The organism is Actinoplanes lobatus (assembly GCF_014205215.1).
GTDB classification, from domain to species: Bacteria; Actinomycetota; Actinomycetes; order Mycobacteriales; family Micromonosporaceae; genus Actinoplanes; species Actinoplanes lobatus.
The window spans coordinates 6,690,912-6,746,906 of record NZ_JACHNC010000001.1; the positions used below are offsets into that span (position 1 = coordinate 6,690,912).

Here is a 55,995-nt window from a genome sequence, read left to right on the forward strand (position 1 = left end):
GTGGTCCAGTGCTTGCCGCCGGTCGCCCAGCCAGCTGTACACGCGGCCGATGTTGTTGAGGGTGGCGGCTTCTCCGTACCGGTTGCCTACTTCCCGGAATGTAGGTAGGGCCTGGTGGTAGTGGTCCAGTGCCTGGCGTCGGTCGCCCAGCCCGTTGTACAGGAGGCCGATGTTGTTGAGGGTGGCGGCTTCGCCGGCCCGATCACCGGCCTGCCGGTACAGGGCCATGGCCTGCCGGTAATCGTCCAGTGCCGGCCGGGGCCGACCGGTCGCCCGGCGCGCCCAGCCCCGATCGTAGAAGGCGCCGGCGTCCGGGCCCAGGGTCAGCGTCGCAGTGGCGACGGCCTCGACATCGGCGAACCGGGACCTGGGGAGCAACACCTGGCCCAGCCGGTGACCGGTGGTACGGGCGATGACGGCCTCTCCACCGACGACCGCGAGACGATGGATCTCCGACACCTGTAGCAGCGATCCCGAACCGGCGGCCATCATGCTGCAGCGCCACGGTCGAGGCGCTGGTTCCGTGTGGTCCGCCGGTTAGCGCAAGCCTCGCTGCTGCAGGTCTCGTTCGCCCGAGTAGGACACCGACTACGGGCGCCGAAACAGGCATAGCCGATCATCGACATGATGACTACTGTACGTTCAATCGAACGGGGTAACCGGACACGCGGAACGTAGTTGCTGGTCGTTCGACGGTTCCGGCCACCAACCCGGACCGGCCCATACCGGGCCGACGGCCTTATCGTCGCAACCGGCTCGATGCCGTGGCGGCCGACTTCCCACCCTTTGGATGGCGTGTCATCCTCACATCTGTGGAACCGGGACGGTTGTTCTCCGATCCGACAGCTGCGCCGAACCCGTTACATCCGGCGGCGCGATACCTCGGCCGGCCGAACCCGGTCGAGGCACTGGCCCGCCTGCGCGCGGGTAACGCCCGATTCACCGCACGAGCCGCGCATCTCGGCGACACCTTCAACGGTGGCGTCGACGCGCAGCCTTTCGCGGTCGTCGTCGGCTGCATCGACGCCCGGGTGGCGGTGGAAACGGTGCTCGGGCAGGGCATCGGAGCGATCTGTGTGGCCCGTTCCGCCGGCCACGTACTGGATCGCGCCGTGCTGGGTTCGGTCGAGTTCGCGGTGACCGAGCTGCAGGTGCCGCTGGTGGTCGTGCTCGGCCACGACGACTGCCGCGCGGTGGCCGCCGCGTACGAGGCGGTCCGCACCGGACGCCGGCCCGCCGGTGGGCGCCAGTTCCTGATCGATCAGATCACCCCCGCAATACCGGCGGCCAGGCCGGTCGACTACAACCTCGACAAGGCCACACGCAGCCATATCCACCGGACCGTGGCCGCTCTCAAGCAAGCCGCACACCTGAAGGAAGCGCTCATGACCCGCCGCATCGACATCGTCGGCGCGATCTACCGACTGGAGAACGGCCGCATCGAGATGCTGTAGCCCTCAAGGGCCGCTCACCGGCGTGATCCCGGCTCAGGAAATGCCTGTCGTAGGTCGGACAGGAACTGTAGGTACAGATCGCCGCCGAACGCCTCGGCCGCGCTTGTGGCCGCGGACAGGGCAGCGGCAAGGGAGTCGGCTTCGCCTGTTGCCAGCAAAGCATAGATCGCGGCGGTCTCTCGTATCTGTGTGTGATCCTCTGGTACTTCCCCGTCCGGAGTATGAGCGGCGGGAACGGGAGACAGGGGCGGCACGGGGGTTTCTGGGATCGGGCTCGTCAGTGCCCCGTACCAATAACCCGTACCGTCGAAGGGGGCTACGGCCCGGCCTCCCTGTCGGATCGCTGCTACCGAGGGCGCCAGTTCAGGCAGCTCGGTCAGCCGCGCAATCTCCAGGGCCCGCAACGCGGCCCAGGCAGCGACCGCCCGATGGACGCCGTCGTCTGCTTCCGCGAGCGCGAATGTCAAGTCCATGTCGATGTCGTTCAAGCTGTGCGAGTAGCCTGCCAAGGCGACGGCACGTAGCCGCTGGTTCGGAACCCTGCCCTGGAAGACGCGAAGCAGCCATTCCTCTTCCGCGTCTGCCAGCTGGGCGGTTTCCGTCGCTGCCTGTTCAGGGCTGGGTTCGGCTTGCCGGTTCGCCTGATGCCAATACGCGGCGCAGCGACTCGTCTGCCGGATGATGCGGTCGGGTTCGGCCGGGCTGGGCCAGAATTGCAGAAGGTAGGCATCGATCAGGTCGTCGTCGTAGTTCGATTCGACGTCCCAGGCCTCATCCATCATGCGGGCGCAGTAGCGAATGCGATAACTGCCGGGCTCCAGCCGGAACGGGTGGTTTCCTTCGCCACCCCACTCCTGTAGCTCCGGCCGAGGAGACGGGTTGGCGAAGGAGACCTCGACGATCTCTTCCCAGGCATCAGACAGCGGTGGCTCGCTGGGATGCAGTTCGACGGTCATCGGTACCGAGCCCTCTTTGATGCCGGTCACCAAGAACAAGCTTCCGGGCACTGCGGCGCCACAAAGGCCGTTCACCTGCCCCGCGAAGCTCTCGTCCATCCCGGGAGGTTCCTCGCCCGCAAGATAGACCTGGCCATAGGAGACGCCGACCGTTCCACTGAACAACACCTGTTCCGCCATCGTCACTCCGCCCTTCGAAACGCCCCAGCATCGATCTTGCAAGAACACTGCCGGGCGCACCGGGTAATCGCAGGAAAGCCCAGGCGGTGTCAGCCGGCGAGTATTCCACCGCGCGGGTTTCCCGGTCGTGTGCGGCGTCGACCAGGCCGGCCATCTCGGCCGGCCGCTGCCGGCCGATTGATTTCTTACAAGAACGGCAGTTCACGGCACGCTAATTTGAGGGGCGACCCAAAGCAGAGGAGAGCCCCGTGGGCAAGGTGGTCATGTACAGCTCGGTGTCGGTGGACGGCTTCGTCGCGGACGAGAACGACCAGCCCGGACCGCTGTTCGACTGGTTGTCCAGCGGAGACGTCCCGTTGGACGAGAGCGGCGTGGTGAAGGTGTCGCAGACCTCCTACGACTACACCCGGCCGTACTGGGACCAGATCGGGGTGACGATCTGCGGCCGCCGCGTCTTCGACCTGACCGACGGCTGGGACGGCAAGCCTCCGAGCGGGGTCGACCACGTGGTCGTCGTGACGCACCGGCCGACGCCCGACGGCTGGGACCCCGAGGCGCCGTTCCACTTCGTCGACAGCGTCGAGGCAGCCGTCGCCACGGCGCAGGAACTTGCGGGGGACCGCCTGGTCGAGGTCGCCGCCGGCGAGGTCGGTGGCCAGGTGCTTGCCGCGGGTCTGGTCGACGAGGTGCGCATGGACGTCGTACCCGTCGTCTTCGGGTCCGGAAAACGCTACTTCGGGTCGATCGACGCGCAGCACCTGTTGGAGGATCCCGACGTGGTGATTCAGGGCGACAGGGTGCTTCACCTGCGCTACCGGGTACGCCGTTGACGGCTTATTGATCGACGGCGAAGACGACCGCACGGTTCGCGGCCGCGGCTTCGAGGTAGAAGTCGCGGATTCGCGTGTCACGACAGTCGCTGTGCTGCGTTCTGTACAGCGTGGTCAACTTGGCCGCGGTCGTAGCCTCGAAACCGTACGCGGAAGTCGTTGGCCCGCAGCGCATCGCATGCCGCAGCGCGCGTGATGGCGTTGCCGGATCGCGTTGCCGCGGCGAATTGCGCGAAAGCGTCATCCACCTGCGTCATGTCGTAACCACGCAACACCACGGTGAAGGAGGATGTCGTGGGGGGATGCGGCGGCGTGTTTACGGATGTTGCCGATCCCAGCGCCTTCAGGCGATCCTGGACGGCGTCATCGACCTGGCCACGGTCGTAGCCGCGCAAGACCACCACGAAGACGGTGTTCTGCAGCAGCTCTCGCGCCGATGCGCGCAGCGCGTCGTCCGATGAGGAGAGAGCCGTATCCGCCTGGGCGAGAAGCCGATCCACCTGGTCTTTGTCGTAGCCGCGCAGTACGACGACGAAGTCTGATGTCATGACGGACACGGTAACGACCAAGGTCCATATGCGCCCTGTGCTGCGCGGCTCCGGTCGTGACCGCGGTGGCAGATCAGGTTGACGTTCCGTTGTAGAGAACAAAAAGAGGGCTGCGGCATGGGTGTACTCGGGCCGTAGACCGAGTCGACGGGGACACCGCCCGCGTATTGGGCTGCGATCAGGCAGCAGCGGCGACGGCTCGCGGGGCGTCGGAGAGCCGGGAGTCGTCGCTGGCTGGGTCGGCGACGCGTTCGAGGACCGAGCCGATCATCTCGATGCGGACGTGCGCAGGCGCGTCGTCAAGGGTAGCGGCGAAGTCCGCGGCGTCGTCGTTGTCGAACGGCCCGGCGTCCCAGGTGCCCACGGGTTACGCGACGTGACCACTCGGGGCGTCGAGTGTTCGCCCTCGGCGGCGAATCTGCGTGGTTTTGTAAGCGAGTTTGGGAGCCGGGTGTCAGTGGTTTTCAGCGCCACTGGTTTCGGGTCTGGGTTTGTGTCGCCGAGTTTCGGCGCCACTTGTGGGGATCACGTCCGGCCGCTGCTTACATACGGCGGCGGCGAGACGGCTGGCGTCAGATGGCCAGTGTCCATCCAAGGCTGTTGCACTCCGGGCAGTAGAAGAACAACTTGAATCCCCTTCCGTCCTGCCACGGCAAGATCTTCCCTTGAGAGACGGTTATCCGGCCACGTCCGCTGCACAGGTTGCAGGTAGCCGCAGCCGGTGGCATTGGCGGCTTCAAGTGAGCGAGTTCTGGATACTTCTCAGCGGCTCGGGCGAGCGCGAAGTCACGCTCAGCTGGATCGGCCAGCCGAGTCGGCCTGTCCTCTTCGTGATCTATGACGACTTCGCCGGCCGGGGTTAGGTACATAACTGGTCCCCAGAGGTTGAAGATCGGCAGGCGTTCCGAGTCCGCGCAGCTGCTGCGCCAGTCAGATGCCTGGGCTGCCTCCTCGATCAATCGTAGGATCAGTCCAGAATTCGTCATGTGCACCTCCTTGGCGCAGGATACGAAGCAGCCGCCAGTGCATTCCCGGGGCTGCGTCCAACGCCGCGAGATCGCCAACTGATCGCCTACGAGGCAGTCCGGTGGCGCTCGAAGTCAGCGACATTGATCATGTTCCGGTGACGGCGACGGCGCTGAAACTCACCGACATTTGGCGCTGATACTCGCTGGCGAAATCATCTGCGCATCCGTCGATGCCGGGATCGCCCGGGCGGGTAGCCGGGACTCAACCTGTGGTCAGGTTTGTGACCAGGGTGCGTAGCCACGGCTGGCTGAGTGCGGGGTCGCGGCCGATGGCGCGGGCGACGGCTTGCCGGCCGGCCGGGCTGCGACCGTAGGCCACCAGTGCCGCTGCCTCGGCGAGGGCCTGCCGCGTGTGCTCGTCCCGGCCGGGGCCTTCGGCCTCGGCGGTCCATCGGTCCGGGCGTAGCGAACGGGTCAGCTTGACCTGGTGATCGCCGAGGTACGACCAGACTCCCGGGTCGAGTGACACGTTGGCCACCGCGGAGGCGGGCAGCGTCCGGGTCCAGGCGGGATGCTGCTGCCACCGCTCGGTGTTCGGACTGGTCTTGCGGCGGATGGTGACCCCTACGAAGCACAGCTTGCGCCGGATGACCGGCCACGGCTCGCGTTCCTGCTCGATCCAGTCCCGGATCAGCGTGAACAACTCGGTGAACGTCTCGCCCTCGTAAACGACATCGACCAGGACCGCTGGGCGATCCCGGCGCGCCAGCGCGTACGGCGTCAATCCGACCGTCTCCAGGAACCGGCGGCCTTGCACGACCTCAGCGGGCGTCAACGCGCGCCGCCGCCAGCGCCGGCCGGATCCGATCCCCGGCCGCTGAAACGACAACGGCAGCCGGTAGAGGCGCTGCACCCCGGCCGGGCCGGTGAACACGCCGCCGAGCAGGTCGAACATCGAGTCCAAGGACCTGCCCACGAAGAACAGATCCCCGTTGCGGCTGCGGGCCAGCACCTTTCCGGTACACGCCACGAGATCGTCGAGGAACCACAGGCCGGGCGTCGCGGTGCCGTCGAGCAACGATCCCAGCTGATCCGGTGTGATCAGATCCCACCGGAACGGCATGCTGTCCGGCACCGACGTCACCCCGTCATGATGGCAGCCTGATCAGGGCAGCCCACGCTCGGTTGGCAACCGAAGCCGAGTCGTCGACCATGACGATTACGCCGGCCACCAAGCGTGAGTCCGACCGGGCGGTCCGCTCATCGGCACGACCGGATGCCGGCCGCTCTCCCGGCGTCGCTCGATCGGCGGCAGATCCGGCTGTTCACGGGTTCGGTCGCCGGTGAACACGCTTTCCGCGGACGATGACGGCCCGCGGCTTGTCGAGTTGGCCGAGGTCGATCCGCGGATCCAGGTCGAACACGACCGCGTCGGCCGGGGCTCCATCCACCAGACCGGGCAGGCCGAGGTAGGACCGGGCGGTCCACGATGCGGCGCCGATCGCCGTATGCGGGGACACACCCGCGGCGATCAGAGCGCGAATCTCCTGAGCGATACCACCGTGTGGCCTGGTGTCTGTGCCGGCCAACACCGTGACCCCGGCCTCGACGGCCGCGGCGGCGAGCCGGGCGTGTGCGCTTGCGCCCGGCACGTACCAGCTTCGGCGCGCGCGTTCCGGATCAGCAATGATCTCCGCCAAAGAGGCGGTGATCACCGACAGGGTCGGAGTCAGCGCGGTGCCCTGCTCGGCCATGCGCGGCAAGAGTTCCAAGTCCAGACCCATGCCATGTTCCACGGAGTCCACACCTGCTTCAACCGCGACCACGCCACCTGCGGCCTGCTGGGAGTGCACCGCGAGACGCCCGCCGACCGCATGTACGCGCATGACTGCTTCGCGCAGCACCTCGACCGGCATGACGTCGTCGTCAGGTCGCCAATCGATCACCACTTTGGCCCAGCCGGTGCGGGATGCCTGCTCGGCCGCGACGGCCGGCAGGTCGACCGGATCCGGGCGGCGACCCCAGCCCTCCATGAACTGACCGTGCTGAGCGATCCACGGGCCGGCATGCACGGCTCGCGGGCTTTCGTCCGCGTGGCCGAACCACTCAGGAGGATCATCCGCCAGGCCCGGGGCCCGGATGAGCGTGACTCCGGAATCCAGATGCGCCCGGAGATCCTGCCGCAGGACGCCGACATCCAGCGGCTGGCCTGGCCTCTCGGCCCCCGGATGGGTATGCGCATCGACCAATCCCGGCAGGATCCAGCCCTCGGCAACGAGTTCGGCACCGGCCACCGGATCCGATGTCCATCGATCACCGTCGGCATAGAGATCGACCGGCTCGCCTTCCGGAAGAGCGAAACCCCGGACTCGTAGAACTGCCACAACGCCACCCCGTATCGCACGCCACCCACACGGTGGATGGTCAGCATGCCACCTTGAGTTCCTGCCCGTTCGGGGGCAGCAGCTCGAGCACGATGGCGGCGCAACCGAAGTGGTAGCCGAAACATCCGCACATGGGCATGACCGACGTCGGTGCCCTCGCGCCTGCGGTGACCCTCCGTAGCGCCCGCTCAGTGGCGGATCCGTGCGGCAGCCGCGAGCTCATTGGCTCACGGCGGTGCCTACCTGCTATTGGGCGAATGTCTGGATGAAATAGTGGAGGGTCGCCGGGGCGCCGGCATTGGGCTGGCCGACTGGGACGAAGCCTTTGCCGACGGCCACGCCGACACCGGTGGTGCGGTAGGCGCAGTTTCGCATCGTGGCGTTGTGGCCCGGACTGTTGCGCCAATAGTCGAGCGCGTATTGGACTTCGGGCGCGGGTGCGTTGCCGGTGTAATAGCGGACGTAGGCGTTCTCGGTGCCGACCCGGCCGACTTCCCGGGAGATCCGGGTGGCGGCGTCGCTGCCATCGGATCCGACGTGGCCCTGCTTGTTGGGTTCGCCCTTCTCCCACAGGCCGGGTGGCCCGGGATGCTTGGACAGGTCGTCGGCGTGCCTACGGGCCACGCCGACCAACTGCGGATCGACCTGTAGCGTCGTGCCGCACGACTCGCGGTGGATGGCGTTGACCTGGTCGAAGATCTGCTGCTCGGCCGGGCTCAGCGGCGCCGACCCGTCAGGGACGATTCCCTGGTGCGGCAACACGAAGTTGTAGCCCATCGGTTCGTGCAGACCGCTGGCTGGGCAGCGCTGGTTTTGGCGGTAGTAGGTGCCGTCGCGGCCGGAGAAGAACATGCCGTTGCATTTGCCGCAGAAGCGCCAGTCGGATTGTGTTGTCGCCGTCGCTGGTACGTCGTGGGGGAGTACGAAGTTGTAGCCCATCGGTTCGTGTAGGCCGGTGGCTGGGCAGCGCTGGTTTTGGCGGTAGTAGGTGCCGTCGCGGCCGGAGAAGAACATGCCGTTGCATTTGCCGCAGAAGCGCCAGTCGGATTGTGTTGTCGCCGTCGCTGGTACGTCGTGGGGGAGTACGAAGTTGTAGCCCATCGGTTCGTGTAGGCCGGTGGCTGGGCAGCGCTGGTTTTGGCGGTAGTAGGTGCCGTCGCGGCCGGAGAAGAACATGCCGTTGCACTTGCCGCAGAAACGCCAGTCGGGCTGTGCCTCTTGCTGAAGCGCCGAGAATCCCAGCGCTGCTTCGGAGTTTCCCCCGGCGAGCCCGGCCAGGGCGGCGGTGGCGCCCAAGCCGGCGATGACGAGGCCGCGTCGCGTCAGTGACATGCCGGCACCGGCCTGTTGTCGGGCGTGTTCCATCTTCGCCTCGATTCCCTGCTGTTGCCGTTCCAGCATTCCATGGCAGGCCGTCGGAGAAGCGGCAGTCATCCTAACGAGAGCCGGCCCGGAGGAAATCCGCCGAGCTTTTCGGTCACCGGCCTGTTGATGCCCGCCGCGGTGCGAGGCCACCACCGATCGATAGCGCCGGCCCTCGCTCACCCGGACGGCCGCGGCGGTCCGATTCCACCGATGAGTTCGACCGGTACGCCGGGTCTACCCGTCACAGCGAACCCGAAGACAAGGATGATGTGATGACCCACCTGAACGCGGAACACGCCCGGCGATCGATCCTCGAACACACCCGACAGCTGGCGCGGTCAGCCGCCGCGGCCGGACCTCACGCCGCCGTGCCCACCACCCCGGACTGGACCATCACCGACCTCGTCGAACACGTCGGCCAGACCCAGCACTGGGTGGCGGAGATCATCGAACGGCGCATCACCGACCCCACACAGCTGCCCACGGAGATGGCCGTACTCCCCGCCGACCCCGGCGAATGGGACAGCTGGCTGTCGGGCTCCGCGCAGCGGGTCACGAGCGCGTGCTCCGACGACGCACTCGACGCCGCGGTGTTCAACGACGCGGGCGACGAGCGGACCGGGACACGCTTCTGGCTGGCCAGCGTCCTCAACGAGACGGTCGTCCACGGCTTCGACGCGGTCGGCGCGGCGGGCCGGCCGGACGACATCGCCCCCGGCATCGCGGCCGCGCTCATCAGCAACCACCTCGCGATGCTCACCTCGCCCACCTGGGAGATGCTGCGGTCAGAGTCGGCCCACGCCATCCGGGGCACCGGGCAGACCCTGCAGTGGCGGGCCACCGACACCGTGGACGGCGCCTGGTTCGTCGAACGACGACCCGGCGGCGCCACCTGGCAGCCCACGACCCGGACCGCCGATGTGACGGTGACCGGACCGGCCGCGACCCTGCTGCTGATCATGACCCGGCGCCTGCCCCTCACCGGCAACGACGCCACCGGCATCGACGGCGACATCGGCCTCGCCCAGCACTGGCTCGACAACACCGCCCACGTCGCCGACTGACCGGCATCGAGGGTGCCAAGGTCATTTGAGGTGAGCGCATGCACCGGCTCATCCGCTGGATCGCGGTGGTCTCCGTGGCGCTCATGGCCGCGGCCGAGCTGGCGGGACGCCGATCCGTTGCCGGGCGATCAACGGGCCACGGAGATCATTGCCGAGGCGCTACCCGGGGCCGTGCCGGGCGAGATCGAACGATGGAACGCGATCTTCGGCGACGCGGCGCCGGGTTGGGTGACCCGCCTGATCACCGCCGGCACCGGAGTAGGGGTTGCTATTACCGCATTCCGCTTATAGGGCGTAAAACGTGGCTTAAGGTGACGTGGATGAATGCCGCATCGTGGGCCGCTGCCGGCGAGATCACAAGGGCGGGTGGAGTGGCGCCAGAACGAGGGGATCGACGTGGCAGGCAGCCGTGGACTGGGACAGTGGTGCCGGGACCGGAAGGTCTCCACGAAGGTGCTGGCGGTCGCCGGTGTGGCCATCGCCGGAACGGTCGCCGTCGGGGCGCTGAGCGTCGCCCGCATCGGGGAACTGCAGGACAGCCGGAACACCGAGATCGCCGAGGTCCTGCCATACAGCACCAACCTCAACAGTGCCGCCTTGAGCGCGAAGTCCGCCGCCAACGACGAGAGAGGCTTCCTGCTCAGAGGTGACACCGACTTCAGCGGAGAGGCCCTGGGCCGGCAGGAGACGGTCGACGCCGGATTGGCCGCGGCGCGGGCGGTCGCCGATCCGGCGGCGCAAGCACGCGTCGACGCGATCAAGGCCGCCACGGACACCTGGTTCACCGCGCTGGGGTCCGAATTCGCGCTCTACCAGACCCGGCCCGATGCTGCGATCAAGGCGGCTCTGGGCGAAAACCGTGAGCTGCGCAAGGCGTACGAAAAGTTGATCAATGACGAGATCACTTACGCCGACGCGGAGCTGCTGCAGGGCGAGAAGTTCGACGAGACGGTGTCGCGGGCCCGCGTACAGATCATCATCGCCGCGATCACGGCGCTGGTCATCGCGGTGATCGCCGCACTGTACGTGGCACGCCTGATCGTGCAGCCGCTGCGCCGGGTCGGCCAGGTCCTGGACTGGGTAGCCGAAGGCGACCTCTCCGGAGACCCCCGGGTGCGGCAACGCGACGAGGTCGGCCACATGGCCGACTCGCTGCGCCGGGCCACCGGCACCCTGCGCCAGACCGTCTCGGACCTGAGCGAACACGCCCGAAGCCTCGCCGCCCAGGCCGTGGCACTCACCCAGACCAGCCGGCACAGCGCGACCAGCGCCGAACAGGGCGCTCGGCAGGCGGCCGTCGTCGCCAACTCGGCGGCGACGATGTCGGACAACATCCAGACGGTCGCCGCCGGCGCCGAGGAGATGGGCGCCTCCATTCGCGAGATCAGCCACAGTGCCACGCAGGCCGTGCAGGTGGCCTCCCGGGCGGTGGACGTCACCACTCACACCGGCAAGGTCATGGCCAAACTCGGTGAATCGTCGGCCGAGATCGGCAATGTGATCAATACGATCACCGCGATCGCCGAGCAGACCAACCTGCTCGCGCTCAACGCCACCATCGAAGCCGCACGCGCCGGCGAGATGGGCAAGGGCTTCGCTGTGGTCGCCAGTGAGGTCAAGGACCTGGCCCAGGAGACCAGCCGGGCAACCGAGGACATCGGCCGCCGGGTCGCCGCGATCCAGGCCGACACCGCCGGCGCGGTCACCGCGATCGAGGAGATCAGCGAGATCATCCGCCAGATCAACGACTTCCAGACCACGATCGCCTCCGCCGTCGAGGAACAGACCGTCACCACCAACGAGATGAGCCGCAACGTCACCGAGGCTGCCGACGCCGGCGCACAGGTCGCGGAGACCATCAACGGGGTCGCGGCCTCGGTGCAGGAGACCACCGCCGGCGTGAACGAAGCCGATCAGGCGGCCAACCACCTCGCGGAGATGTCCGGGGACCTCCAGCGGGTCGTCGACAGATTCAAGATCTGAGCATTCCGGGCAGCGGCCCGGTGTGTCGGCGAACGATTCCCCCTTCCGCAGACCGCGCTCACCACATGGCTGAAACGCGTCCGCCCACCGATTGCCGCGATCGCGGTCGGCGCCGACTGCGAGGAAGGCGACGACAACTGCCCGGGCCCGGACGGCACTCCGCCGGTGCCGTCGACGCCCGTCTGCATTGACGACCCTCTCTACGATCGGTGGCGCGAACGGGTGAGCGGAGGAGACATGCGCTGGGCGGTCTTGACGGTGGTGGCGGCATTACTCACGGCAGGCTGCACCACGGTGAGTACGGAGTCCGACCAGGTGGCGCTGCACTATGACGCCGGCGCGTTCTCCAGCACCACCTATCAGGAGTGCGTCACGCAGAACAACCGCGCCTGGGACGGGCTCGGCGAAAGGTACTACACCTACCCGGCCGGTCAGCGGAACTTCGACTTCACCGGCAGCGACGATTCGGAGAGCCCTCCCTTCACGGTCGTCTCCAAGGACAACCAGGAGATGACGGTCGCCGGCGGCCTCACCTTCCACCTGGACACCGGCTGCGAACCGGACGGTGGGATGCTGCGCCAGTTCCATGAGGACATCGGGTTGAAGTTCCATCCGGTGATCGACGGGGACGGCAAAACCACCGCGACCTGGCTGGAGATGCTGCGGTTCTACATCGGCCACCCGCTGAACAGGGCGCTTGCCGCGGAGGCGCAGAAGTACGACTGGTTGGCGCTCTACAACGATCCCGAGACACGGACCCGGTTCGAGTCGGCGATCAACGCCAACCTCAGTTCCGCGGTGATGGCCACGACCGGCGGCAAAGCGTACTTTCTCGACTTCAACCTGACGCTGCAGAAACCGCAGCCGCGTAAGGAACTGGTGGACGGGCTGGCCGCCGCGCAGGTGGCGATCACCCAGCGGCAGGCGGTGATCGAGCAGAACGCCACCGTCGACGAGAAGCTCAAGCAGATCAGGAAACTCGTCGACGCGCTCGGTCCGGACGGGTACGTGATCTACGAGGTGATGCAGCAGTGCCTGGCCGGCGCCGCGCGAGCGGGCTGCCCGGCCTTCCTTCCGGTACCCGCCGGCGGGAACGTGAATGTCCCGGCACCCGCGGCGACCTGAGCCGCCAAACCCTGAGGTCGCCCGGCGTGCGGTCCGGTTTTCGGCCGGACCGCACGCCCGCTCCCGCTACGACGTCGCGGTCGGCTGACAGGTGGCCTCGGCGGCGGCAGCGTTCAGTCGCCTGACAACGGGTTTGCCGTCTGCGCGGCCTCAGTGCCGTTCGCTCGTGCGCCGGCCGGTGGCGAGCTGGGTGACGGTCTCGGCGACGGTGTCGACCTCGTCCTCGGTGTTGTAGTAGTGCGGCGAGAGCCGTAGCGCCCAGGTGACGTCCTTGTCGGCGAAGTCGTACTGGGCGAACTGCCGGTAGCTGAGCGCCGAGTTGATCCGGCGTGCGTCCAGGGCCTGCTTGAACGGCTCCGGTTCCCAGCCGGCGACGTCGAAGGTGACCAGCGCGGCCGGGTTCGGGCCGCGATCGAGCACGCGTACGCCGGGAATCCGCGTGAGCTGGTCGCGTAGCCGGGTTGCCAGGGCGGGGGTTCGCCGGGCGATCGACCTGATGCCGACGCGTAGCGCGTACCGGGTGGCGGCGGCGCTGCCGATGACGGCCGCGTAGGGGAACTCCCAGTCCTCGAACCGCGCCGCGGTGTCGACCGGGCGATAGGTGTCAGGACCGGTCCAGCGCGCGCCGTACATGTCGATGAACAACGGCTCGAAGCCGTCGCGCAGCAGCCGGTCGGAGACGTAGAGGAAGCCGGTGCCACGGGGTCCGCGCAGGAACTTGCGGCAGGTGGCGGTCAGGAAGTCGCAGCCGATCTCGTCGACGTCGATCGGGAACTGGCCGACCGACTGGCAGGCGTCGACGAGATACACCAGGTCCAGGTCCCGGCAGTGACGGCCGATCTCCGCGACGGGCTGGACCAGGCCGGAGTTGGTGGGGACGTGGGTCACCGCGACCAGTCGTGGGCGCCGGCTCCGCATGAGCTGCGCCATCGCGGTGACGTCGACGCCGCTGCCGTCAGGGCCGTCGGGCGCGTGCACGATCTCGATGCCGAACCGCTTGCGCAGCGACAGGAAGGCGATCTGGTTGGAGATGAAGTCGTTGCGGGTGGTGAGGATGACGTCGCCGGCCTGGAACGGGATGGACGACAGCGCCCGGGTGTAGGCGTCGGTGGCGCTGGCGGCGAAGGCGATCTCGCCGGGCCGGCTGCCGATCAGCTCCGCGGTGGCGGCGTAGAAGTCGCTGATCTCGCCGGCGCGGACCTCGGCGGCCTCGTAGCCGCCGATGCGCGCCTCCAGATCCAGGTGCTCGACCATCGCCTGGTGCACCGGCCGGGCGAGCAGGCCGCAGCCGGCGTTGTTGAAGTGGATCACCGACTCGCAGCCGGGGGTGTCGGCCCGTAGGGCGGTGAGGTCGAGCAGCGTTTCTCCGGCATCGGCGATAGCGCTATCGTGTTCTCTCATGTCCCAAAGTAGCACTACCGCCATGCTGGTCACCACGCTGCGGGCGGAGATCGCCCGCCTGGCGCCCGGTGACCGGCTGCCCAGCAACCGGGACCTGGTACGCGGTCACAGCGTGAGCCCGGTGACGGTGGCCCGGGCGGTTGCGGCGCTCGCCGCCGAAGGCATAGTGGTGACCAGGCCCGGAAGCGGGACCTTCGTGGCGAGCCGCCGCTCGCGCACGCCCCACACCGCGGCAGATACGTCGTGGCAGACGGTGGCGCTCGGCGACCGCAGCGTCGACGCACGCACCGTCACCGACCTGCTCAGCCCGCCACCGGCGAGCACGATCACCCTGGCCGGCGGCTACCTGCACCGCTCTCTGCAACCGACCAAGGCCCTGGGCGCGGCGCTGAGCCGGGCAGCCCGGCGACCCGACGCCTGGGACCGCACACCCACCGCCGGACTGGAAACGCTGCGTTCACAGTTCGCCCGGCTTGCCGGCGCCGACGTCGGCGCCGACGACGTACTGATCACCAGCGGCGGACAGGACGCCCTGTCCATGGCGTTTCGATCCATCGCCGCGCCCGGCAGCCCGATCCTGGTCGAGTCGCCCACCTACCAGGGCGCCCTGGCCGCCGCGCGTGCCGCCGGGCTACGCCCCGTTCCCGTGCCGATCGACGCCGACGGCATCCGCCCCGACCTGCTCGCTGACGCGTTCGCGACCACCGGCGCCCGGCTGCTCTACTGCCAGCCTGCCTTCCACAACCCGACCGGCGCGGTTCTGCCACCCGAGCGCCGCCGCCAGGTCCTCGACATCGCCCGCGCCGTGGGGGCGTTCATTCTCGAAGACGACTTCGCGCGGCTGCTCGGCCACGGCGGGCCGCTGCCGCGCCTTCTGCTGGCCGACGATGACGATGGCACAGTGGTCTATCTGACCTCCCTGACCAAGCCCGCGTCACCGAGCCTGCGTATCGGCGCGCTGATAGCCCGGGGTCCCGTGGCGCACCGGCTGCGAGCGACCAGGCTCGTCGACGACTTCTTCCTTGCCCGGCCGTTGCAGGAAGCCGCCGTCGAACTGCTCAGCACACCGGCTTGGGATCGGCACCTGCGCGGGCTGGCCACCGCGCTGCGCGACCGCTGCGCCACCCTCGCCGGCGCGCTCGCCACGGAGATCCCGGAATGGACGGTCGCCGGCGTGCCCCGGGGCGGCCTGCACCTGTGGGTACGCCTACCGGGGCCCGTCGAATCGGCTACCGCGATCGCCGATGCGGCCCGCGCACAAGGCGTCGCGGTCAGCACCGGCAACGGCTACTTCGCCGCCGAACCGCCGGGAGCGTTTCTGCGCCTCGGCTTCGCGGCGACGGCCGACCTGGCCCAGCTGTCCGAAGGCGTGCACCGGCTGAGCAAGGCGGCACTTGCGCGGTGAGGCGACAGAACGGTTGCCCGGTAGGCCGAAAGTCCCGTGAACTGGGGCTCAGTGGCTGCTCTCCTCGTGCCGTGCACCTTCCGAACAGCAGTAGTCAAGTGAGGTTCGCGAAGGGAGAGACCGTGAGGGAGACAGCGCCCCGGCCGACCGGCGAGGTACGCACCTTCGCCGCGCAGGAGCTGATCGTGACGAAGACGGACCTGAAGGGCCGGCTCACGTACGCCAATGATGTCTTTCTTCGGATCTCGGTCTTCTCCGAAGACGAGGCCATCGGCCAGCCGCACAACATCATCCGGCATCCGGACATGCCCAAGGCGATCTTCAAGCTGCTGTGGGAAACGCTCACCGCGGGTCAGGAGATCTTCGCGTACGTCGTGAACCTCGCCAGTGACGGCGCCGCCTACTGGGTTCTGGCCCACGTCACCCCCTCCTTCGACGCCCGCGGCCGGATCGTGGGCTACCACTCCTCCCGGCGACTGCCGGATCCCGCCGCGGTCAAGGCCGCCGCCGCCCTCTACCAGCGGCTGCGCGCCGAGGAACAGCGAGTCGGCGGGCAGGCCGGTCTGAACGCGTCATGGCAGCTGTTGCAGGACCTGCTGGCCGAGCGTGGTCAGACCTACGACCAGTACGTGTGGGAACTCACCAACGAAAGGGTCAGCGCATGAGGCGCCTCAAGTCCGCGACGGTGCCGGAGCAGGCCGAGACACAGGCGCTGACCGTACTGGCCGAGATCGTCGCCCGTGCCGCCGACGGCGACCTGGAAGCGCGGGTACCGCAGCTCGGGGACAGCCCGGAGGCGGCGGCGGCCCGCCGGGAGATCAACCGCCTGCTCGACGTGACCGACGCGTTCGTCCGGGAGTCCGGCGCGGCCCTGACCGCCTCCGCCGAAGGACGTTTCCACCGCCGGTTCCTGCCCCGCGGCATGCCCGGCGCCTACGCGAACAGCGTCACGATCATCAACACCGCCGTGGAGGGGATGAGCGCCGACGCCCAGCGCCTGGCCGACGCCGACCGCGCCCGCCACGCGCTGGCGGACGAACTCGAATCGGCCGTGCTGACGGTCAGCGAACAGGTCGCCACGGCAGCCACCGAGATGGGCGCCTCGGCCCATGGACTGGCGGAATTCGCCACCGGAGCGGTCAGCGACGCGGAACGCGGACGCGCCACCGTGGGCTCACTTCATCAGGCCTCCAACGAGATCCGCCGCGCCGTACACCTGATCACCCAGGTCGCGGCCCAGACGAAGCTGCTGGCACTGAACGCCACCATCGAGGCCGCCCGCGCCGGGGAGGCCGGCCGCGGCTTCAGCATCGTGGCCAGCGAGGTGAAGACCCTGGCCGGCGAGACCGCCACCGCCTCGGACGACATCGTCGAGCAGGTCACCGCCGTGCAGTCCGCGGCCGGCGGCGCGGTCGACGTTCTCGAAGCGGTCACCGCCAATCTCCGCGAGATGCACCACCTGGTCAGCGGGATCACCTCCGCCGTCGACGGTGGACAGGGCTCCACCTCCGGCCTGTCCCAGCTGGCCGAAGTGCTCCGCACCGAGGTGCACCGCTTCGTCACCACCGTCAGAGAATCCTGATCAGGACTTGCGGGCGACCGCCCCGTACGCGTCCAGCCACTCGACGGCGACCTCTGGACGCCAGTCGGTGATCTGGACCAGGCCGGGCTCCACGAACTCCAGCCCTTCGAAAAGGCTGCCGATCTCCTCGGGAGAACGCAGGATGTACGGCACACCACCGTTCTGGGCCAGCCGCTCGGCGCCCTCGACAACCGCCGGCGTGGTGTTCGTCCCGTCCCACAGCACCAGATAGCTGCCGGACGGCGTCGCCTCCATCACCTGGTTCACGATCGACGACACGACCTTGAGGTCGGGTTCGTAGCCCATGACGCCCATGAACATCACGGCGACCGGCTCGGAGAAGTCGAGCACCTTCCGGGCCTCGCCGAGGATCCGCTCGGGATCGTGGTAGTCGGAATCCACATGAACGGTACGGCCACCCTCGCCCGTCTCCGCCATCAGCGCACGCGCGTGCACCAGTACCAGAGGGTCGTTGTCCACGTAGACGACGCGGGAGTCCGGCGCGACGGACTGGGCGACCTCATGCGTGTTCTGCATGGTCGGCAACCCGGTGCCGATGTCGAGGAACTGCCGGATGCCGGCCTCGGCGGCCAGGTGCCGGACGACCCGGATCAGGAACCGGCGCGACTGCTTCGCCATCAGCACGATCTCGGGATACACCTGCTCCACCGCGTCGCCGGCCGCACGGTCGGCGGCGAAGTTGTCCTTGCCTCCCATCCAGTAATTCCAGATCCGGGCCGCATGCGGCACCTCCGGCTGGAGCCTGGCAGAGTCGGGATCATCCGGGAACGCCATGCGCCTGTTCTACGGCAGGCCCACCCGATATGCAAGCATCGATGGCTCGCCTGGCCGGGGCGGCTGCTGAACGGTCGATGGCCGCGACACGAACAGGTCCCTTGTCGCCGATCGTTCGGCCGCGCGTCACAACGGCGTCGCCCTGCCGATCGCGGTGGACCTTCTCCTGTGCTCATGCGCATCGCGCTGGTCACAGAGTCGTTTCTGCCCGACGTCAACGGCGTCGCCAACTCGGTCGCACGCGCGGCCGAGCACCTGGTACGCACCGGTCACGAGCCCCTGGTGATCGCCCCGGAGCCGCCGCCCGGCGCCGCGCCCATCGCCGGGGGACTGCCGTACCCGGTGGTGCGGGTGCGGTCGCTGCCGATGCCCGGCTACCCGCAGCTGCGCCTCGGCCTGCCGGCCCCGGCGTTGCACACCGCGATCCGGCGCCACGCCGCCGACGTGGTGCACCTGGCCAGCCCGTTCGTGCTCGGCGCCTGGGCGCAGGCGAGCGCCCGCGCCCTCGGGCTACCGTCGGTCGCGGTCTTCCAGACCGACGTCGCCGCGTACGCCCGCTCCTATCGGGTACGGCTCACCGAACGGATGGCGTGGCGGTGGATCCGTACCGTGCACAACGCCGCCGCGCGTACCCTCGCTCCCTCGACCGCATCGGTCGCCTCGCTGATCGCCGAAGGCATCCGGAGGGTGCACCTGTGGCGCCGCGGCGTCGACGATGTGCGGTTTCATCCGGCGCGGCGCAGCGCCGGCATCCGCCGCGCGCTCGCTCCCCACGGGGAGGTTCTGGTCGGCTTCGTCGGCCGGCTCGCCGTGGAGAAAGAGGTGGACCTGCTCGCCGGCGTCGCCCGGCTGCCCGGCGTGCGGCTCGTCGTGGTCGGCGACGGACCGGCGGCCGCATCGCTGCGCCGCGCCCTGCCCGGCGCGATCTTCCTCGGCGTACGGCACGGCGGCCAACTGGCCCGGATCTACGCCAGCCTCGACGTGTTCGCCCACACCGGACCGTACGAGACGTTCGGCCAGGCCGTGCAGGAAGCGATGGCCAGTGGGCTGCCGGTGGTCGCGCCGGCTGCCGGTGGCCCGCTCGATCTGGTCGCTCACGGGCGTACCGGATATCTGGTGCCCCCGCATCAGCGGGACGGGTTCACCCAGGCCGTTGCCGAACTGACCGCGGACGCCGCCCGGCGGCGGGCCTTCGGCGCGGCCGGGCGCGAGGCCGTACGGGGGAGCGGATGGGCGGCTATCGGCGATGAGCTGATCAGCCACTACCGGGCGGCACTGGGGGTTTCGCCTGCTGGGCCGGCGACCTCTGGATCCCCGTCGGTGATCCATCGGGTGCGCGGATCGGGGGGATCGCCGCCGTTGACTCACCGTTCTGCCGGATGAACCGGGGCGGTTCTTGTAAGAGATCAATCGGCCGGCAACGACCAGCCGTCCAGCACATGGCCGGGATGTTCGCGCAGGAACCGCCGCCGGACCTCGACGTACCGGGTCGGTGTGAGCCCGGTGAACGCCCGGAACTCGTGACCGAAGTGGGCCTGGTCGAAGTAGCCCGCAGCACCGGCGAGGTCGCTCCAGCCGACCGGTCCGGCGGGGTCGATCGCGAACACGGTGGCGGTGAAGCGGTGGGTACGGGCCAGCCGCTTCGGGGTGACGCCGATGAGCTGCTTGAACCGCTGTGCCAGATGGGTGCCGCTGACACCGGCCGCCACGCTCAGGTCGCCGATCGCCACCGTCCCGCCGGCCGCCGCGATGACGCCGCTCGTGTGGCGGACCAGCCCCAGGCCGGTGGTATCGCACAGCCGTCGCATCAGCTCCTGCTCGAGCAGCGTGAGCATCTCGTGCGGTCCGGGCGCTGCGGCCAGCCGCTCTCGCAGCTCAGAAACAGCGGGCCGGCCCCAGACCTGCTCCAGCGTCACCGGCCGGTCGCACAGTTCGGCGGCGGGCATCGGCAGGAACGGCGCCAGCCCCCACGGCTTGACGTGTACGCCGACGGACCGGGTTCGGAGTGGGTAGCCGAACTCCAGCACGCGGGTGCGCATGGTGACCACGCAGCCGTCGGCGTACCCGGCCGTCTCGATGTCGGCGCCGGCGCGGATCCGGAACGGCGCCCCGAGGTTGACGATGAGCAGGGCCGCCGGCGCCGGGGGCAGCAACAGCCGGGCGTACGGCGGGGCGCCCTCCAGGTAGTAGAGGTCGTCGATCAGCCCGTCCAGCGGCGGTCGCGGCACTCTGGACACGTACTCCACGCTCACAGCATCGCAGGCGAGCGCCGGGGTGTTGGCAACGCTGGCCGTCCCCTTCGTGCGAGTTGAGGTGCCGATGGAAAGCATCACCAAGAATCGCCGGGCAGCACGACCGGGCCCGCGAACGCCTGCACGAGGTCATGGCGCCGCCCGGCAAGTGCACCCACACGCGGCGCCGTTGAGCGCCTGTCGTTAGGGTCTGGGCGTGATGTCAGCGCGAGCGGGCCGGATCATCCTGCTCAACGGGGCTTCCAGTTCGGGCAAGAGCAGTATCGGCCGGGCGCTGCTTCCGCTGTTGCCGGACCCGTGGTTCTTCGTGCCGGTGGACGCGATCAATGCCATGCGTTCCACCGTTCACACCAGGGTGCTCGACGACACGGACATCACCGAGATGCTCACCCGGACCCGTCTCGGCTACCACCGCGCCGTGGCCGCGATGGCTTCCGCCGGCAACGACGTCATCATGGACTATCCACTCAGCGAGCAGTGGCGCGTTGCCGATCTGCTCGAAACGCTGGCGGAATACGACGTGACACTCGTGGAGGTTCGATGCTCGCCGGATGAGTTGGAACGACGCGAGCGCCGGCGCGGGGATCGCCCGATCGGGCTGGCCCTTTCCCAGGCCCTGGTCTACACCCACGGCGAGTTCGACATCGTCGTGGACACCACGGACACGGGTCCCGGCGAGTGCGCAGAGCAGATCGTGCGCTCACTGGGTGCGCTCGTGTCCCCCAAAGCTTTCGATCGGCTCCGGCTCCGTCAGCCGTGCGAACGCCGCCACTGAAGCCGGGACCGCGTTGCGGCGCGGATTCGGAGAGGAACTCACGGCCCGTTGTCAAGGCGGTGGTCACCGGGTGCGCGGAGGTGGGAGCCGGAACAGGCCCGTCAGCCGGCGCAGGGCCTCGCCGTCACCGGATGCCGAGGCAGCGCCGCTCTCGACAGCGTCGGCGAAGGTGAGGCCTTGACCGGTCAGGCGGACGAACGCGTCCGCGGTGATCGTGATGACGGCGTCCGGGTTCTGGGCGGGCCCGTGCACCGCCTCGATCGTTCCGTCGCTGATGCGGGCGTGGAAGGGCTCGTCGTCGATGCGGAACTCGTAGACGGCGTGAAGTCCCGCGGCGGTTTCGGCGTCGAAGCACGCCCGCAGGCCGAGCACCGCCCATCCGGGGTGGAACGTCTCGCTCGCCAGGCGTTCGCCCATCGCCCATTTCAAACCCCATCGGGCCAGTGCCAGGACGGCCGGGCCGAGTTCCTCGCCCGCCTCGGTGAGCGCGTATGCCGGGGTACGGGCGGGCGGCGGCAGCGTGATCTTGCGGGCGAGTCCTTCGCGTTCGAGGTGCTTCAGGCGGGCGGCGAGCAGTCCGGTGCCGAGGCCGCGCAGGCTGGCCTGTAGATCGCCGAAACGCTTGGGCCCGGTCAGTAGTTCGCGGATCAGCAGCAGTGTCCAGCGTTCGCCGATGAGGTCGAGGGTGCGCGCGGTGGCGCAGTACTGGTTGTACGTTCGCTGTTCCACTTCACAATTCTAGACTTCACGCTTCCTGTTCTTGTACGGGTGAGCATCCAGCAGCAGCCGGGTGAGCGGCTCCGGGTGGGTCAGCATCACGTCGTGCGGGCCGTCCAGCGCGACCGTCCGGTATCCCACGTCCGCACCGAGCCGGGCGAACGGGAAGGTCTGCGGCCGGCAGTAGATGGCCGTGCCGGCGATCCGGTCGACGGCCCCGGTCAACCGGGTGGGCTCGGTGAACGTGCGGATCGGCTGGGGGAGAAGGCGGGCCGCCAGGCCGGCAGCGGTGTCCGGGTCGACGATGCCGAAGGCCGCCGGCGGCGGGGCGGGGATCCGGCGGCTGTCGCCCTGTGCCTCGGCGGCCGCCCGGACCGCCGTGACGAAGGTGTCCGGGGCCAGGTCGAACATGCTCGAGCCGTCGGGGCCGGCCCATCCGTCCACGAGGACGATGTGGGCGACCGCATCGGGTCGCTGGTCGGCCGCCTCCCGGACGACCAGGCCCGCGTAACTGTGCCCGACCAGGACGATGTCGTCTCGCCCGGCCACGATGCCGTCGACCGCGGCGACGACCGCCTGGACGTGGTCGTGGAGCCCTTGGTCCGCGGCGGCTGTGAGGTCCGGGGTGAGCGTGCGCATCCCGGCGGCGTGCAGCAGCGGGACGACCCGGTCCCACGCCCACGGGGCGTGCCAGGCGCCGTGGACGAGGACGAAGGTGGTCATACGGTCTCCTCCGTGCGCAGCAGGGGCAGCATCAGGTCGGCGAACTCTTCCAGGCCCGCGTCGTGCCTCCGACCGTAACCCTTGACTTCCTGTTTTTGAAGTGTCAGCTTCTTTTTCAGGCAGCAAGGGAGAGGAAGAGGGATGACCTCAGCGATCTACACGGCGCAAGCACACGTCGCCGGAGGCCGGAACGGGCACGGGCGCACATCGGACGGACGACTGGACCTGGCCCTGCGACAGCCGAAGGAACTGGGCGGCGACGGCGACGGATCCAACCCGGAACAGCTCTTCGCGATCGGCTACGCCGCCTGCTTCGGCACGACGCTCGCCCTGCTCGGACGGCGTGGCGGGCTCCAAGCCGACGACGCGGAGATCGATTCGTCGGTCGCACTGGTCCCGGGCGACGGCGGCCGCTTCGAACTGGCGATCGAGCTGCGGATCTCACTGCCGTCGGTCACCGGCCGACAGGCGGCCGACCTGGCCACCGCGGCACACCAGGTCTGCCCGTACTCCAGCGCCACACGCGGCAACATCGAGGTGAAATTGATCGTCAACGGCATCGACCTGTGACACGGTGCCCGCTCCTCCCGAAGGAAGGAGCGGGCACACCCACGTGCCCGGCTCCGGCCGCCTCAGTTGACGTCTCGGACCCGCATCGCCCACATCGCCGCGCCCACCACGACGGCCAGCACGACCGCCGAGCCCACGCCGGCCATCTGCCACGTCATCGTGAACGTCTCGGCCGCACAGTCGCCGGAGGCCGCCACACTGTCGCAGGACCAGTTCTCCAGGACTTCCCGCTGATACATCCAGACATAACCCCACAACGGTACGAGGTACGCCTCCGGGAACTTGAACCCGCTGAAACCGGCGAGCACGTAGACACCGATCTGCACCGCCGTGAGGCCGATCAGCGCGCCCAGCGCCATACCGGTGTGCCGGCCCAGCGACGCCAGCGCGAACCCGATGGCGCCGGCCGCCAGAACCAGGCCCACACCCCGCAGCCCCATCAGCCCGAACGACTGCCAGACACCGGAGGTCATCCCTCCCGTGTCCCCGCGGAACTCGGCGATCAGCCGGAACGCTCCCGCCCACGCCGCACCCAGAAGCACGGTGACGCCGGCCAGCCAGCCGAGGAAGACACCCAGCTTGGTGCCGAGCACCACCAGCCGCTGAGGCCGCCAGAGCAGCAGGTTCATCATCGCTCCGGAGTGCCATTCCGCGCCCACGAACGTCGCCCCGATCAGATACGCCGCCGCGGCCATCAGCAGCGCGAACAGGGCGATCATGTCGGGGAACTCGTCGCGCAGGTCGAAGGTCTCCGGCAGATACCAGGCGTACTCGAACTCGCTCGGCCGTGGGGTGTAGATGTCGGCGCAGTTCGACGGGAAGTTCGAGGCCTCCGCCGAGCCGGGGACCGCGGCCAGGCACCGCAGCTTCTCCACCTCGGCGTCGGCCGCCGCCTGCTGGTACTGCCGCGCGGCCTGCTGCTTCGCCGCGGCGACCTGGGCCGGAGTGGCCTTCTGATTGCTGACGAACGTGCCGGCGGCGAAAGCGGCCAGCACCAGTACCACGCCGGCCAGCAGCACCGAGGTGAGCCGGCGCCGGAACAGCCGCCGGGACTCCGCACGAACCAGGCTCATCGACCCCACCCATCCTGACCCGCGGCGAGCGCGCTCTCGTCCACCTGCCGGTGGTGACCCTCGACCGGTGCGGTCCCGGTCAGTTCGAGGAACGCGTCCTCCAGATCGGCGGCGACCGGTGTCAGCTCGCACAGGTAGATCTCACGCTGCGCCAGCAGCCGGGTGATCTGTGCCGGGCCGGCGATGTCACGGACGGTCAGATGGCCGGCGGTCTCCACGGTGACCTGGGCGCCGGCCTCCCGCAGGATCCGGGCCGCCTCCTCCTGGTCGGTGTCGGGTTCCAGGCGTACCCGGACGGCGCCGGAGTCGTGTCGGGCGAGCACCTCGGCGACCGATCCGGCGGTGATCCGCCGGCCGGCCGAGATGATCGTCACCGAGTCGCAGATCAGCTGGATCTCGGCGAGGATGTGGCTGGACAGCAGCACCGTCATCCCGGACGCGGACAGGTCCCGCATCAGGGTGCGCATCTCCCGGATGCCGCCCGGGTCGAGGCCGTTGGCCGGCTCGTCCAGGATCAGCAGTGTCGGCTTCTTGAGCAGGGCGGACGCCACCGCCAGGCGCTGCTTCATACCGAGGGAGTAGGTCTTGACCTTCTCCTTGGCGCGGTCCCGCAGGCCCACCAGGTCGAGCACCTCCGGCACCCGGCCACGGTCCACACCGCCGGCGTCGGCGAGCAGCGACAGGGTGGTCTCGGCGGTGAAACGGCCGAAGAACTGCGGGCTTTCCACGATGGCGCCGACCCGGCCGGCGACCTCCGGCAGGTGCCTGGGCACCTCCCGGCCGAGCAGCGTCATCCGGCCGCCGTCGGGCTGAATGAGGCCGAGCAGCGTACGCAAGGTGGTGGTCTTGCCCGAGCCGTTCGGCCCGAGGAAGCCGTGCACCTGTCCGGCCTCGACGACCATGTCGAATCCATCGAGCGCGTTACGCGCGCCCTTGCGGCTGCGATAGGTTTTTCGCAGCCCCGATATTTCCAGTACGGGAGTCACGCGCGGAACCTTAGAACAGCCCCGCGACCCCGGACCCGGTGGCTCAGTCCTCCTTCGCCGTCTCCCAGGGCAGCCGGGCGGTGAAAAGCGTGACCATGGCGTGGAGTTCGTCGCGGGTGGCGCCGGAGGCGGCCTGCACGGCGATGCCCTGGGCGAGCGCGAAGACGTAGGAGGCGATGGCGGCCGGGTCGGCTGTGGGGGGCAGTCCGCCCTGGTCCCGCAACTCGGCGAAACGTTGCGCGAGCAGGCCCTCGCCGGTGCGGCGCTGGGCGGCGAGCAGTGTGGCCGCCTCGCCGCCGGTCAGCGCGCCCTGGACCAGCAGGCATCCCGCCGGGGTCGTCTCGCCGGTGGTCGACTCGACGGCGCCGTTCAACCAGGCGCGGACGATCGCGCCGGCGGTCGGCTCGCGCATCGCCGCGGCCGAGTAGGTGACGACGTCGTCGATGTAGTGCCGCACGGCCTGCCCGAAGAGGCCCTGCTTGGACCCGAAGGCGGCGTAGACGCTGCCCGGCTGGAGACCGGTGGCGGCGCACAGGTCGGTCATCGTCGCGCCGTCGTAGCCCTTCGCCCAGAAGACCCGCATCGCGCCGTCGACGGCCGCGCCGGTGTCGAAGGCGCGTGGCCGGCCCATCGCCATCGGAGATCCTCATTTCTTGAGCTTGCGTTCAAGATACCAGGCGTGACATCTTGAACGCCCAATCAATAAGTCGATCGGAGCAGTCATGGGCACTCTCGTGGGACGCGTCGCGCTCGTCACCGGCGGAGCACGCGGCATCGGCGAAGCCATCGCCCGCCGCCTCGCCGCGGAGGGCGCCGCCGTCACGATCACCTACGGCTCGTCCGCCGAGCCCGCCCGGCTCGTCGCCAAGGAGATCGGCGGCGTCGCGGTCGCCGCCGACGGCGCCGACCGGGCCGCGGTCCGGGCCGCCGTGAACGACACCGCGACCCGGCACGGCCGGCTCGACATCCTGGTCAACAACGCCGCCGTACCCGCCTTCGGCCCGATCGGGCAGATCAGCGACGAGGCATTCGACCAGGCGATCGCCGTCAACCTCACCGCGGTCCACACGGCCAGCCGGGAAGCGCTGCGCCACCTCGGCGAAGGCGGCCGGATCATCACGATCGGCAGCGTCAACGCCGACCGGGTGCCGTTTCCCGGCGGCACCGCCTACGCGCTGACCAAGGCCGGCGTCGCGGGCTTCACCCGGGCGCTCGCCCGTGAGGTGTCCGCGCGGGGCATCACGGTCAACAACGTGCAGCCCGGCCCGATCGACACCGCCATGAACCCGGCCGACGGCCCGCTGTCGGCGGTCCTGCTGCCGCACATCGCGACCGGCCACTACGGCACGGCCGACGAGGTGGCCGCGCTGGTCGGGTTCCTCGCCGGACCCGAGGCGGGCTACATCACGGGCGCGTCGATCAACATCGACGGCGGCTTCACCGCGTAACCGGGATCAGCCGATGAGGCCGCCGGGCGAGACGACCGGGCGGTGACGGTCAGCTCGCCGGGACCGCGGTGGCCGCGGCGGCGACCGCGACGACGCCGACCGGCTCGCCGTCGAGGACCAGCAGGGCACGGGTCGGCGGCTGCGAACTGCCGTGGTCGGCGGCCCAGGCGGTGATCGCTTTCTGCGTCCCGGCGGGCAGGATGATCCGCTCGTCCTCACGAGTGGCGGTGACGGTGCCCTTGGGGCCGTCCAGGGAGGCGCACATCGCCGCGCCGGCGGATTCCACGTACCAGGAATCGAAGTCGCACGGCATCGAGAAGGAGCCGAACCAGCCGTCCTGCTCGCCGGGGGTCGCCGGGGTGGTCAGCTCGTCGTCGATCAGATACACCTGCACATCGGTGGCGCCCGCGGGCAGCTCGGCGGCCTGCGCTGGCCAGCCGAGCCACAGCACGAACGCGGTGACCAGTGTGCCGCCGGCGACGGCGCCCCAGATCGTGATGGGACCGGGTCGGAACTTCATCAAGACTCCCTCTGTCGCTGTTGTGGAAGGTGCGGTTGCTCAGGTCCCGCTCACGGAAACGACGCTACGGGCGACGGCCCGCCCGGGCGTCCGTCCACGGTGCCGACCGGCCGTGGCACCGCGGTACCACGCGAGCAGGCAGCGCAGGCCACCCCGATGCGGGCAGCCGGCGAGATGGTGGTGCGCCCGCGCCGGCCGTCCCGGCGCCACTGCCGCGGCGAAACGCCGCGGATCACCGAAGGCTTCCAAAGGCGACTGCCCGGTACGACGGCAGTGGGCGCGCACGTGGGCGATCAGCGGCGTGGAGGCGTGGTACCCGATGCCGCGGTCGGCCAGGGCGAACCGGGCCGGCAGTTCCCATTCGTCGAATTCCACGGTGTTTCCTTCCACGTTTGTGGGCATGCCGAGGAGGACGTCGCGCGGGTGCGCACGCCTGGAGGTGGGGGAGTGGCCGGTGCTAGACCAGGCCGTGGGTGTGGGCCCAGATCACCGCGTGGACACGGTCGCGGGCGCCGAGTTTGGCCAGGACCCGGCCGACGTGGGTCTTCACGGTCGACTCGGACAGGAACAGCTCGCCGGCGATCTCCGGATTGGACAGGCCCCGCCCGATGGCGATCAGGACCTCACGTTCCCGGCTGGTCAGTTCGCCGAGCAGAGCAGCACCGTCCGGGGTGGTGACCCGGCCGCCCTGGTAGTGGTCGAGCAGGGTGCGGGTGATCCGTGGAGACACGACCGCCTCGCCGCCGGCGACCGTACGGACGGCTCTGACCAATTCCGCCGACGGCGCGTCCTTGAGCAGGAATCCGCTGGCCCCGGCCCGCAGGCCGTTGAACGCGTACTCGTCGAGGTCGAAGGTGGTGAGGATCAGCACCCGGGTGCCGGGGCAGTGGGCGACGATGTCGCGGGTCGCCTCGATGCCGTCCATGATGGGCATCCGCACGTCCATGAGCACCACATCCGGGCGCAGGTCGCGGGCCATCAGCGCCCCGGCGCGGCCGTCGCCCGCCTCGCCGGCGATACGCAGCCCCGGCGTGGCGCCGAGGACCATGGCCATGCCCTCGCGCAGCAGCTCCTGGTCATCGACGAGCAGCAGGGTGATGTCAGTCATCGGTTTCCTCGGTGGGGTGGGGCAGGGTGACCCGGACCGCCCAGCCGGAGGCTTCGCGGCCGGCTTCGACCGTGCCGCCGTAGAGGGCGGCCCGTTCGCGGAGCGCGTTCAGGCCCTGTTCGCTGCCGACCGACGGGGCCGGGCCGGCGCCGTGGCCGTCGTCGAGGACGGTGATCCGGATCGGGTCGCCGCTGTAGTCGAGGTCGACGAGTACCTCGGTGGGTTCCTCGGCGTAGCGCAGCGCGTTGGTCAGCGCCTCCTGCACGCTGCGGAACACCACCCGTTGCAGGCCCAGCGATCGCGGGCCGGGGCCGTGCCGCCGTACCGTCACCGGCAGGCCGGCGATGCGGAACGTCTCGATCAGCGTCTCCAGGTCGCCGGGCACGTCGGGGCTGCCGTCGTGCAGCACGCCGAGCAGCCGGCGCATGTCCTTCATCGCCTCCCGGCCCAGGTCGGCGGCCCGTTGGACGGCCCGCCGGGACCGTTGCGGGTCGCTGTCGGCCACCGCCGTCGCCCCGTCGGCCAGCCGCACCATGATGGTCAGGTTGTGCGCGACGATGTCGTGCAGGTCGTGGGCGATCCGGGCGCGTTCGCGGGCCGCCGCCAGCAGACCCTCCTGCTCCTTCTCGCGGGCCAGTCGGGCGGCCCGGTCGAGCAGCGCCCCCACGTACCGGCGGCGGGCGGCGACGTTCGCGCCGATCAGCACCGATGCCACCACCGTGACGCCGTAGAAGAACAGGAACCAGCCCAGGCCGTCCCGGCCGGAACGGTGGATCGTCTCGGCGCCCAGCACCGCGAGCGAGCCGACGGTGCCGACCGTGGCCGAGTGCAGCGACCGGTGCGCGGCCAGCGAATACATCGCCACCGCGTAGGGCGCCACCATCACCCCGCCGGTCAGGGCGTCACCGGCGACCACCACCGCGAGCACCGCCCACGGCTCCCGGCGCCGCCAGATCAGCGACAGCGCGGCGATCGTGTCGGCGGCGAGCAGCCACCAGTCCGGCTGACCGGGACCCCACCGCAGCAGGTCGACGCCGGCCCCGGCGACCAGGCAGAAGCCGACGACGACGCCGGTGCCCAGGCGGGGATGCCGCGCCCAGAAGGCCCGCGACGCACCCGGTGCCGGTTCCACGTCAGGCCGCCCGGCGAGCAACGGCGAACACAAACGGGGCCATGAGCACGCAGTATCCGATCTCGACGGCCGACCGTCGCCGAAATGTGCCGCACGGCACCCCGTACGCCTTCGGCGGTTGATGAATCTCGATCACGCTGACGACGCTACGCAGGCCGTGCCCGCCCGCCATCCGACCGCGGTGCCCACCGGCTGTGGTACCGGGGTACCAGCGTCGCGACGCTTTCGAAAAAGAAGTTCGCGGACGCGGGAACATCCGTGCCCGCACGCCTCTCTGATCATCAACGAACAGAGCAGGGAGGCAAAGAGATGACCGAGTACATGGACAACAACGCCGACGGCTACTACGAGACGCTGGTCGCTGACACCGACGCCGACGGCCACTACGAGACCGTGGTCGCCGACATGAATGCGGACGGCACCTACGACGTGGCCGCTATGGACACCAACGGTGACGACATGGTCGACCGCGTGGCCGCTGACCTCGACGGCGACGACATCGCGGAGAGCTTCTTCGCCGACCGTGACGTCGACGGCCTGTTCGACGCCGCCGGTGTCGACACCGACGGCAACGGGGTCGTCGACTACACCGTCCTGGATGACGACGCCGATGGCATCATCGACATGGAGATCATCGACGCTGACGAGAACGGTGTCGACGACGCGGCCGAGGCAGCCCCGGCCGCCGGCTACACGACGGTCGACGGCGCGCCGAACTACGACGATGTCCCAGGCGTGATCCTCGAGATCACCGACGAGACCGGCCAGGACACCGCCGGCACGCCGGACAGCGACGGCGACACCGTCGCAGATGACCTCGACGCCGCGCCCGCCGACGCACGACGATCCTGACCGCCGTGCGCCTCGACCGGCCGGCACCTGCTGTATGACGATCCGGGAATGCGAACCGCATTCCCGGATCGTCAGGGCCGCCCGGTAGCCCGGAGCTGTGCGGGTTCGTGGCTGTACAGCCACGCGGTGGCCTTCTCGTAGAACAAAGGTAAGAACATGCGCATGAGCAGGTCCTGCATCCGGCGTTTGACCGGTCCTGCCTTCTTGATGCCGCGGTTGTCCTCGGCCGCGTCCAGCAGTTTGACGATCCGTGGCCGCCGCTGCGCGTCGTAGGCCTTCAGCGCGTTGGCGACCGTCGGCTCCGTCAGCAGCGCGGCGGCAATCGCGAGCGCGTCCTCGATCGCCATCGAGGCGCCCTGGCCCGCACCGACCGGGTGGGCGGCATCGCCGATGAGTACGGTCCGGTCGCTGTGCCAGGTCGCCACAGGATCGAGCGCCTGGAAGATGACGGGAGGGTGTAGCCGGGTGGTCGCGGCGATGACCGCCGACGGCACGTTCTCGTCCTGGTAGAGCCGCGCTGTGCGCCGCAGCCATTCCGTGTCCGGCACGCCGTTGCGGTCCGGCTCGATCGGGTCGGCGATCTGCGCCTGCCACCACACCTCGCCGTTGTCGGCGGCCAGATGGATGAAGGCACCGTTGCGGGCGAAGGTCATGTTGAACACCCCTGGCTCAACCACGTCCATGCTGGACACACCGGAGATCGCATAGAGCCCGGCGTACTCGGGCCGGGGCGCGGCCGGGTCAAGCTGTGCGCGGACCGTCGACCAGATGCCGTCGGCCGAGACCAGCAGGTCGGCGCTGTCGCGTAGGCCACTGGCGAACTCTGCGGTCACTCCGTCAGCCGTCTCGGTCACCGCGACGGCACGCTCGCCGGTGACGATCTGCGCCCCGGCGATGACGGCCGCGTCTCGCAGTGCCGCCACCAGGCGCCCGCGCATGAGGGTGACGCTGTGGAGCGTGTCCGCACTGCCCCTGCCGCGTGGCACGTCGCCGAGCAGGCGGCCACCGGCCGACCACATCCGCTGCCTCGGTATGTCAACGCCCGCCGCCTGGACCTGCGCCAGGCAACCGAGCACGCCCAGGCCGCGCAGGCCGTTGCTGGCCAGGCTGACGAACGAGCCGATGTCACCGGCGGGATCCTCGTACGCCTCGTAGACGGTGACGTCGACGCCGATGTGACGCAGCGCGAGAGCTGCCGCGGCTCCGGCGACACCGCCGCCGATGATGATCGTTCGCATGGGAAGCACCCCCTGAATGACGATTCACTGAATATGAGTTCACTGAAGTATGTTCGATATGCCGGCTGCGATCAACCAGGTTGCGCGGAAGGGCTGGCTCGGCGGCGACGGCCAGTCAGGCCTGCTCCCGGCTCAACGAATGCAGCCGCAACCGCTCGAGCCCAAGCACGGCCTGGCTCATCCGGCAAGCCCGTTGTCAGCCAGCCACTGCGGGTCCGGTGCCACCATCTGCAGCACCTCCACCAGCAACCCGTCCGGCCCCGCGACCTGGAACCGGCGCTGCCCCCACCCCTCGGTCGTCAACGGCATCACCACCTCCAACTCGGCCGAGCGGAGCCGCTCGAACTCGGCGTCCACGTCGGCGACCAGGAATGCCAACAGCGTGCCGACGACCGTCGCGCTGCGGGTCGCCTGCGGCCAGGACTCGTGGTCCCGCTGGACGAAGTCCAGGCTCACGTTCGGGTGGTCGGCGTGCTGTGTGTTCACGTACCAGCCCAGATCGATACCGACCTTGAACCCGAGGTGCTGAACAAACCATGCCGCACTCGCAGCAGGACTCTCGGCGGCAACCGCCGTGCCTATCAAACTGAACCGCACAAGGCCTCCCGTATCGTGGCCGCCGCAATTCCTTCACGCCCGGCCGTGTTGACCTCCCCAGAATGGCCAGCCACGCCACAACCACCAACGACGAAGAACGCAACAAGCCATAACCCACCGGTTATCGAGTACGGGCTGCCGGGGACTGTACAAATTGGGTGCGTAACACGAACCACATCGAATTCGCCTGCTGGTCCTCCATGAGGTTCATGATCGGTGAACGGGCCGGACGAGTCTGCCGCAGTTCCTCGGCGCGGGCGTGATCGCTTGACCGTACGGGGGATGATGGCTGTCCTGATCATGGAGGTGGCGGGTGTCCTGGCCAGCGCTCGACGAGCATGAGAACGGCGCGCTGGTCTGGACGTGGCCGCTCACCCTGATCGCGTCGGTGGCGGGCGCCGTTCTACTGGCCGCCGGGCTGCTGTCGATGCGGGTCTTCCCGGCGTCCGAGCCGGTGACCGGCGTCGTCGCGGGCGTCGGCGGCGTCGCGATCGTCGTCGCGGTGGCCGGATTCATCGCCTCAACACTGGAACTGCGGTACGCCGACGTTCCGCTGGCCCAGCCGCCCCGGCCCGGGGATCCGCCGGGACACAGCGCGCGCAGGCGCCGGTCGCTGCGCCGGCGCAGCGGTGTCGCCTATGCCGGCGCGGCGGTCTGCTCCACCCTCGCTGTGCCCGCGGTGGCCTACGGCGGGCGGTTCGACCTTCTTCCGCTGTCGTTCGCGGTCCTGTCGGTGGGCGCGTGCGCCCTGCTCGGCCCCGCCGCCCGGTTCGTCGTCACCCCGGAGTACCTGCACCTCGACTCCGCGCTGTACCGGATCAGCGTGCCGCGGCGCCTGATCGGGGAGTTCGAGCGATCCGGTACCGAGATCCGGCTGCGGCTCACCGACGGCGACTTCACCGATGTGCGGGTGGACTCGCCGATCTGGGATCTCGGCGACGGTCGCATCTGGCGATTGAACTCACGATGCCAAGTGCGCACCACCGCCCGGCTCGCGGCCATGCTGCGCGCGGTTCCCGCCGCTGCCGGCGCCGGCAGCGGCGTCGTCACCCGCATGCGGGTCGGCACGCTCGCCTTCGCGGCTGTCACCGCGCTGGCCGCCATCACGTTGTTCGGCGTGGCCCTGTATTGAGCAGCCGACGTCCTGTCCCGTCCGGTCGGCGCGCTTGCTGCCCGCTCCGTCCATTGCCGCGCCCGCCGGGCGTAGATCGGTCGGCACGGGCCGGAGTGGGCAGCGAGATCGCGCTGACCGGACGGGACGGCCCTGATGAGAACAGGACGGCGTCACGCGTACCGGGAAGGGGCGGAAGCGACAGACGGACCTCGACCACGAAAGGTCTCCAGCGACGCGGTCCCGAAGGTCGGTAAACGTCTTACCTGCGAAAACAGCCGATCAGCCGGCGCGCAGCAACGCGACCATGCTGGCACGCGCCCGGTACAGGCGGCTCTTGACCGTCTGCACACCGACGTTCTGGTGGGCGGCGATCTCCTCGTAGCTCAGCTCGCCGTACTCGCGCAGCACCAGCGCGGTCCGGAACGGTTCGGGCACCTGCGACAGGGCCGCCTGGACCCGGTCCCGTTCGGCGTGCTGGTCGGCGTGGTCGTCGACCACGATCAGGTAGTCGTGTTCGTCGACGGCGAACGGGGTGTCCCGGCGGCGGCGGACGACGGCGAGCGCCGCGTTCGCGGCGATCCGGTACAGCCAGGTGCTGAACCGGGCGTCCTGCCGGAAGCTGCCGAGATGCTGCCAGGCGGCCATGAGCGCGTCCTGGAGGGCGTCCTCCGCGTCCGCGTGGTTGCCGGTCAGCCGCAGGCAGATGGCCCACACGCGGGTACGGCATGCGCCGGCCAGTGTCGCGAAGGCGGCGCTGTCGCCGGCGCGTGCCCGCGCGACGAGGGCGGCGTCGCCGTCCGGCCCGGGTACCTGCGCTCCGGCGGCGGTCATGACTGGGCCCGCCGGGCGATCAGCTGGTACGACCGGGCCAGCACCCGGCCGGCCTCCGCCTCGGCGGGCAGCAGGGCGAACGCGGCCTGGGACTGCGCGGCGGCGGCCCGGCGGCGCGCCTCGCCCGCGATGTCGCCGGCGGCCGCTGTCTCGGCCAGCCCGAGCCTGGCGGGATCGGACGAGTCCGCGGCGACCTGCTCCAACTCCACCCGCAACGGCGAGGTCGGCTCCTCGGCGACCAGATTGCGCAGGGCACGCAGCTCGCGGACCGGATGCAGGGCGGGATCCAGCCGAGCCTGTTCGATCAGAGCGAGCACAGCGCCGGTATCCGCTTGCGGGGCGTCCGCGGCGCGGGTCAGCAGCGTCATCGCCCGCATGGCTTTCAGCGCGTGCGCGCGGCACAGCAGGCTGCGTCCAAGCAGGTCCTCGACCCGGCCGAGCCCGGACACGGTCTCCAGCCAGTTCACGAGCTGGTGGGCGCCGGCGGCGCAGTGGTGCCGTCCCTCGTGCACCCCGTGGACGCCCAGCGCGGCGTAGAGCCGTTCCAGCGCGGTGACGTCGATCCCGTCGGGCAGCGGCAGCCGATGGCGCAGCCGCAGCCGCTGCTCCGGCACGCCGCTGGTGGCCGCGAGGACCCGGGCGTCCCCTTCGCGGATCAGGCCCGTGCGGGCGGTCTCGGCGAGCAGGCCGGCGGCCGCGACGACCGCCGAAACGTCCGCGGCACGTGCGCCGGCGAGCCGGGCGGCCGACGCGTCAGCCGCCGCGAACGGGTCGGTGCCACCGTCGCCGAACAGGTCGGCCTGCGACAGCACCCCGATCGCGTTGACGGCGCTGGCGCCCAGCTCACCGGTGGCGCTGCGGAACTGGCGGAGGAACTCGACCTCGTCCTGCCGTTCCGCCTCACGGAACACGAAGAGCACGGCATCCGCCTCGCCCGCGGCATACCGGGACGCGGTTTCGGACCCGTCCGGGGAGACGCCGAGCACCGCCTTGCGGGTGGCATCCTCGTTCTCGCCGGTCAGGGTGGCCAGGCCGGGTGTGTCGATGAGGGTCTTCTCGCGCAGCGCGGCGGCCTGGAGGTGGACGACGATCCGGGCGACGTCCTCGGCCGGAATCCCGAGTGTCTCCGGCAGCCGCCCGTCGTGCAGCGGCAGGTCACGCCGGGTGCCGTCGTGCAGGTGGAGTTCGGCGCGTTCGGGGGCGCCGTAGCGGTACCAGGTGACCGTCCGAGTGCACTCGCCCGCCGCCGTCGGTGCGATGCGGCGCCCGACGAGCGCGTTGACCAGTGTCGACTTGCCGGCCTTGACCCGTCCGACGACGGCCAGCCGCAGCGGCTCGCCCACGGTGTCGCGGATGGAGGCGGCCGTCTGCCGGCCCGCCTCGTCGAGCAGCGGGGCGACCTCGTCGCACAGCCGTGCGATCCGCGCCGGGACGGGATGCATCAGGGCCTGCCCAGGTGGGTGCGGATCAGGTTCGCCACCTCGGTGATCTGGTCGGTGCGCAGCTCCACGTCCGCGCCGGGTGGCGGGCAGTCGGCCCCGGGCCGGTAGGTGGTGCCGATGACGATCCGTCGCTGCACGTTGCCCCAGTCCACCCTGATCCGTACGCCGGTGACCACGTCCGGGGTGAGGATCACCGGTACGCCGTTCCAGCCGATCCTGCCGTTGGTCAAGTCGAGCAGCGGGCCGTCGATGGGGATCACCACGGCGGGCGGCCTGGCCCCGGCCGCGGGGTAGAAGAGCAGGTGGCTGGGCCAGCCGGCCATCCCCACGCCCATCACAGACACCTGGTGGGTGTGCTTCGGCGGCGCACCGAGACAGGTGCGGATCAGCTGGGTCACATCCGGCCGCCGGGCGGTGACCGCGGCCAGCCCGCCGCCGGCGGGAGACGCGTAAAGGCCGGCGAGGTCGTGCAGGTACGCCTGCTGCTGCGGCGTGGGATGCGCGGGGCGACGAATCGGAGGTAGCGACGGCGCGGCGGCCTCGGCCGGTTCGACGGCGGCCGACAGCCAGATCCGGTCGGGTTCGGGCGGGTCACCGTGGGTGAACGCGTCCAGGTAGTGGTTGCCGGGCGCCCAGGTGGACCAGTCCGGCCGCCGGAGGATCTCCTGCCGCTCCGCCTCGGTGGCGGTGCACCAGGTCCGCATGACACGGACCGCCCAGACGTCGCCGGGTCCGTGCTCGTCGTTCCAGCGCTGGCGGACCGTTGGCCTCCATTGGCCGACGAGCCACTGCGGCGAGTCCCCGAAGAAGACCTTGATCGGCAGTGGCACACCGGACGCCGGCGGCTGCGGGATTTCCAGACCCGCGTTGTCACGGCGCATCCGGGCGATCAGGTCCGGGTCGGCGATCACCCGTTCGATCAGACCGGGTACGCACATCAGCGCGGCCAGGATCACCAGGTCGTCGACGAGCGCCGGGCCCTGTGGGGTGCCCGCCAGCGCGGCCGCCAGCGCCGGGTTGACCTGGAGAACCCGCTGCGCCGCCGCGCTCAGATCGGCCGCGGGTACGGTCGGCGGCGGGTTCGTGACGACGGTGGGCACGGCCGTCGCCGTCTCGGCCGTCCGGGGCGCCGCCGGCGCGGGCACGGTGGCCGCGGCTACCGCGACGGCATGGTGTGCCCCCAGCGCCACGACGAGTTTCGGGTCCTCGAGCGTGGCCGGTGGACGGCCCAGCAGCGCGGTCAGGTCCCGCTGGACCGCACGCAGGTGTGCCGAGCCGCCGGTGAGGTAGAGCGCGTGCAGGTCCCCGGCAACCAGACCGGCCTGCGCCAGGGTCTGTGCGGTCAGCTCGGTGGCGCGCCGGACCTGAGGTGCGACCAGCTCGTCGAACTCGGCCGCGGTGATCGTCACCACCTCTTCGGCGTCGCCGGCCACGACCGGGATGCTGGCGTGCTCGTGCTCGCTCAGCTCGTGTTTGGCCTCGCGGACGTCGTTGCGCAACGCCAGCAGCGCCCTGGCGTTGGCCGGGTCGCGTACCGCGCTCACCAGGTCGCCGCGGTCCCGCTCCTGCAACCGGGCCAGCACGGCCGTCAGCAACAGATGATCGAAGACGTCGCCGCCCAGCGGGTCGGCGCCGGCCGACGCGAGCACCCGCATCCCGGAGTCGCCGCCGTCGGCGCGCAGCAGGGCCACGTCGCAGGTGCCGCCGCCGAAGTCGAAGACCGCGACCGTGCTGCCGTCCGGCGGTGGCGTCGTGTTCGCGTAGTGCGCGACGGCCGCGACCGGCTCCGGCACCAGGCGCAGGATCTCCTCGGGGAAGCCCGCCTCGACCGCCGCGGCCCGCAGCACCCGCCGGCGCGGTTCCGCCCAGTCCTGTGGGTGGGTGAGCAGTACCGCGTCCGGCCGGTCGTCGCCGCCGACCCGGGCGGCCCGGACGGCGACGACGCGCAGGACGGCGGCGACCAGCGTCACCACCGGGATGTCGCGGCCGCCCAGCAGGACGGTGTCCTGCCCGATCAGGCGTTTCGGTGAGCGCTCGAACCCGTCCGGGTGCAGCCGCGCCGAGCGGACGGCGGCGGTGCCGACCTGGATGTCCTGCGGGGTGGCCAGCACCGCGGACGGCATCTGTTCCGCCGAGTCCGACAGCCGGACAGCCGTCGGCGGCGCGTCGCCGCGCCGGTAGGCGGCCGCGGTGTTGGAGGTGCCGAAGTCGATCGACAGGGACCAGCCGGGCAAGTCAGTATGTCTCCGGTTCAGGCCCTGGCAGCCAGGGGTCGGGTGAGGGTGGCTGCGCGACATCGTGATCTTCGATCACGTCCTCGGTCAACTGCCCGGACGGGTCGAGCCACCAGTCCGTGTCGTCAGCGGCCACGTCCACCGAGGTGACGAAGTCCGGCTGGTCGGGCACCAGATCCGCGGATTCGATCCGCTCCGCGTCCGGGTCGAGCGCCCGCGCCAGCGCCGCGGACCACACCGCCCGCGGGGGTGCCGGCGGCTCACCGAGCACCCCCTCTTCCGGCTCCAGCGGATCAGTCACAGCCGGCGCCCCAGCAGTGCCCGGCCCACGAGCAGAACCGGCAGGACCACGTACGGCCGCTCGACGAGCCACGACACGACGTCCGGGAGCCGGCCCGAAGCCGGAAGCGGCGCCGGCTCCGCGCCGGGCACCTGAACGGGCGGAACGTCGCAGACGAGGGCCGCGTTACCGGAATCCGCCCAGGCGTCGGCGAGGACATCCAGCGGAACCTCCATCCGGTTGCCGTCGCCGGTTCCGGGGTCGGAGAGGATCGCCACCCCGCGGTCGACGTCGATGCCGGTCAGGACGACGGCGTGATCGGCGCCGGCCTCGTCCTCCCGGGCGTACCAGATCTCGTCGCCGTCGACCGCCAGCATCACCCGCCGGCCCTCCGCGAGGTAGCCCGCCAGAGCCTCGACCCCGATGCCGATCTGGATCTCGGCCGGTACGCCCGCATCCTCCAGCAGCGCGTGTGCGCCCTCGATGCCCATACCGGGCACCCCGTCCGCCCCGACCTCGAACAGGTGAAGCTCATTGGCGCGAGCCACGAACGCGGATTCGTCCGCATGATGTACGCCGGTGTACTCCGACACGATCTGCGCGATGCTGGCCGGCACGCAGTAGCCGTTGGCGGACTGCTCGAACCAGTGCTCGGCGTCCCCGTCCGGATCGCCGACGAGGCTGCCGTCCACCACCCAGCCGGCACCGTCGGCGGGTGACGCACCGGCGAACGGCGCCGCGCCGACTGCCACGTCGTCGTACTGCTCCCCGGACAGGTCGGGCAGCAGCCGTACCTCGTCGATGTCATCGTCGGGCGGGGACGGCAGCAGCGTGTCCGTCCAGCTGTGATCGTCGGTCATCGGTCCACTCCCTGCGTGTTCTCCGGTCGTCGCGAGTCTGATGCGCCGAATCCCGCCGATGTTCCCGGCGCCGCCAGCGAATCGAGTTCGCGTTCGACGAGGTCCCGTTGGTCGGCCACGGCCTCGAGGTCACGATCCAGCGCGGCCAGGCGGTTACTGCGGTCGGTGGCCGAAGCCCCAGCCGCGTTCTCGGCATCGGCCACGATCACCTCGATCCGCGCGATCTCCGCCTCCAGGTGGTCCTCGACGGCGATCATCAGCTCCGGGCGGCACTCGCGGATCGCGGAGTCCACCGCGGCGATGAGGTCGCCGCGCAGCGCCGTGACGGACTCGGTGAGGGCGATGTCGAGCTTCTGCCGGCCGACGCGCAGCTTGCGGGCGCCCAGGGTCAGCAGGAACCAGGCGCCCCCGAACACCAGGCCCACCGGCCCGCCCATCGCGGACGTCCCCGCCAGCCCGAACTTGCCGGCCATACCCGCTCCCATGAGCGCCGAGTTGGCCAGAGCCGGATCGAACCCGCCCCCACGCGGGTCCAGCTTCCGGCGGCCGGGGGTCAGGACGACCTCGATCCCGGCGGTCACCGGTTGCAGCGCCGCGACCGCGGCGTCGACGCTGCCGAACAGCTCCGCGGCGGCCGCCAGCAGGTCGTTGCGCAACCGGTCGGCGACGTGTGCCGCGATCAGGAGGAACTCGCTGTTCAGCTCCGCGAGCACGGCGGCGGCACCGTCCTCGGTGACACCGCTCCACTCCCGGCTGATCCGCAGCCGCCAGCGGTCGCGCAGCTCGTCGACGAGCCGGGTGATGTCGCGGGCGGCCGACTGACGTACCCTGCCCAGGTCGCGTTCCAGGTCGAGGCGCCATCGGCGTTTGCGGGCCTGCAGCCGCTCCAGCGCCGCGCGTTCGGCGTGGACCGGATCGTCGTTCCCGGGCATCGCGGTGAGAGCGCGGCGGTGACCGTCCAGCTGCCCGGTGAGCCGGTGCAGCCCGGAGAGAGCGGTGCGCAGCACGTTGGCCAGCCCGATCGCGTGGGCATCCGACTCCCGACCGCGGAGCACCTCGGCCAGCGCCGCGATGTTCGACTCCTGCTCCAGCAGCGGCTGGATCTCCGGGTCCTCGACCTCGCGTGACTCGGCCGCCAGCGTCGCCGAGACGGCGAGCATCGGCGCGTCGGCGAACCGGGGGGCGTGCCGGCGCAGCAGCTCCTGGTTCGCCGCCACGATCTGCCGCCCCGAGTCGGCGTAGCGGTCGGCCTTGGTGACCGCGAACACCACCGTCTCCACCTGCTCGGCCGCCTCCGCCAGGAACCGTAGCTCCGGAGCGGTGAGAACCTGCCCGGCGTCGGTGACCATGAGAAGCACACCCGCGCGTGCGGCCTCCCACCGGGCGAGGCGGCTGTGCGCCGACTCGATGCCGCCGACGCCCGGGGTGTCCACCAGCGTGATGCCCGGCAGCCAGCGGCTGACCGCCGCCACCTCGGCATGGCCGGCCGCATCGGGTGAGTCGCCGGGGCCGGCACCCAGAAACGCCACGGCGTCCTCGCGCGGCACCTGCCGCCGCCCGTCCGGACCGATCAGCGCCCAGCCCTCGTCCGGCAGCTCCTGCGACGGCGGCACCACGTGCAGAAACGCCCCGGCCGGGACGTCTGCGCCGATCGGGGACACGTCGCGGCCGGTCAGCGCGTTGACCAGCGAGCTCTTGCCACGCTGCACCTCACCGACGACGACGATCACGAGCCGGTCGTTCGTCGCCGCGGCCAGTGCGGCGTCCAGGCGCGCCACATGGTCGTCCAGCCTGTGCTGTTTGAACAATTTGCGGGCGCCGACGATCGCCCCGTGCTGAATCCGGGTGACGGCGAGACGGGACGACGACACACACGCTCCCTGACTGGTGGCGGAGATGCTGGTCAGGCCCCGCAGTGGAAGGATGGTGCCACGAGCACCGCTCCCGATCGAAGCCGGATCCGTCAGCGGCCCGCCCACCGCACCCGCAGCCGGAACCAGCACCGCCGCAGCAGAAAGTAGAACTCGGCGGCGAACCGGTTCCGCACCCGCAGCATCAGCAGCAGCAGCGGGACCGTCGTCAGAGGCGTCGCCACCGCCCGCAGCCCCGAGCCCGATCCCGGTGCGGGATCCACGACGATCAGCAACCCGCTCAGCGTGATCGCGGCCAACCGCAGCACCGCGAACGCGAATGTCACCCGCCACAGATTACGGCGGATCAGCGTACGGGTCGCCGCTGCCAGCCGGCGCCATCGCCACCGCAGGAACGCCGCGGCCGCGGCCACCCCGAGCAGCACCGGCGCCACGGCGAGCAGCGCGCCCGAGGTCCCGGCCACCTGCTCCCGGCAGGCGGCGGCCACGACGACCGCGACGACCAGCGGCACCGTCGCCGCGTCGGTCAGCAGCCACAGGGCCCGGCGGGCACCCGACGTGGCAGTGTGCAGCACGTCCGGGTCGTGCGGGGCCGCACGCAGGGTGTCGCCGAGCAGCGCCGACGAACGCAGCGCCCGGCCCCGGTCGGCATCGACGGCGCCCAGCCGGTGCAACGTGTCGGCGTTCTCCGGATCCAGCGCCAGGGCCGTACGGTAGGCCTGCCGGGCCCGCCGGAAGTCGGCCATCCGCCGTAACGCATCGCCCGCCACCAGATGCGCGATCGGCTCCTGCGGCGCCAGCCGCCGGGCGCGGTCCGCGGCCGCCCCCGCCGCCACGATCCGGGCTGTCCCACCGGCCGCGAGCAGCGCCTGCGCCAGCGTGACGTCGTTGCGGAAGTCGTGCGGGTCGAGCCGCCGCGCTTCGGTGGCGGCGTCGAGGGCCGCGCCGGTGCGGCGCAGCTCCAGCAGCGCCATGGCCCGCTGGCGGTGGACGATGGGATCGGCCGGGACGAGCGCGGCCGCCTGCTCGGCGACGCTGAGCATCTCGTCGTGATGGCCGGCCTGGTGCAGGCAGTGGGCGAGCGCCCGCAAGGCCGCGACGTCGCCGGGGTCCTCGGCCAACAGCTGCCGCAACAGCGGCACGGCGGCGCTCGCCCGCCCGATCTGGGCCAGGTGCAGAGCCTGGCGGATCCGGTCGGCCGGTTCCGCGTGAGCACCCGTCACCACTGTGCGGCCTTCATGCCGTACGCGACCGGGCCGGCCTCGATCTCCGCGGCCGGGCTGGAAATCCGAGCGTCCTCAGTCATGGTCGGCGCAGCCTACCCGGCGGCCGGTGCTGCACCGCCCCAGCCCGAGGATCGTTCCCGGAACCCCGCCAGCACATCGATCGCTTCCGCCCTGTCCGTCACGGCCACCACAACGACCATCGATAGGCGCTGGACGCGCTCCATCCGTCCCGGGTGCCGCTGCGGCACAGCCCGTCAGATCGAAGATGGGCTCTACGATGCGCGGATAAGTAGCCGATGAGACTACGTCGCGCCACCCCCGGCACTACCCCAGCAGAGGCCCTGACCCGCTGGGGCGGCCGAGGTGTGAAGAAGTCTCTATCGAGAGTGCCTAAATCACCGCAGCGAGAAACCCGATCACCGCTGTACCGCCGCAGGGGATCGCAATCAGCCCAAATACCCATCCGGATAGAACACCCATCGCGAGGTTCGGCGAGCTCGGTCGAAGACCAAAGCCAAGCGCCATGCAGACGACGAACAGCACAAGTTCGAGTGCTCCGGTCAGGTAGGCCGCCATGAACACCGAGTCGGGTACGACGTAAAAGGCGGTATACAGAAAAGGAGCGGCGGCGACAACATGGCCGGTTATTGCAGCAGCTAGTCCTGCGGCGGCCTGGTTGCGTAATCCCGATTGATCAGCGGTCACAGCGGTAAGAATGTCCGTGGCCTTATCGGCGGTCCAGTTGGCCCGGCAGGTTTTCACGGAACTTCCCGACGCTGCTCACACGATCTCCACACGCGCTGGCTGGGCGGTCGCCTCTCGAGTAAAGTGCCGCAGCAGCGGACCGGCGCGCTGGCCGGCGTGTTGATCTGCCGAGATGAGTTCGTTGCTCACCCACTCTGATGTGCCTCGTGGAAGCTCTTTACACGGAGCGTGGGATCCCCGCTATCGGGTGTTTGCAAGCGGTCGGTAAGCAGAAAACCGGGTAGGGCGAAACGGGCCGCGTGTGCCCGCTCTGACAGCACGAATCCTGTACCGTTCAGTTCTTGCTTCCAGCCAAGTTCCAGGGCGTAACTGACGATCGCACGGACGTCTGTGGAAGTGGGATAGGCCCCATCGGCAGCACAGGCGCCCCACGATGACGGCCAGGCCGGGGACAGCAGGTCCGCGTTGAGCCGAGTAGCCTAGATTGGCGAGCGTGGATCATGATGACCTTGTCCGAACCGCGGTCGCGGTGGCCGCTGCCGCTGACCGGCGCGCGATCGAGCAGGCGTGGCTTGCGAGCCTGGTTACGAGGGACCAGAGTCGGCGGAGTGTTTGGCCGCGGCTAACGTTCCTGCGGCACTTGCCCCAGCATGGCTTCGTGCCGTCGCAGCATTTCCACCCCACGAATTGTGGGGTGTGCGGTATGCGCGAGAGCGAAGATGCTGTCACATCCGAGTGCCTCGCCAGCGATGCCTTCTGGTTCCGGCCGATAAATATTCCGTGGGCCAGCGCCGCGGTGGAGCGGTTCGACGGAGCAGACGATGGCCATGATGTCCGCCGGGGCCGAGCAGTGCTGGAAGATATCGTTGATGCGATCCGGTCGCTGCCCGAGTCCGCACAGTTGACGGAGCTGAACGCAGCCCTGATCGGCAAACTAAAGTCGAACAAGCTAGAGCGGACAGTTCTGCTCGAAGCTCTTGGTTACGCCGGCGCCCTGCCCGCGGACGGATACCCGAGCTATGCGACAGAGTTCGTATCGTTCGACGACGCAAACACGCGAATGCCCAGCCAGTTCTACAAGAAGGAATGGGCGTACCCCGTGCGGTTCTGGACCGGCGTGGACGGAGTCGATCCCGCCCGTCTGCCCACTGGTGAATGATGGAAGGCTTCCGTCATGGCTACCGCGAACCTGGCCATCTCAACGGTGAGTTGACTGTACCTGGTCGCTCGGTTGTCGGCCATCACCTCCTGGACCTGAACCGGATCTACGGCTTGACGTGAGCAAGGCGCGATTAATTTCCCGCACCGGCATGTCGGCTAACTCTCATGGCGATGCGGGCATGACGAAAGTCATTCCAGGCCTATTTGGCCATATTTGCGATTATCTGTGTTGGATTTGATCCTCTGCTTCTTTGAGCCATCGGCGGTACCAGTGAGCGAATCCGGTAGGCCTGCCATCCGGCTCGCAAAGCGGTCGAAAGCCGCCGTCGTCGGCGGTGTCGTCTGCCCACATCTGGCCACGTGCGGGCCCGCTGATCACGAGTACCTCACGGAGGGCGCAACCGAGGTGACAGAGATAGAGCAACCCGATGGAGTGCTCGGGCGCGCAGGTGACGTCATCGTGGTGCCGCCAATAGACGTCCTCGGCCTCGTTGAATTGCTCCTCTGAGTCGAAGTCGTCCTCGTCCGGCGGATCGGGTAGGCCATCGGCCGGGTTGAACGCCTCGGTACGCGGGAACGGCTGGCTCAACGTAGCTAGATCAGTAAGGTCCGCGCCATCTCCCTCCCAATGCCATCGGCCCTCGACACGGCGGAGCGGGAACAGGCCGTATGCAGGTCCCGCGCCTCCCCTGCCGACGTGTAGGAGAAAAGTCCGGTACTCGCCGGGTAGCTCGATGCCCAGCTGTGACTCCAACTCGGCCAACTCATGGTCCGTGACAGGAGGCTCAAGTCGCCACTGATGGTCGTTGGCTCCAAAGATTGAGCCCGAGTTTGGATGGATGGACAGTGCGGCCAGGCGAGCACGTACGTCCGACCAGTCCGAGTTAATCACCACGCCACCATAGACCGCTGCTCGTAGCCCCGCTGCCGTGCAGCCTCCGCCTCGGCAAAGGGGCACCATTCCAGAAGCCTGATTCTCGGCGGGCCACAACTCCCTCACAGGCCGCTGCGCGGGCCACGGCTGATGACGTGAGGCAGCGACAACGAGCGACAACTTCGATGTGTCCTCAGTCTTCGAGCGGCTGCTTTGCCTGGATGGAGGTGATGCGATTTTCGGCTGGCGAGTAGACGATCAGGGGCAGGGTCATTGCGTGTTGGGATAGATGCTGGTCACGGCCTGTATGAGGTCGTTTGAGCGGCGGTCAGCGCGTCGGTTGGCGCGGGCGATGTTGGTTGCGCCGTTGATGCGGTGCCAGCCGATGGCGGTGTTACGCAGGGTGGCCATGATGGCGGGTCCGGTGCCGGTCCGGGCTTGATGTTGGTCTTCACGGAACGTGACATCTCGGACGTTGTGTACCTGGTTTTCGATCAGCCATTCTGCTCTCGCCCATTTCTGCAGGTCGGCGGGTTGGGCGTGGGCGGCGGGCAGGGAGGTGATCAGGTAGGCGGTCTCGCGGCTGGTCTTGCCGTCGACGGTGCGGGTACGGGTGATCCGGACGGCCTGCTGGGCGTGCGGAAACGCGATACCGCCCGGGATGTGCACAGTGACGGCTTTGACGGTGCGGGTCTCTTTGCGGCCGTGGCCACGATCGCGGGTCCGGTCACCGACCGGGATTTGTGCCCAGGGAACGGCCTTGAGCTGGGCGAACAGGGTGGGCTGGTTGCCTTTTGCCTGCAGGAGCAGGTGGGCTCCGCGGGCGGTGATCTGCCGGGCGTGATCGGTCTGGGTATGCAGTGCGTCGGCGACGAACAGCACCCCGGCCAGGTCGCCGAGGATTTTCTCGACGGCGTTGAGTAGCGGGGTGAATGCTGGGATTTCGTTCGACTTGGTGTCGACGGTGACTTGGGCCAGAACGATGCCGGTGCTGGTGTCCAGCGCGGACAGCAGATGCACCTGACGCCCCTCAGCCAGCCGGGCGCCCCTGAGTGTTTTGCCGTCGACGGCGATCACCGTCCGGTAGCGGTGCGGCCGTTCGGGCGCCGGCTGCGCCCGAGCGCGAAGCCAGCCGGCCAGGACCGCGCTGACCAGGGCGTCATCGAGGCGGGTCAACAGTCGCCACACCGTTGTTCCGGCCGGTATTCCACGGGTGAACCCGAGTCGGGCCTGCGCAGGTTCGTCGAGGTCGTACAGCCAGTCGGTGATCGCAGTGAACGATGAGGCGCCGGCCAGGACCGCGCAGACCGCGACGGTCAGCAACGCTGCCAGGGGATACCGGATGCCACGAGGGTTCCGCGGGTCCGGGACCAGGCTTACGGCGTCGAGGAGTCCTCGGCGTTCACTGTCGGTGACCGGCCTTGTAGGCGTGTCCGGCCCAGGGGTAGTCACGGTCAGTGCGGAGATCAGAGATGATGCCATCGGCGGGTGGAGTCCTCGGTGGTCGTGCAGCGTGAAGAACTCCATGATCACCTTGAGGGCTTCACCCACCCCAACTGCCTCCACAGAGGCCACTCACTCCACAAAATACCTGGTCAGCGCATCACGCTCCGAGAATGCAACAGCCCTGCGATCAGGGGTACGTTCGGGGTGCTCTCCGGGGTAAGAACAACCTGTTTGTTGAGCTTCTGGCCGACCGTTCGCAGGAAGGAGCACAAGACGTTCAGTGCTTCCTGCCCATGCACGTCGTCTGGGTCGAAGTCGAACTCGATTTCTTCAGGGCTGAAGAAATGCGTGGCGACGACAATGTCGACTGCTGGTCGGATGTGCAGTGTGGGTGAACAGTCGCGCCGACGCTCGAAGATGTCCTCTATGCGGTCTGGCAAGGGCTTTAGCGTGCCGCCACTGCTGTAATCGTGCGGCCATCCGACCGAGCGAACGGCGTCGAGGACGAGTTGCCAATCGGTCATGCTGACGTCGAAGACGTACGCATCCAACAGCGACCCGTCGTCCTCGAAGTAATGGGCCACATCTTCCCAGCGCAGGTCTGTCACCGAGTCATCATCCCGACCTGGGTGTTCTTCAGCAGCCCATTTTCATGCTTGAGAAGCATCATCCGCACGCCCATGATCACGTGCACTCTCATAGCCGCGATCCGTGCGCGTCCTGTAGACCCCGACAGGGGCGTCTCGTTTCATCTTTCCGTCCACACCGGCCTGAGCCCACCGCTCGTGCTGTAGAACAGGTGAGGCTGTAGTTCCTGTGCTGAGATCAGGGCATGCCGCAAAGTACGCGGATTGCCGGCCTCGACAGTCAGGAAAGGCTGGGTAGCGAGAAGATCGCGCAGGCCCGACAGTGGCCACGCAAGCCCGAGCAGCCGCCGGGCGCTGGCCAGGATCGCGATCGATCCCGACGGTATGCGGTCGACGTAGATGTCGGCCTTGACCGGCAGATTCCAGCTGGCTTCCATCGGGTTCCGCTGGCAGCCTAGAAGATGCGAGGCCCGGGTGCCTGCGGTAGCTGCTCGGGTCGTCTGTGCCAAGCTGTACCACCAGCCAGCATCGATCCTCGTTTCGCCGGTGTTCAAGAGTTCGTCTTCGAAGCGCTCCAGGTCCACCGACGGGACCGAGCCGTGCTTCGCGACAGCGACGACATCTCTTGGCAGACGTACGCCATGTTTCTCGACATAGTGTGTCAAGCCTTGCGGCCATACGAAGTTCTCGCCATCGGTTTGCTCGGCACTACCGTTGGGCGAACCGCACAATCGGCACACTGATATGCCTGCCCGCCACGGCATGTACAGCACCAGCCCGCAGATATTCGGCGATGGTCCGCGTTTCATCAGGGTTTACGCCGATGGATACGAAGTCGCAGACGTCCGGCAGCCCTCCGGTTGCCTCAGGACCGTCCCAGTAGCCGATCAGTCGCAGAACCCTGGGCATTTGCTCTACCCCATCACACATGCCGGATCAAACGCGGCCACGGTACCAGTGAGTGCGCTCTTCTGCCGCTGTGATGTCGTGCGTTGGGCTCTCACGCAAGGTGCTCGCAGTACGGGCTGCATTTCCTGCCGAGGGAGTGGCCAAGGTCGGCGAGCAAGCGCGCGCCTCGCTCGACCTCCTCCCGAGTTGGCGGAGTAATCGGCGCACCCGCGGCGATGTGCTCTCCGACCTCATACAACGTGGCGTACAGATCCTCGGCGGTCGCCCGATCCAATCGCAGCGTGATGTCACCGTCCACGGGGCGACTTTACTGTCATGCCGCCGAGAGGTCCGCGGCTGGCGGAGTCGCCAGCCGCTCGAGCGATGAAGGCTGACTGACCGTAATGGCAGACAGCGAATGGTTCAGTGATCAAGTTGAGCTGGACCCGTCAGGACCGAACGAAGCCGCATGGTTCGGCTCGGAACCTTCACCGAGGCCGGCTCGCCGTATCGATCCCCGCCGACCACGTCGACTGCCCCTGGAGATTTGCCCAGCGGCGATCGCGCCTCGGCGTAGAAGCTCGTCGCGATCTGGGACTTGTCGGGCACTCCGCCGTCGGCGCGTGAGCACCACGATCAAGGCCGCGATGAACAGCGTCAACCCGATGCTTCCACCGAGAATGATTTCTGGCATAGATAAGAATGTATTAATGGCGGGCAAGCCGTTAGGCACTGTCATGCCGCTGATAAGGCGACTTCGTCGTTCCGGGCCGTCCTTTGGGCTCAGCCGCCGGGCACGACAGCGACCACGGCGTCTGGGGCGTCGACCGGGTAGAGCCCCCAGCTCAGCGCCGCCCGAGCCGCCTCTAGGAATACCGTCACCTCGCCCGCCCCGACCCGCCGGTACCGCAGCGCACCGTCGGCGGGCTCCTTGAGCAGCCCGTGATATTCCTCGGCCGCCGGCGGCTCCCACCCGTCCGCAACGCCGCCGGCGGGCGGCTCGGGGAACGCGGTGATCGTTGCCCCTGGCGGAATTGCGTCGCGGGCCTTCGCCGGATCGCCGCCCCGGGGAATCAGCAGCCACCGGTGCTCCCCTTCCCCCGTGCTCGCCAGCAGGACGAGGTCCTGCTCCTCGACGGTGTCCCTGACCTGCCACCACCAGCCGTCGTCCGCGACCCCCTCGGTGAATTCGGCGGGGACCAGGGCCGGTTCCGCAGTAGTGCGCGGCTTGCGCGAGTCGACGATCGCCTGGCGGACCTGATCGCGGATGGCCACCACACCGATCAACAGCACGGTGATCCCGGCGATCCGGACGGCGTCCAGCAGCGCGTCCACTCCGAGGGCGGAGACGACGTCGGACCCCGACGCGGGGTCGTGCCGCCGGACCACCGCGGGGATTCCGACGAGAAGCGACCACACCGGCACCGACCAGTGCCAGACCGCGCCGTCGGCATCAGCCGGGACGAAGTAGCCGAGCATCTCCCGCGTCCGGTGCCGCCACAGGTAGAAACCGCCGATGTACGCGCCGAGCAGTACGAAGTGCAGCAGCCAGACGTCCATCGGATGGTCGATGATCCAGAGCACGTTCGGCGACACCGCCGGGTCGCCTGTCGACAGATGATGACGCAGGGCCAGTTCGCCGGCGAACAGGAACACGTCGAAGGCGCCCGCAACCCCGACGGCCAGGATCAGTGCGCGAGTGCCGAACTCCCATGAACGCGGCGGGCCGATAACGGCGGCCGTGGTGTCCTTCATCGAGCTTCCCGTAATCAATCTGTCCGATGGCGATCGTACGACCCTGAACGATTCCTCGTAGCGTCCCGGGACGTAGTCGGGGCGGCACGCTCTCGTGGCGGCATTGAGGAAAAACTAGGAGCTGCGGTTGCGCCAGTACTTGACCAGGCCTACCGCGGTAAGAACGGAGCCGCTGACTACGCACGCTCCGAATCCGAGCTGAAGGAACCCGGCGCCGATGTTCGGACCACCCCACTGAACCGGAAAGGCTTCTTCAGCCCACAGGTTGGCAGCCGCCCCGATCAAGCCGACCGCGAGCGCTAGAAGGCCGGCCTTGGTTGATGACATTTCGAAGGACCCCTCATCGAAGCAAGGCAATCATGATCACGTGTCGCGGGGGATCGGTCAAGATCATGCGCGCTCGTCTGCCGCCGACAACGCGCGCCCGTGCTACGCCTGGATGGCTCCGGAAGTGCCCGGTCGGGAGACCGCGCGAGTACGGCGTGTGAGGCCGATCGCGAGTACGGCCGTAGTCAGGAGCGCGGTAGCCGTGAGATACCAGCTGATGCCGGGGCGGCTTGCCGCCACCGGATCAATAAGGTTCCCGGCGCTGTCCATGCCGAGGGCGTGCACCCTCGTGCCGGCAATGTGGATGCCGTACCAACCGACATTGCCCAACGCGGTCAGGGCACCCACGATCGCCGCCCACACGTACGCCCTTCGGTGGTACGCCATGGCGGCCACGACATCGGCGAGCGCCATCAGCAGCGCGCCGAGGAAGATCAAGGCGGGCAGCGTCGCGCGGTGGTCGAGTATGACGGACAGCCCGCTGCGCTCGCCGGTCAACGGGTTGCTCTCCCACGTCAACCCGACCCCAGCAGCGGCGGTCACCACCGCCGCGCACAGCGGCAACCACGATCCCCATCGCATGGTGTTCCGACGCGGTGCGGAACCGCTGGGTTCCCACTGCCCATACGAACATCGACCTCATCATCGCCGGCAAACACCGAATGAGCATTCCGCAGGACTCCGACCAGGCCCTCCAGCGAGAGCACATGCCCGGGGCGTGAACCTCTACGCTCTGGCGATGGACGTGATCTGGTCAGCGACCGAACTCGGGTCGCGTCGTTTTCGCCCCACGCCGGTGAGGTCCGACCTGGCGGAGTTGGACAACCACTTCCGCCGGCTGCGCCGCCGCCGCGTCCGTGGCTACATCGAAGTCGAGGTTCCGAACGTCGAGTCCCCGCGGCTGACCATCGGTTTCCGCGGCGAATACGCGGTCATCCACATGTTCGTCGTTACTCCAGCCGTGCAGTCCTTCCTACTTGCCGGGGACGGCACCGTGCCCAGCGAGGCGTACGTCCAGGTGCCGGTCATGGACGAACTGACACGGTTCACCGGCGACGTCGTCCTGGAAGTCCATCGCGCGTGGGACCTGGTACGAGCCTTTACCCGCACCGGGCGGGCCAGCGATATCGGTGAGTGGCACATGCTTTAGTAGGCGAGGCCGGACGTACTTAGAATCAGCGTTTCCTGAGCACTGGCCACCGGTTGGCAGTTCAACACTCACATGCCGCCGTCCGTGGGCGCCGAACGCCGGTCACGCACCGAGCTGAAAAGACACCGCCGTACATTCCGCTGTCCGGGTGGGTCTGACATGTGGCTCTATCATCAGCGGATGATCAAGAGGTTGACCGTGGTAGCCGAGCGCGAGGCGCTGGGTCTTGTCGGTCCCGGCGCGCACGTCGCAGTGGCCGGTCCGGTGACCTACGTGCACGGCCCCGATGCCCGGGTGTTGATCATCCAGCCGGTGACCGGCCGGGTGGTAGCACGGTAGACAGCAGAGAAGGCATCGAACTGCGGGCGCCGTTCCCCGCGGAGATATCCGGGTGGCTCGACGCCCACGACCTGCCGCTACTGGGATTCGTCCGGCTGCACGACGGCTGCATGGCGATCGGCGCGCTGCGCGAGACCCGTCGGGTCAGCGCCGGCACCGTTCGATGGGGAAGTCCGCGGGCAGCCGGGCCAGTCGCCGCGGGATCGGTCGGGTCGCTGCGCCAGGTCGATCTGGCTATTGATGAGTACCTCCCGGCCGATGTGCTGGATTTGGTCCGGCCGACGCCGGTGCAAGACGTGCCTGGGATCGACTGGTTGGCAAAGGTCGCGCACGACCGGGTCGCCGCATTGCGTGGCTTCCTCACCGGCTGGTATGCCGACGTGGTGCCCATACCGGCGTCGAGTGAGCCCCCGTCGATGCGGCTGCCCCAGCCGCTGGCCGACTTCTACCGTCTGGCCGCCGAGAAACCGATCATCTACGGCGTGCACAACCGCATCGCCGATCCCGGCGAGCTGCGGTATTCCGACGGACTGGTCGCCATCGCGCACGAGAACCAGGGCGTGTGGACAAAGTTGATTGATCCCAGCCAGGACGACCCGGTGGTGAAGAACCACGGTGACCTCGGCTGGTTCGACCCAGTCACGGGCGCTCCCGCCGCACCGGCCGGCACTATCGAGCGACTGAGTGACTTCCTGCTGCAGTTCGCACTGGTCGAGGCGGTGATGTCGGCACCGTTCGCCGGACACGCCACGATCGGTGTCACCGACCTCGAGCGTGTTGCCGAGCGGATGCGAATGCTGCCATTGCCGCCCGCAAACTTTCCGGAGAACCCGACCCGCATCTACGTGGCGCCGGGCCTGGTCGCGATCGCCTTCCCGTTTGAGGGCTTGCAGCTCTCGGTCGCCAGCCGGCAGCGTTGCGCACTGCGGGAGTGGCGGAACCCAGGGTTTGAGTGGGACGCCTTCAACGGCTGAGCTGACGCACCCCCACAACCCCCCCACACAACGGTAGAGGACCCGGTCATTGAGGGCATGTTCTTGTGCCGATGACAGTGCGTCGTCCGAGAAATTCGCTGTCGCGAAAACGCGCCGCAAGGATTATTGCCCCGCCGCCTTCTAGACCCTGTGCCAGGCCCACCTCACCGAGGTGACGTCCAACCTCATTGACCGATAACAGGACGGGCGGTTCATCCCGCGGCGACGGTGCCCATCGAGACGTTAGGTCAGGACTGTGACCGAGTCGCCGCGATCAGGGTCGATACCGGCGGCGGTGCCAACCAGTTGCTCCACCTGGGCAGGGTCGACATCGCTGGCAACAGCGATGTTCATCTGCACGACGATGACGAGCCGCTTGACCACACCAGGTGCGCTGCTGCGAACCTCGTTGGTCTCGTTGACCGCGTTGCCGAAGGTCTCTCCGGTCTCGTCCCGTCCGGCAGCCGCTGAATTGCTGCCGTCAGGAACCTGAATGTTGTCCGGGCCGAGCACCCAGTCCGAGGCAGCAGAATCGCTGACTGTTGGGGCAACCTGAACGAAGTCGAGCGTGGCAGTCGTGGTGACCACGCTGTTTCCTGGGCCAAGCACGCTGTCCAGCATGGTCTGCAGCGAGTGGTCGAGCCGAGTTTGAAACGCGAGCGTCTGCGGGTCGGTGACGGTGACCGGCCCAGTGCTCGCTACCGGCTTTGTCGTCTGCGCCGTGAGGGCAGTCGGTCCAGATGGCCGGGTGGCTAGGAAGATACCCCCGGTGAGCAGGGCAAGGACTGCGACGATGGTGAGGATCTTCCACCTGAGCCGGCTGCGTGCTTGACCCGCGGGTGACTGAAGATCGTTCGACGTGTCAGTCATTCACTCCTCGACCTCCATTGGCGCGTCAGCCAAATGAACTGTTCTCGCCCGCTCGCCGGCTCCGGACTTCTAAACGGCACGAGCCCTGAGGCTATGACCGCTCGGGACGTTGCAATCGCGTTGTTCTTTGCCTCAACACACTTCGGCTGAGCGTCGAGTGTTTATTGGGCCTGATCCTCGTTCTGGACAAAAGCCTCACGCCGCACGACATCCTCTTCTGCCGCAGATAACGCGCGGTCGGTCTCCTCGGCACTCCGCACGGGGCTTGTCTCCCGGCACTCACCGTAGTCGCCCTTGGCGTCGCCGTGAGCTGCTCCGCAGCAACGCCAGGCGGACGGCGAAGGTGAAATAGACGGCAAACTTAGCGGACCTGAACGAGCCTGATGCGTCCGAGGACGAATAGGCCGCAGGCCGGGCCACCTCGCGCATGGTCCCGGCCGCCAGTTCCTTGGATCAGCTCAGGTCGAACTCGCCATCCTTCGCGCCGCCCACGAACGCATCCCACTCCGCTGTGGTGAAGATCAGCGGCTCTCTGTCCGGGTTCTTCGAGTCGCGGACCGCGATCGCCTGCCTGACGGCCGCGACCTCTACACAATGTCCGGCCGCGCCGGACCGGCTGCTCTTGCGCCAACTGGCGCCGGCCAGCTCGGCCTCGTCGACCTGCATCCCCTTGACCTCGATCACGATGTACTCCTCTCCTGCCCCGGCCGGTGCGGCCGGGAAGCTCAGCCGTCGTTCGGTAGTTCCCCAAACGCGGAGCACCCGAACTACGGCGGCGTACTCTGCGGGGCCGCCGCCGTGATCGCGATCAGGTCGCGCGGATCAGCCACGGGCCGCCGCCGACGCGAGATGGAGGCGGTAGATGGCGTTCTCGCCCTCACCGTCGTCGAGTGGCGCGAGGGCGAGCTTGCCGGTGGGGACCCGCCGCACGTACCCGTAGCCGGATCCGCTGTCGATCCACACCTCGGCCCAACCATCAGTCGGCAGTATGCGCGGGCCCACGGCCAATACCGGTGGGGTCACCGTGTGCGGCTCAGGCATGGGTCGTCACCAGCCCCGGTGCGGTGTTGCCGTGCGTGCCCCGGCAAATGCCGCACAGGGCCCTGGTGGCGTCTCGTGGCGGTGGGCCGGACATCGGCATGTAGAGGTGCGGGCCGTATTCGACCTGCTCCACCACCACGTGCGGCGTGTCGTCGACGTTGCCGCACGGGCACCAGCGGTGGCTCGGGTAGTCCGCGATCGCCCGGAGCGCCGGTAGGGTCGCCCGGTTGCCGTCGCCGGCCTCGCGGCAGTGCGGAGCGTGCAGTACGACGCCGGGCGGGTAGTCGCGCCTCATGCCGCCCGCCTCGTCTGTGCCCGCACCGGGTCGGGTACGGCTTGGCCGTCGTCGAGAATTCGTCGGACCGCGGCGGACCGCTCGGCGGCCTCACGTCGAGCGGCGTCACGCTCGGCGTGTGCGGCGGCGACACGGCCTCGCCGGCACGCACGGCGGATGATCTCTGCTATCACGCTCGCCTCCCGGGGGTTCGGGGAGCGGCGGGCCGGACAGCCTCCACGTGGAGACGGCCCGCCGCTCACGGGCAGCGGCGGGTGATCACGAACGTCTCACGGTCACGCAGCACCCGCCGCCGCTGCGATCGAAGCTAAGGGCGAGCAGGTAGGAGCCGGGGCACGATTTGTGCCCCTCGCCTATGCGGCCAGCAGGCCGATCTTCACGGCGAGTTCGGATGCACGCCGACGCCGGGCCGGGCTCTTGGACTCGGCCTCTTCGAGGACGATTCGCTTGGCGAAGCCGTTGTACTTGATCGTCTCGGGCGCGGCCTCGTACGCCTTCTCCAGGGTGGCCAATGCGACGTCCGGCTGCCCGTCGAGGTGGTACCCCCGCGCCTCCTCGACCCGGTGCCGGGCGCGCCGCGGACGGGACGGGATGATCACCGCGTCCGCCGCCGCCGACTGTCGAACCGACTCGCCGCCCTGGCGCAGCTCCACGGCCACCGTTACCGCGTGCGCCCCCATGACCGCCCGCGAGTACGAGGTGACCGGATGGTAGTAGGCCTCCGGCAGCCGGTCAGCCATGGCGCGGGCGGTTTCCCAGTATCGCCACGCGGTGCCCGTCGCCCCGCGTCGAGCAGCGGTGTACCCGGCCTCGAAGGTGAGGGCGCCGGTAATCGCCAGGACATCGGGTGACGCATCCTCGAGCAGCGGCTCAAGGTATCTGAGCGTCTCCAGGTTCACCGCGTCGGCGGCATCGAAGTGCGCCGGCCCTGCGTCGCGGTGCGCCTGGGTGGTCAGCCACGCGGCCACGCCGATCGCGTGCGGGTCCTCGGACTCCTGGGCCGCGATCAGGCCGCGCTCGACCATCCGCCACAGCAGGGCGGCGTCCGGCTGGTAGGCCACGAAGAATTGGCTCAGCGAGTAGACCTCAGCCAGCACGGCCTGCGCCGCCCGGCGTGCCGTGCCGGTGTCGGCCTGCCGGGCGGCGATCTGCGCGTCCCGGATCAGTTCCGGCAGCAACGCCCCGACCACCTCACGGTGGTTGGGAGCCGAGTGCCGTGCCGACCAGGCACGCGCCAGCCGAGCCCGGATGTGGGCGATCGATGACGCCTCCTGCACGGTGGCGACCGGAAAAGCGTCCACGGCCGCTTTGACGGCCGCGAGGCGCGGATGGCCGGGGCCGGCAAACAGGCCGACGTGGAGCGACTGGTCGCCAGTGAGGTCTGCCAGATCGCGGACCCGAAGCGACTCGGCGAGGGCGAGGATGGTGTCCAGCTTCGGCGTTCTCAGGCGGCCGGTCTCCACTGCCTTGACCCAGGAGCCGGACTTGCCAACCAGACCGCCGAGCTGGTCTCGGGTGAGACCCTTGCGCGTGCGAAGGATCTGAAGTCGCTGCCCGAATGCCAGCGGATCGATGTACGGGTCCGGAAGGTGTTTGTCCATTGGGCGCTCCCTGGTAGAGGACAGGGTGCGGCGGCCGGCCTCTACACCGACCGCCAACATCGACGGTACGCCATGAACAACGATCTGCCGGGC

General features: G+C 69.1%; 59 protein-coding genes (1 of these 59 cut by a window edge). 18 read left to right on the forward strand and 41 right to left on the reverse strand.

Annotation, left to right across the window (positions count from 1 at the left end; translation table 11 throughout):
* Positions 1 to 459, reverse strand: the beginning of a protein-coding gene (locus BJ964_RS30740) for a tetratricopeptide repeat protein (protein ID WP_229807205.1). 714 nt of this gene lie to the left of the window's left edge; the window shows 459 of its 1,173 coding nt (coding positions 1–459); it begins with the start codon at positions 457 to 459; its stop codon lies beyond the left edge, outside the window.
* Positions 460 to 764: 305 nt separating this feature from the next.
* Between BJ964_RS30740 and BJ964_RS30745 the strand changes: the two genes are divergently transcribed.
* The gene (locus BJ964_RS30745) at positions 765 to 1,454 is read left to right on the forward strand and encodes a carbonic anhydrase (protein WP_188123935.1); all 690 of its coding nucleotides are present in this window, start codon (positions 765 to 767) and stop codon (positions 1,452 to 1,454) included.
* Between the two features lie 14 nt (positions 1,455 to 1,468).
* Here BJ964_RS30745 and BJ964_RS30750 read toward each other — a convergent pair whose 3' ends face one another.
* Positions 1,469 to 2,590 carry a hypothetical protein gene (locus BJ964_RS30750; RefSeq protein ID WP_188123936.1) on the reverse strand — a complete coding sequence of 374 codons (1,122 nt, stop codon included), beginning with the start codon at positions 2,588 to 2,590 and terminating at the stop codon, positions 1,469 to 1,471.
* A 248-nt stretch (positions 2,591 to 2,838) separates the two neighbouring features.
* Here BJ964_RS30750 and BJ964_RS30755 point away from each other — a divergent pair, with 248 nt between their 5' ends.
* Positions 2,839 to 3,420 (forward strand): dihydrofolate reductase family protein, encoded by a 582-nt coding sequence (locus BJ964_RS30755; protein ID WP_188123937.1) that lies wholly within the window; start codon positions 2,839 to 2,841, stop codon positions 3,418 to 3,420.
* A 77-nt stretch (positions 3,421 to 3,497) separates the two neighbouring features.
* On the opposite strand, the gene BJ964_RS30760 is transcribed toward BJ964_RS30755, so the two are convergent.
* The 5 genes from BJ964_RS30760 to BJ964_RS30780 form a co-directional block, all read right to left on the reverse strand.
* The gene (locus BJ964_RS30760) at positions 3,498 to 3,968 is read right to left on the reverse strand and encodes a hypothetical protein (protein WP_188123938.1); all 471 of its coding nucleotides are present in this window, start codon (positions 3,966 to 3,968) and stop codon (positions 3,498 to 3,500) included.
* A 178-nt stretch (positions 3,969 to 4,146) separates the two neighbouring features.
* Positions 4,147 to 4,332, reverse strand: a complete 186-nt coding sequence (locus BJ964_RS30765; protein ID WP_188123939.1) for a DUF4259 domain-containing protein — start codon at positions 4,330 to 4,332, stop codon at positions 4,147 to 4,149.
* Positions 4,333 to 5,198: 866 nt separating this feature from the next.
* A complete protein-coding gene (locus BJ964_RS48320) occupies positions 5,199 to 6,080 on the reverse strand; it encodes a hypothetical protein (protein ID WP_229807204.1) in 882 nt (293 codons plus the stop codon).
* 181 nt (positions 6,081 to 6,261) lie between these two features.
* On the reverse strand, positions 6,262 to 7,320 hold the full coding sequence (locus BJ964_RS30775; protein ID WP_188123940.1) for an amidohydrolase family protein: 1,059 nt from the start codon (positions 7,318 to 7,320) through the stop codon (positions 6,262 to 6,264).
* Positions 7,321 to 7,566: 246 nt separating this feature from the next.
* The gene (locus BJ964_RS30780; RefSeq protein ID WP_188123941.1) at positions 7,567 to 8,721 is read right to left on the reverse strand and encodes a CAP domain-containing protein; all 1,155 of its coding nucleotides are present in this window, start codon (positions 8,719 to 8,721) and stop codon (positions 7,567 to 7,569) included.
* Between the two features lie 236 nt (positions 8,722 to 8,957).
* Here BJ964_RS30780 and BJ964_RS30785 point away from each other — a divergent pair, with 236 nt between their 5' ends.
* The 3 genes from BJ964_RS30785 (at position 8,958) to BJ964_RS30795 (ending at position 12,857) form a co-directional block, all read left to right on the forward strand.
* Positions 8,958 to 9,749, forward strand: coding sequence for a maleylpyruvate isomerase family mycothiol-dependent enzyme (locus BJ964_RS30785; RefSeq protein ID WP_188123942.1), 792 nt, complete (start codon positions 8,958 to 8,960; stop codon positions 9,747 to 9,749).
* Between the two features lie 396 nt (positions 9,750 to 10,145).
* On the forward strand, positions 10,146 to 11,732 hold the full coding sequence (locus BJ964_RS30790) for a methyl-accepting chemotaxis protein (protein WP_188123943.1): 1,587 nt from the start codon (positions 10,146 to 10,148) through the stop codon (positions 11,730 to 11,732).
* A gap of 294 nt (positions 11,733 to 12,026) precedes the next feature.
* Entirely contained in the window at positions 12,027 to 12,857 is an 831-nt protein-coding gene (locus BJ964_RS30795) for an SPFH domain-containing protein (RefSeq protein ID WP_188123944.1), read from the forward strand.
* A 150-nt stretch (positions 12,858 to 13,007) separates the two neighbouring features.
* Here BJ964_RS30795 and BJ964_RS30800 read toward each other — a convergent pair whose 3' ends face one another.
* A complete protein-coding gene (locus tag BJ964_RS30800) occupies positions 13,008 to 14,258 on the reverse strand; it encodes an aminotransferase class V-fold PLP-dependent enzyme (protein WP_188123945.1) in 1,251 nt (416 codons plus the stop codon).
* Here BJ964_RS30800 and BJ964_RS30805 point away from each other — a divergent pair.
* The 3 genes from BJ964_RS30805 (at position 14,257) to BJ964_RS30815 (ending at position 17,245) form a co-directional block, all read left to right on the forward strand.
* The gene (locus BJ964_RS30805; protein WP_188123946.1) at positions 14,257 to 15,663 is read left to right on the forward strand and encodes an aminotransferase-like domain-containing protein; all 1,407 of its coding nucleotides are present in this window, start codon (positions 14,257 to 14,259) and stop codon (positions 15,661 to 15,663) included. The genes BJ964_RS30800 and BJ964_RS30805 overlap by 2 nt on opposite strands.
* Positions 15,664 to 15,785: 122 nt before the next feature.
* Entirely contained in the window at positions 15,786 to 16,328 is a 543-nt protein-coding gene (locus tag BJ964_RS30810) for a PAS domain-containing protein (protein WP_188123947.1), read from the forward strand.
* On the forward strand, positions 16,325 to 17,245 hold the full coding sequence (locus BJ964_RS30815; RefSeq protein ID WP_188123948.1) for a methyl-accepting chemotaxis protein: 921 nt from the start codon (positions 16,325 to 16,327) through the stop codon (positions 17,243 to 17,245). Before BJ964_RS30810 ends, BJ964_RS30815 begins: the two co-directional genes overlap by 4 nt.
* Here the strand turns inward: BJ964_RS30815 and BJ964_RS30820 are convergent, their stop codons facing one another.
* On the reverse strand, positions 17,246 to 18,040 hold the full coding sequence (locus tag BJ964_RS30820; RefSeq protein WP_188123949.1) for an SAM-dependent methyltransferase: 795 nt from the start codon (positions 18,038 to 18,040) through the stop codon (positions 17,246 to 17,248).
* Between the two features lie 174 nt (positions 18,041 to 18,214).
* Between BJ964_RS30820 and BJ964_RS30825 the strand changes: the two genes are divergently transcribed.
* Positions 18,215 to 19,423 (forward strand): glycosyltransferase family 4 protein, encoded by a 1,209-nt coding sequence (locus tag BJ964_RS30825; protein WP_188123950.1) that lies wholly within the window; start codon positions 18,215 to 18,217, stop codon positions 19,421 to 19,423.
* A gap of 23 nt (positions 19,424 to 19,446) precedes the next feature.
* Here BJ964_RS30825 and BJ964_RS30830 read toward each other — a convergent pair whose 3' ends face one another.
* Positions 19,447 to 20,277 carry an AraC family transcriptional regulator gene (locus BJ964_RS30830; protein ID WP_229807203.1) on the reverse strand — a complete coding sequence of 277 codons (831 nt, stop codon included), beginning with the start codon at positions 20,275 to 20,277 and terminating at the stop codon, positions 19,447 to 19,449.
* A 214-nt stretch (positions 20,278 to 20,491) separates the two neighbouring features.
* Between BJ964_RS30830 and BJ964_RS30835 the strand changes: the two genes are divergently transcribed.
* Positions 20,492 to 21,067, forward strand: a complete 576-nt coding sequence (locus BJ964_RS30835; RefSeq protein ID WP_188123951.1) for a chloramphenicol phosphotransferase CPT family protein — start codon at positions 20,492 to 20,494, stop codon at positions 21,065 to 21,067.
* 63 nt (positions 21,068 to 21,130) lie between these two features.
* On the opposite strand, the gene BJ964_RS49230 is transcribed toward BJ964_RS30835, so the two are convergent.
* Entirely contained in the window at positions 21,131 to 21,796 is a 666-nt protein-coding gene (locus BJ964_RS49230) for a winged helix-turn-helix transcriptional regulator (protein WP_188123952.1), read from the reverse strand.
* Positions 21,797 to 21,805: 9 nt separating this feature from the next.
* Entirely contained in the window at positions 21,806 to 22,507 is a 702-nt protein-coding gene (locus tag BJ964_RS30845) for an alpha/beta fold hydrolase (protein ID WP_188123953.1), read from the reverse strand.
* A gap of 141 nt (positions 22,508 to 22,648) precedes the next feature.
* On the opposite strand from BJ964_RS30845, the gene BJ964_RS30850 reads away from it, so the two are divergent.
* Entirely contained in the window at positions 22,649 to 23,077 is a 429-nt protein-coding gene (locus BJ964_RS30850) for an organic hydroperoxide resistance protein (protein ID WP_188123954.1), read from the forward strand.
* A 62-nt stretch (positions 23,078 to 23,139) separates the two neighbouring features.
* Here the strand turns inward: BJ964_RS30850 and BJ964_RS30855 are convergent, their stop codons facing one another.
* The 3 genes from BJ964_RS30855 to BJ964_RS30865 are packed head-to-tail and all read right to left on the reverse strand — an operon-like array spanning position 23,140 to position 25,773.
* Positions 23,140 to 24,150 carry an ABC transporter permease subunit gene (locus BJ964_RS30855; protein ID WP_188123955.1) on the reverse strand — a complete coding sequence of 337 codons (1,011 nt, stop codon included), beginning with the start codon at positions 24,148 to 24,150 and terminating at the stop codon, positions 23,140 to 23,142.
* Positions 24,147 to 25,136: an ATP-binding cassette domain-containing protein gene (locus BJ964_RS30860; RefSeq protein WP_188123956.1), complete on the reverse strand. Its 990-nt coding sequence runs from the start codon at positions 25,134 to 25,136 to the stop codon at positions 24,147 to 24,149. Before BJ964_RS30860 ends, BJ964_RS30855 begins: the two co-directional genes overlap by 4 nt.
* Before the next feature lie 43 nt (positions 25,137 to 25,179).
* Positions 25,180 to 25,773 carry a TetR/AcrR family transcriptional regulator gene (locus BJ964_RS30865; protein ID WP_188123957.1) on the reverse strand — a complete coding sequence of 198 codons (594 nt, stop codon included), beginning with the start codon at positions 25,771 to 25,773 and terminating at the stop codon, positions 25,180 to 25,182.
* Between the two features lie 85 nt (positions 25,774 to 25,858).
* On the opposite strand from BJ964_RS30865, the gene BJ964_RS30870 reads away from it, so the two are divergent.
* Complete coding sequence (locus tag BJ964_RS30870) at positions 25,859 to 26,584, forward strand: SDR family oxidoreductase (protein WP_188123958.1); 726 nt, start codon at positions 25,859 to 25,861, stop codon at positions 26,582 to 26,584.
* Positions 26,585 to 26,633: 49 nt separating this feature from the next.
* Here the strand turns inward: BJ964_RS30870 and BJ964_RS30875 are convergent, their stop codons facing one another.
* The 4 genes from BJ964_RS30875 to BJ964_RS30890 form a co-directional block, all read right to left on the reverse strand.
* The gene (locus BJ964_RS30875) at positions 26,634 to 27,104 is read right to left on the reverse strand and encodes a hypothetical protein (protein WP_188123959.1); all 471 of its coding nucleotides are present in this window, start codon (positions 27,102 to 27,104) and stop codon (positions 26,634 to 26,636) included.
* A gap of 39 nt (positions 27,105 to 27,143) precedes the next feature.
* Entirely contained in the window at positions 27,144 to 27,479 is a 336-nt protein-coding gene (locus BJ964_RS30880; protein WP_188123960.1) for a hypothetical protein, read from the reverse strand.
* A gap of 82 nt (positions 27,480 to 27,561) precedes the next feature.
* Positions 27,562 to 28,212, reverse strand: a complete 651-nt coding sequence (locus BJ964_RS30885; protein ID WP_188123961.1) for a response regulator — start codon at positions 28,210 to 28,212, stop codon at positions 27,562 to 27,564.
* The gene (locus BJ964_RS30890) at positions 28,205 to 29,344 is read right to left on the reverse strand and encodes a sensor histidine kinase (RefSeq protein WP_188123962.1); all 1,140 of its coding nucleotides are present in this window, start codon (positions 29,342 to 29,344) and stop codon (positions 28,205 to 28,207) included. Before BJ964_RS30890 ends, BJ964_RS30885 begins: the two co-directional genes overlap by 8 nt.
* 309 nt (positions 29,345 to 29,653) lie before the next feature.
* On the opposite strand from BJ964_RS30890, the gene BJ964_RS30895 reads away from it, so the two are divergent.
* On the forward strand, positions 29,654 to 30,196 hold the full coding sequence (locus BJ964_RS30895; RefSeq protein WP_188123963.1) for a hypothetical protein: 543 nt from the start codon (positions 29,654 to 29,656) through the stop codon (positions 30,194 to 30,196).
* A gap of 71 nt (positions 30,197 to 30,267) precedes the next feature.
* Here the strand turns inward: BJ964_RS30895 and BJ964_RS30900 are convergent, their stop codons facing one another.
* Positions 30,268 to 31,434, reverse strand: a complete 1,167-nt coding sequence (locus tag BJ964_RS30900) for an FAD-dependent oxidoreductase (protein WP_188123964.1) — start codon at positions 31,432 to 31,434, stop codon at positions 30,268 to 30,270.
* A gap of 177 nt (positions 31,435 to 31,611) precedes the next feature.
* A complete protein-coding gene (locus tag BJ964_RS30905) occupies positions 31,612 to 32,031 on the reverse strand; it encodes a VOC family protein (RefSeq protein WP_188123965.1) in 420 nt (139 codons plus the stop codon).
* Positions 32,032 to 32,344: 313 nt separating this feature from the next.
* Between BJ964_RS30905 and BJ964_RS30910 the strand changes: the two genes are divergently transcribed.
* Positions 32,345 to 33,163: a hypothetical protein gene (locus BJ964_RS30910; RefSeq protein ID WP_188123966.1), complete on the forward strand. Its 819-nt coding sequence runs from the start codon at positions 32,345 to 32,347 to the stop codon at positions 33,161 to 33,163.
* A 261-nt stretch (positions 33,164 to 33,424) separates the two neighbouring features.
* On the opposite strand, the gene BJ964_RS30915 is transcribed toward BJ964_RS30910, so the two are convergent.
* From BJ964_RS30915 to BJ964_RS30950, 8 genes are all read right to left on the reverse strand, one after another.
* Entirely contained in the window at positions 33,425 to 33,976 is a 552-nt protein-coding gene (locus BJ964_RS30915; protein ID WP_188123967.1) for an RNA polymerase sigma factor, read from the reverse strand.
* Complete coding sequence (locus tag BJ964_RS30920; RefSeq protein WP_188123968.1) at positions 33,973 to 35,418, reverse strand: dynamin family protein; 1,446 nt, start codon at positions 35,416 to 35,418, stop codon at positions 33,973 to 33,975. Before BJ964_RS30920 ends, BJ964_RS30915 begins: the two co-directional genes overlap by 4 nt.
* Entirely contained in the window at positions 35,418 to 37,652 is a 2,235-nt protein-coding gene (locus BJ964_RS30925) for an Hsp70 family protein (protein ID WP_188123969.1), read from the reverse strand. The genes BJ964_RS30920 and BJ964_RS30925 overlap by 1 nt, the downstream gene beginning before the upstream one ends.
* A 1-nt stretch (position 37,653) precedes the next feature.
* Positions 37,654 to 37,953, reverse strand: coding sequence for a hypothetical protein (locus BJ964_RS30930; protein ID WP_188123970.1), 300 nt, complete (start codon positions 37,951 to 37,953; stop codon positions 37,654 to 37,656).
* Positions 37,950 to 38,792, reverse strand: coding sequence for a cysteine peptidase family C39 domain-containing protein (locus tag BJ964_RS30935; protein WP_188123971.1), 843 nt, complete (start codon positions 38,790 to 38,792; stop codon positions 37,950 to 37,952). Before BJ964_RS30935 ends, BJ964_RS30930 begins: the two co-directional genes overlap by 4 nt.
* A complete protein-coding gene (locus tag BJ964_RS30940) occupies positions 38,789 to 40,663 on the reverse strand; it encodes a dynamin family protein (protein ID WP_188123972.1) in 1,875 nt (624 codons plus the stop codon). Before BJ964_RS30940 ends, BJ964_RS30935 begins: the two co-directional genes overlap by 4 nt.
* 92 nt (positions 40,664 to 40,755) lie before the next feature.
* On the reverse strand, positions 40,756 to 41,886 hold the full coding sequence (locus tag BJ964_RS30945) for a tetratricopeptide repeat protein (protein WP_188123973.1): 1,131 nt from the start codon (positions 41,884 to 41,886) through the stop codon (positions 40,756 to 40,758).
* A gap of 393 nt (positions 41,887 to 42,279) precedes the next feature.
* Positions 42,280 to 42,594 (reverse strand): hypothetical protein, encoded by a 315-nt coding sequence (locus tag BJ964_RS30950; RefSeq protein ID WP_188123974.1) that lies wholly within the window; start codon positions 42,592 to 42,594, stop codon positions 42,280 to 42,282.
* 703 nt (positions 42,595 to 43,297) lie between these two features.
* On the opposite strand from BJ964_RS30950, the gene BJ964_RS30955 reads away from it, so the two are divergent.
* On the forward strand, positions 43,298 to 43,753 hold the full coding sequence (locus BJ964_RS30955; RefSeq protein WP_188123975.1) for a hypothetical protein: 456 nt from the start codon (positions 43,298 to 43,300) through the stop codon (positions 43,751 to 43,753).
* 222 nt (positions 43,754 to 43,975) lie between these two features.
* Here the strand turns inward: BJ964_RS30955 and BJ964_RS49465 are convergent, their stop codons facing one another.
* The 7 genes from BJ964_RS49465 to BJ964_RS30990 all read right to left on the reverse strand — a co-directional run bounded on the left by BJ964_RS49465 (position 43,976) and on the right by BJ964_RS30990 (position 50,196).
* Positions 43,976 to 44,716, reverse strand: coding sequence for an SMI1/KNR4 family protein (locus BJ964_RS49465; protein ID WP_188127269.1), 741 nt, complete (start codon positions 44,714 to 44,716; stop codon positions 43,976 to 43,978).
* Between the two features lie 183 nt (positions 44,717 to 44,899).
* Positions 44,900 to 46,156 (reverse strand): ISAs1 family transposase, encoded by a 1,257-nt coding sequence (locus BJ964_RS30965; protein WP_407650817.1) that lies wholly within the window; start codon positions 46,154 to 46,156, stop codon positions 44,900 to 44,902.
* 68 nt (positions 46,157 to 46,224) lie between these two features.
* Positions 46,225 to 46,683 (reverse strand): hypothetical protein, encoded by a 459-nt coding sequence (locus BJ964_RS30970; RefSeq protein WP_188123976.1) that lies wholly within the window; start codon positions 46,681 to 46,683, stop codon positions 46,225 to 46,227.
* A 140-nt stretch (positions 46,684 to 46,823) separates the two neighbouring features.
* Positions 46,824 to 47,435 (reverse strand): hypothetical protein, encoded by a 612-nt coding sequence (locus BJ964_RS30975; protein ID WP_188123977.1) that lies wholly within the window; start codon positions 47,433 to 47,435, stop codon positions 46,824 to 46,826.
* A gap of 227 nt (positions 47,436 to 47,662) precedes the next feature.
* Positions 47,663 to 47,869: a hypothetical protein gene (locus BJ964_RS30980; protein ID WP_188123978.1), complete on the reverse strand. Its 207-nt coding sequence runs from the start codon at positions 47,867 to 47,869 to the stop codon at positions 47,663 to 47,665.
* A gap of 464 nt (positions 47,870 to 48,333) precedes the next feature.
* Entirely contained in the window at positions 48,334 to 49,305 is a 972-nt protein-coding gene (locus BJ964_RS30985) for a hypothetical protein (RefSeq protein ID WP_188123979.1), read from the reverse strand.
* 429 nt (positions 49,306 to 49,734) lie between these two features.
* On the reverse strand, positions 49,735 to 50,196 hold the full coding sequence (locus BJ964_RS30990) for a hypothetical protein (RefSeq protein WP_188123980.1): 462 nt from the start codon (positions 50,194 to 50,196) through the stop codon (positions 49,735 to 49,737).
* 175 nt (positions 50,197 to 50,371) lie between these two features.
* On the opposite strand from BJ964_RS30990, the gene BJ964_RS30995 reads away from it, so the two are divergent.
* The 3 genes from BJ964_RS30995 (at position 50,372) to BJ964_RS31005 (ending at position 52,095) form a co-directional block, all read left to right on the forward strand.
* Positions 50,372 to 50,782, forward strand: a complete 411-nt coding sequence (locus tag BJ964_RS30995) for a hypothetical protein (protein WP_188123981.1) — start codon at positions 50,372 to 50,374, stop codon at positions 50,780 to 50,782.
* A gap of 180 nt (positions 50,783 to 50,962) precedes the next feature.
* Positions 50,963 to 51,121: a hypothetical protein gene (locus BJ964_RS31000; RefSeq protein WP_188123982.1), complete on the forward strand. Its 159-nt coding sequence runs from the start codon at positions 50,963 to 50,965 to the stop codon at positions 51,119 to 51,121.
* Between the two features lie 110 nt (positions 51,122 to 51,231).
* Entirely contained in the window at positions 51,232 to 52,095 is an 864-nt protein-coding gene (locus BJ964_RS31005; RefSeq protein ID WP_188123983.1) for a hypothetical protein, read from the forward strand.
* 243 nt (positions 52,096 to 52,338) lie between these two features.
* Here the strand turns inward: BJ964_RS31005 and BJ964_RS31010 are convergent, their stop codons facing one another.
* The 5 genes from BJ964_RS31010 to BJ964_RS31030 form a co-directional block, all read right to left on the reverse strand.
* A complete protein-coding gene (locus BJ964_RS31010; RefSeq protein ID WP_188123984.1) occupies positions 52,339 to 52,965 on the reverse strand; it encodes a flagellar M-ring protein FliF C-terminal domain-containing protein in 627 nt (208 codons plus the stop codon).
* Between the two features lie 453 nt (positions 52,966 to 53,418).
* Positions 53,419 to 53,649, reverse strand: a complete 231-nt coding sequence (locus tag BJ964_RS31015; RefSeq protein ID WP_407650818.1) for a DUF397 domain-containing protein — start codon at positions 53,647 to 53,649, stop codon at positions 53,419 to 53,421.
* 138 nt (positions 53,650 to 53,787) lie between these two features.
* Positions 53,788 to 54,006, reverse strand: a complete 219-nt coding sequence (locus BJ964_RS31020) for a hypothetical protein (RefSeq protein WP_188123985.1) — start codon at positions 54,004 to 54,006, stop codon at positions 53,788 to 53,790.
* Positions 53,999 to 54,301 (reverse strand): hypothetical protein, encoded by a 303-nt coding sequence (locus BJ964_RS31025; RefSeq protein ID WP_188123986.1) that lies wholly within the window; start codon positions 54,299 to 54,301, stop codon positions 53,999 to 54,001. Before BJ964_RS31025 ends, BJ964_RS31020 begins: the two co-directional genes overlap by 8 nt.
* Before the next feature lie 353 nt (positions 54,302 to 54,654).
* Positions 54,655 to 55,902 carry a helix-turn-helix domain-containing protein gene (locus tag BJ964_RS31030; protein WP_188123987.1) on the reverse strand — a complete coding sequence of 416 codons (1,248 nt, stop codon included), beginning with the start codon at positions 55,900 to 55,902 and terminating at the stop codon, positions 54,655 to 54,657.
* Between the last annotated feature and the right edge of the window lie 93 nt (positions 55,903 to 55,995).

Coding starts and splice junctions, on each gene's coding strand:
- BJ964_RS30865 (WP_188123957.1), bottom strand. CDS start 25,773: ATGGCGATGGGCCGGCCACGCGCCTTCGACACCGGCGCGGCCGTCGAC.
- BJ964_RS30985 (WP_188123979.1), bottom strand. CDS start 49,305: ATGAAGGACACCACGGCCGCCGTTATCGGCCCGCCGCGTTCATGGGAG.
- BJ964_RS30885 (WP_188123961.1), bottom strand. CDS start 28,212: ATGACTGACATCACCCTGCTGCTCGTCGATGACCAGGAGCTGCTGCGC.
- BJ964_RS49465 (WP_188127269.1), bottom strand. CDS start 44,716: ATGGTGCCCCTTTGCCGAGGCGGAGGCTGCACGGCAGCGGGGCTACGA.
- BJ964_RS30835 (WP_188123951.1), top strand. CDS start 20,492: ATGTCAGCGCGAGCGGGCCGGATCATCCTGCTCAACGGGGCTTCCAGT.
- BJ964_RS30780 (WP_188123941.1), bottom strand. CDS start 8,721: ATGCTGGAACGGCAACAGCAGGGAATCGAGGCGAAGATGGAACACGCC.
- BJ964_RS30915 (WP_188123967.1), bottom strand. CDS start 33,976: ATGACCGCCGCCGGAGCGCAGGTACCCGGGCCGGACGGCGACGCCGCC.
- BJ964_RS30760 (WP_188123938.1), bottom strand. CDS start 3,968: ATGACATCAGACTTCGTCGTCGTACTGCGCGGCTACGACAAAGACCAG.
- BJ964_RS30800 (WP_188123945.1), bottom strand. CDS start 14,258: ATGAGAGAACACGATAGCGCTATCGCCGATGCCGGAGAAACGCTGCTC.
- BJ964_RS30920 (WP_188123968.1), bottom strand. CDS start 35,418: ATGCATCCCGTCCCGGCGCGGATCGCACGGCTGTGCGACGAGGTCGCC.
- BJ964_RS31010 (WP_188123984.1), bottom strand. CDS start 52,965: ATGACTGACACGTCGAACGATCTTCAGTCACCCGCGGGTCAAGCACGC.
- BJ964_RS30805 (WP_188123946.1), top strand. CDS start 14,257: ATGTCCCAAAGTAGCACTACCGCCATGCTGGTCACCACGCTGCGGGCG.
- BJ964_RS30900 (WP_188123964.1), bottom strand. CDS start 31,434: ATGCGAACGATCATCATCGGCGGCGGTGTCGCCGGAGCCGCGGCAGCT.
- BJ964_RS31005 (WP_188123983.1), top strand. CDS start 51,232: ATGGCGATCGGCGCGCTGCGCGAGACCCGTCGGGTCAGCGCCGGCACC.
- BJ964_RS30965 (WP_407650817.1), bottom strand. CDS start 46,156: ATGGAGTTCTTCACGCTGCACGACCACCGAGGACTCCACCCGCCGATG.
- BJ964_RS31000 (WP_188123982.1), top strand. CDS start 50,963: ATGATCAAGAGGTTGACCGTGGTAGCCGAGCGCGAGGCGCTGGGTCTT.
- BJ964_RS30855 (WP_188123955.1), bottom strand. CDS start 24,150: ATGAGCCTGGTTCGTGCGGAGTCCCGGCGGCTGTTCCGGCGCCGGCTC.
- BJ964_RS31020 (WP_188123985.1), bottom strand. CDS start 54,006: ATGCCTGAGCCGCACACGGTGACCCCACCGGTATTGGCCGTGGGCCCG.
- BJ964_RS30870 (WP_188123958.1), top strand. CDS start 25,859: ATGGGCACTCTCGTGGGACGCGTCGCGCTCGTCACCGGCGGAGCACGC.
- BJ964_RS30955 (WP_188123975.1), top strand. CDS start 43,298: ATGCGCGAGAGCGAAGATGCTGTCACATCCGAGTGCCTCGCCAGCGAT.
- BJ964_RS30995 (WP_188123981.1), top strand. CDS start 50,372: ATGGACGTGATCTGGTCAGCGACCGAACTCGGGTCGCGTCGTTTTCGC.
- BJ964_RS30825 (WP_188123950.1), top strand. CDS start 18,215: ATGCGCATCGCGCTGGTCACAGAGTCGTTTCTGCCCGACGTCAACGGC.
- BJ964_RS30785 (WP_188123942.1), top strand. CDS start 8,958: ATGACCCACCTGAACGCGGAACACGCCCGGCGATCGATCCTCGAACAC.
- BJ964_RS30895 (WP_188123963.1), top strand. CDS start 29,654: ATGACCGAGTACATGGACAACAACGCCGACGGCTACTACGAGACGCTG.
- BJ964_RS31030 (WP_188123987.1), bottom strand. CDS start 55,902: ATGGACAAACACCTTCCGGACCCGTACATCGATCCGCTGGCATTCGGG.
- BJ964_RS31025 (WP_188123986.1), bottom strand. CDS start 54,301: ATGAGGCGCGACTACCCGCCCGGCGTCGTACTGCACGCTCCGCACTGC.
- BJ964_RS30820 (WP_188123949.1), bottom strand. CDS start 18,040: ATGGCGTTCCCGGATGATCCCGACTCTGCCAGGCTCCAGCCGGAGGTG.
- BJ964_RS30875 (WP_188123959.1), bottom strand. CDS start 27,104: ATGAAGTTCCGACCCGGTCCCATCACGATCTGGGGCGCCGTCGCCGGC.
- BJ964_RS30845 (WP_188123953.1), bottom strand. CDS start 22,507: ATGACCACCTTCGTCCTCGTCCACGGCGCCTGGCACGCCCCGTGGGCG.
- BJ964_RS30815 (WP_188123948.1), top strand. CDS start 16,325: ATGAGGCGCCTCAAGTCCGCGACGGTGCCGGAGCAGGCCGAGACACAG.
- BJ964_RS30750 (WP_188123936.1), bottom strand. CDS start 2,590: ATGGCGGAACAGGTGTTGTTCAGTGGAACGGTCGGCGTCTCCTATGGC.
- BJ964_RS30850 (WP_188123954.1), top strand. CDS start 22,649: ATGACCTCAGCGATCTACACGGCGCAAGCACACGTCGCCGGAGGCCGG.
- BJ964_RS30935 (WP_188123971.1), bottom strand. CDS start 38,792: ATGACCGACGATCACAGCTGGACGGACACGCTGCTGCCGTCCCCGCCC.